Origin of the sequence: Microbacterium deferens, from assembly GCF_045517775.1 — a bacterium.
GTDB lineage: Bacteria > Actinomycetota > Actinomycetes > Actinomycetales > Microbacteriaceae > Microbacterium.
Window position 1 is genome coordinate 1 of record NZ_JBEUWT010000007.1, and the last position, 43060, is coordinate 43060.

Sequence of the window (43060 nt, forward strand, 5' to 3'; positions counted from 1 at the left end):
TGACCGCGGGTCGGGACCCGGCGGCCCGCGTGTTTTCGCGGGCCGCCGGCCGGTCGCGCGCATTCATCCTGAGTTCGGTCGAGAAGGGTGTCCGCAGCATCCAGGGCGCAGCATCCAGGGCGCAGCATCCAGGGCGCAGCATCCAGGGCGACCGGATCCGGGGCGACCGGGTCAGCGCCGACGGCGGGCAGCCATCGCGGCCTCGAGCAGGTCGGCGAGCACGGTGCCGCGCGAGCCGGCTTCCTCCGGATGCCACTGGACGCACCAGAGGGGAGCATCTTCGTGCTCGATCGCCTCGATCGTGCCGTCGGCGGCATGGGCGACGACGCGCAGCCCCTCGCCCGGCCGGTTCACCGCCTGATGGTGAGAGCTGCGAACCTCGAGCTCGGTCGCACCCAGCACACGCGCCAAGACGCTGTCGGCATCGAGGTCGACGCGGTGGTCGATCATGCTGTCGGCAGGATCGGCGGCGTTCGAGTGCCCGCCGCCGTGCAGGTGCTGCACGAGGTCTCCCCCGAGCGCGACGTTCACCAGCTGCATCCCCCGGCAGATGCCGACGAGCGGCACCCGGGTCTCGACGGCTCGCTGCACGACGGCGATCTGCGACCGGTCGGCATCGGGGAAGGTCTGACCGAGGTGAGGCTCATCCGCACGACCCCCGTAGAACGACGGGTCGACGTCCTCCCCGCCGGTGACGATCGCGGCGTCCGCCGCATCCAGCCGCCGGACCATCTCATCGACCGAGGTCTGGGCCGCCGGCACGCGGTCGACGGCGAAGCCGACCGCGTCTGCCGCGGCGATCACGCCCGCAGTGAGTTTCTGTAGCCGACCCTCGAAGGCGGGGTCGACGCGACCCCCATCACCGACGTCGACGACGAGGAGGATAGGACGGGGCGGACTCGTTCGGGCGTTCGCATCGGGCACGTCGACATTGTCACAGACCGGATGCCGGCGAGCGCCCCGCTGTACGAGGATGGACGTATGCCTGTCCCCCATCGTCCGGGCCTCCGGGTCGCGGAGGGTGTCACGATTCCCGAAGCCGAGCTGTCGTGGCGGTTCTCGCGGTCGTCGGGGCCCGGCGGACAGGGCGTCAACACGGCCGACTCCCGGGTCGAGCTCTCGTGGGACGCCGCCGGCTCGAGCGCTCTCTCGACCGTTCAGCGCGATCGACTGCTCGAACGACTGGGCGGTCGTCTGGTCGACGGAGTGCTCACGATCGCCGCATCCGAACATCGCGCGCAGATTCGCAATCGGGATGCTGCGCGCGAACGCCTCGCCGAGATCGTCGCCGACGCCCTGCGTCCGCCGGCTCCGGCCCGGCGTGCGACGAAGCCGAGCCGCGGTGCGAAGGAGCGGCGACTCAAGGCCAAACAGCGGCGGACCGACGTGAAGCAGATGCGTCGGCGACCGATCGACTGACTCGCGCCCCACCCGGGTCAGCGGTCGACGAAGCTCCCCTCGGTCACGCGGGTTCGCCGTCACGGCTCGCCGAGACGATCAGCGCCGCGCGGCTGCACACCCGTCGCGTCACGGGGATGGGCGAGGACTCTCGCGGCCTCCTCGGCGACCGATCACGAACCAGAGGAGGGGGCCGAGCAACGGGAACGCGAGGATCACGAGAACCCACACCGCCTTCTCCAGTCCCGACGCCGCACGGTTGCGCGCAATGCTGACCGCAGCCAGCACGAAGGGGATCAGGAAGACGACCGAGAGGATCATCAGGTGCCATCCGGTAAGTCCGCTGAACATCCTTCGAGACTGCCAGCGCTGGCCACGTCTGGCAACCGCAGCGCCGTGCGGCTTCCACGGTGGGGCCCGGGCGGGCGCCCACCGATGGCTCGAGGCGCATCGACGATCGGGGGACTTTCGTCCCCCGATCGGGAGCCCTCCGCCCGTAGCGTCGAGCCACGGACACGGAGCCTGGAGGGTGATTCCGATGGAGGCCATCGTTCTGGGAGTGGACGGCACCCGCGCATCCGCATCTGCGACGCAGTGGGTCGCCGAGCGGTGCGCGCGCGAGCCGTCTCGGGTGCGGGTCGTGAACGTCATCAGCAACCTGACAGCCGACCGCCACGCGTCGCTGGACCTGCTCGAGAGCGCCGAACGCGTCCTGCGCGACAGGGTCCCCGGTCAAGCCGTCGAGCTGCTCCGAGCCGACGGTGCCGTCACTCGCGCGCTCACGAGACTGAGCGCCGGTGCCGACCTCCTCGTGATCGGCGTCGACCCCGATCATCCCGTGCGGGCAGCCATCGGAGGGTGGGTTCCGGTGCGCATCGTCGCGCACGCGACCGTTCCGGTCTGCGTCGTCCCGGCCGGGTGGACGCAGACCGACGGCGACGTCGTGGTCGGTCTCGCAGACGACACCTCGTCTGACGCCGCCCTCGACCTCGCCGCGCGCGAGGCGTCGGCGATGAAGAAGAAGGTGCACGTCGTGCACGCCTGGGGGCTCCCCGGCGTGGTGGTGGAGTCCTCCGTGATCGAGGAGAGACCCGACCGCGTCGTCGAGGAACATCGAGCGCTTCTGGATGCTGCGGTCCGGTCATTGCAGCGACGATTCAGCGACGTCGACATCGAGAGCGACGTCGTACGCTCCTCCCCCGTGAACGCACTGCTCGGCCACGCGGAGCGGGCGGCCCTGATCGTCATCGGCACGCACCACCAGGGCGTTCTCGCCGGAGGGCTGACCGGGGCCGTCGCCCAAGATCTGCTGTGGCGGGCCCGCTGCCCCGTGCTCATCGTTCCCGAGCAGGCGTCGACCACGGATCGGCCCGACGCCTGACTCACGTCCTGGTGCGCGCCCAGCTCCTCGGCTCAGGGAGCCGCGGGGGGAACCACGCAGATCGGGTCGCCCAATTCCCCCACCAGGTCCCACGCGACCGACCCGAGAAGCCATCCCGTGAGCAGTCCCCGTCGATGCGTGCCGATCACGACGAGCGAGCTGCGCGGGGCCTGCGAGGTGAGGGCTGCTGCCGGGTTGTCCCGCACGAGCGTGGCTTCGACCACGAGCCCGGGGTGCTCCCGCGTCATCGCGGTGACGGCTTCGTCGAGGATCGCCCGGTGGGCGGCGTGCGCTTCTCGCGCAGCAGACCCTATTCCGGCCGGCGTGGATGGCAGAGGGGAGGCCATCAACCAGGAATGGGCGATCCGCAGGGGTTGTCCCTGCGCGAGCGCTTCGACGGCCGCGAACCGCAGCGCGGCGTCGGAGGAACCGTCCGCCGCCAGCCCCACCGTCACCGGCGCGACGCGCGGCGCCCATCCCGCCGGGACGAGCACGACGGGGACCGCGGAGAGGGCGGTCAGCCGCAGCGCAACCGCGCCGGCGAACACCGAACGCGCGCGGGCGTTCGTGTGCATGCCCACCACGAGCAGCTCCGCGCCCTGGGCCGAGCGCGACAGCGTGCCCGGCATCCGTCCGTCGACGATGTCGATGTCGACCGCAGCATCCGGTACCCGCGCCCGCAACCGCTCCGATGCCTCCTCCGCGAAACGCGCGATCACCGGTCTCTCCGCGTGGAACATGTTCGCCACGACGACCAGCACAACGCCCGCCGGACGCGTCGATACCCGTTCGGCCACCCAATCGAGTGCCGAGTCGGCGGCGGCGCTGCCGTCGTAGCCGAGAACGATGTGCCCCATGCTGAAACCCCCCGCTTGTCACTGCGACGGTAGGCCGTGCGCGGGGTGAGGAGCGGGTCGAAGGTCCCCCGTCGGGCTACCGGGTGTCGTCGTATTCGACCCGCAGGAGAGCCGCCTGCGTGCGCGATCCCACACCCAGCTTGCTGAGGAGAGACGACACGTAGTTCTTCACCGTCTTCTCCGCCAGGCCGAGTCGTTCGCCGATCTGCCGGTTCGTCAAGCCGTCTGCGATGAGCGCGAGCACCTGACGCTCGCGCAGCCCGAGCGACCCCATGCGGGGATCGTCGTGAGGCTGTTCGCGCATCTGAGCGGAAGCTCGCTGCGAAGCGACCGCGCTCAACAGGATCTTGCCGCCGGCCACGGCTCGGATGTCGTCGAGAAGGGTCTTCGCGCCGACGCTCTTCAGGAGGTACCCCGCCGCGCCGGCCAGCACCGCGTCGAAGGTGGCGTCGTCGTCATCGTGGGCGGTGAGCATCAGGCACGCGAGCCCGGGCATCGTGGATCGCAGATCCCGGCACAGATCGACTCCGCTGCCATCGGGCAGCCGCACGTCGAGAACGGCGACATCGGGAGCGGCTGCCGGGATCCGGGCGGCCGCCTGCCGAACCGTTCCCGCTTCTCCCACCACTTCCATGTCGCGAGCCGATTCGACCAGGTCCACCACACCGCGACGCACGATCTCATGATCATCGACGACGAACACGCGAATCACGCACCCACCTCGCTCTCGGAGCCGATGAGCACCGACCAGTGCGCGCGTGTTCCCGTCGGTCCGCTCAGGATCTGCAGCGTCCCCCCGTGAGCGACAGCGCGATCCTGCAGATTCTTCAGTCCGCTGCGACGGCTGGTGTCGCCCATCCCCTTGCCGTCGTCGACGACGACGAGCGAGAGGGCGTCGTCGCCGACGGTGACCTCCAGCGAGATGCTGTCGGCATCCGCGTGCCGGATGCTGTTGGAGAGCAGTTCGGTGACCGCTGCGACGAGGTCATCGGCGAGCTGTCCTCCGACGATGTGGTCGACCGGCCCTCCGAACCGTATCGAGGGGGTGCGCAGCAGCGTGCCGGAGGCCGCGGCGACGCTGTCGATGATGCGGTGGCGTACCGACGTGGCGTCTTTCGACGACAACGCGAAGACGATCGTGCGGATCTGGGAGATCGCGAGATCGACGTGGTCTGTCGCCTCCTGTATCTGATGACGGCGAGAACCCTCCGGCAGAGCGGCAGCGACCGACAGCAGCGTCATCTCCGCACCGAACAGCTGCTGGATGACGTGGTCGTGCAGATCGCGAGCGATCCGCGCGCGGTCTTCCGCGAGGATGGTGCGCTGCTGTTCGGCGCGGGCGTCCGCGAGCTCCAGCGCGATACTCGCCTGCAACGCGAGATTGGCGAGGACCTCCGCGTCCACCTCCGAGAACGCCTTCTCCCCGGGAGACCGGGAGACGATGATCGCGCCCCACGAGCGAAGACGAGAGCGCAGCGGCACCGCCACCGACGATCCGGCGGAATCCCTGGCGTTCACCCGCAGAGGATCGTCGGTCGCGCCCTCGGACGCGCGCACCACCACCCGCTCCCCGTCGACGAGAGCGGGCGCCGCGAAGGTCTGCGCCGTCTGCACGCGGGGGTGGATCGTGATCTCGTCGGGGCCGCGCCAGGCGGCCACTCGTGCCTCCCCTTCCGACTCCGACGCCGTCACGATGGCAACCACCGCAGCGCGCGAGACATCGCTGACCCGCCCCGCGATGAGGTCGAAGGCGCCGTGCGGGGGCGTGCTCAGCAGGGCAGACGAGAGCTGGGATGCGGCGGCCATCCAACGCTCCCGCAATCGGGCTTCCTCGAAGAGCCGGGCATTCTGGATGGCGAACCCCGCGGTGGTCGCCAGGGCGTCCAACAGCTCCTCGTCCTCCGCGGAGAACACGCCGCCGCGCCGGTTCGTGAGGTAGAGGTTTCCGAAGACCTCCTCGCGGACCCGCACGGGGACGCCCAGGAAGGAGTCCATCGGCGGGTGGTGAGCAGGAAAGCCGACCGCACGGGCGTCGTCACCGATGTGCGGCATCCTGATGGGCCGCGGATCGGCGAGGAGAGCACCCAGCACACCGCGTCCCCTCGGCAGATGCCCGATGAGCGCCGCAGCATCCTCATCCACCCCGACGTGGATGAACTCATCCAGCGACGTGCCGTCCGGCGAGACGACGCCGATTGCTCCGTACTCGGCGTCCACCAGCTCCACGGCCGCTTCGACGACCCTGGTGAGCACCGTGGGGAGATCGATGTCGCCGACAACCGTCTGCACGGCGTGCAGCAGCGCACGAAGACGACCCTGCGTGGTCATGACGCGCTCCGCCGTCGTCATCAGCACGGCGATCGCTCGGTCCAACTCCCCACGGGGTTCGTCGGGAAACGAAAGCGGTAGAACGCTGTGCATCTCACCCCCTCATCTGCGTTCAATCTAGGGTCCGTCGCCCCTGACCGCTAGGGGGACGACCTCGCCCGAGCGAGGGGACCTTCGGCCCTGACGTTCCCATCCGGTCTCGGGTGCGATGGAAAGCACACAGAGGAGTTCCGATGCCCATCACGCCGTCGACGCCACCGTCGACCCCCGAGACCACCGCACCACTCGTCACCGCTCTGTCGGCGGCCGAATGCTGGGCATTGATCGAGCAGGGCGAGATGGGCCGGATCGCTCTGGTCGACCCCACGGGCGACCCTGAAGTGTTTCCGGTGAACTATCTGAGCCGCAAGCGTATCGTCTACATCCGCACCGCGAACGACAGCAAGCTGCGTCACATCCGCTCCCATCCCGCCGTCGCTCTCGAAATCGACGGGGCGGACGGCGCGCTTCGCTGGAGCGTGCTCGTCCGCGGCATCGCCCGGCAGGTGACGTCGGACGAAGAGCTGCGCGAGAGCGGCGCCGCGTCGTTGCGGACGGCGACTCCGACACCCACGCGCTACGTCATCCGTATCGAACCGACCGCCGTGAGCGGGCGGAGGTTTCGCGAGTCGGATCGCCCGACGCACGACGCACCCGGCCCGCGGGATACTCGCCCCCGCCGGCCGGAGCCGACACGGCCTCACCCCATCCCGCACCTGCCGCCGTTCTCTCGGTGATCGTCACCTGATGACCGCTGTGATGGTCGCGGGGGCCGCGATCATCTCGTGGCTGGTGGACCCGAGAAGAAAACGCGCGATCGCCCCGCGCCCGTGGGTTCCGACCACCACGAGTCGCGCGTGGACGGCGAAACGGTTCAGGACGTCGGCGGCATCACCGCGTTCCACGACGCGTACGACGCGGAGGTCGGGGTAGTCCTCGGGAATTCCGGCGAGAGAGATGGCCTGAGCCTCCTCGGCCAGCGCCTGAAGGTTGTCGAAGTATCCGGCGGGGTACCCGTCGAACTCCACGCTCAGCGGCACAGGTACCCACGTCGTGACCACGGTGAGCGTCTGGCCGTCGCGGTCCGCCTCGGCTGCGCCGAAGGCGATCGCTGCTTCCGACAGGGAGGAGCCATCCGCCCCGACGACGATGCCCTCTCGATCCGAGAGGTCGATGTCGGGAACGACGATGACCGGGCAATGGGCGCCGGCCGCGATGCGCACCCCGTGGGGCCCGCGCCGCAGACCGCTCCCCGGCCCCCGGTAGTCACTGCCGATGACGAGAAGACGAGCTGAGACGGATGCTTCGACGAGACGCTCGACCGGCCTCCCCTGGTAGACGAGGGCCGTCACTGCAACCCCCCGAGCGCGGGCTTCGTGCGTGTAGCGCTCCAATCGTGCGCCCGCCTGCTCCATAGCCCTCTCGAGGACTTCCCCCTCCCCGATGACGCCGAGAGGACCTCCCACCACCGTCACGAGGTGAAGCACGCTGCCGCTTCTCGCGGCGCGCTCGATCGCCCACGAGACCGCTCGTCGCCCCGCGTCTCTGTCGTCGACGTGGTCGGCGACGCCGACCACGATCGTCCCGTTCACGGGGCCACCCGCCCGAGCGACGGCGTCATCTCGGGCGTACGCGAACGGACGTCGGGGTAGGCCGAAGAGGTGTCGGTGGTGATGTTGATGGGTTCCGTCGGAGGGAGGGCCAGATCCGCCGGGCCGATCGGTGCCGGACTCGTGAAGCTGAGTCGATCCACGTCGTTGCTCCTGTCATCTCGTCGTGCGGGAAGGATCCCCCGCATCGATCGTCGCGCCGCCGAGGACGCCTTCTCGGGCCGAAAGTCCCGCGGTCTCTGAGCTCGGTCCGCCCAGGGCGCGGAGGGCGTAGAGGATGGTGGCCACGTCGACGAGTTCCTGGATGAGCGCCCCGGCCACCGCGGGGATGGCACCGGAGGTCGCGATGATCATGAGAGCCGTGCTCAGCCCGATCCCGATCCAGATCGCCGTGATCGCGACCCGTAGGGTGTGCCGGCCGATCGCGACCGCCTCGGCGACCTTCGACAACGAGTCCACCAGCACCACGACGTCTGCAGCGTCGCCGGCGGCTGTCGCGCCGCGCGCTCCCATGGCGACTCCGATGTCGGCGGCGGCCAGCACCGGCGCATCGTTGATGCCGTCGCCCACCATCATCAGCGGGCGTGGAACCATCCGCGCGGCATACTCCACCTTCTGGCCGGGGAGCAGGTCGGAGTGGACGACGTCGATTCCCACCTGACTCGCGATCGCTGCGGCCGTCGATGGACCGTCACCGGTGAGCATGACGATGTTCTCCACCCCGTGGTCGCGCAACCACCCCACCACCTCCGCTGATTCCGGGCGCGCGGGATCGGCGAGCACGAGCACTCCGGCGAAGCGCCCGTCGACCGCGACATACGCGGCCGCCTCCCCGCCGTGAAGGGTGATGGGAACTGTCTCGGGCGCGACTTCCGCCACGTAGCCGGGCTTGCCGACGACCACCTCCCGTCCGCCGATCACCGCGGACACACCCAGAGTGGCCACTTCGTCGGCATGATCGGCAGCCCCCAGTGTCAGACCCCGCTCGCCGGCTGCGCGGCGAATCGTGTCTGCGAAGACGTGCGTGGAGTACTGCTCCGCCGAGGCGGCGAGACGAAGCAACTCCTCGGCGCCGAACGGCGACGCGGGCCGCACCTCCGTCAACCGGGGGCGACCCTGCGTCAACGTACCCGTCTTGTCGAAGGCGGCAGATCGCACCCGGGCCAGCTGCTCGATGACTCCGCCGCCTTTCACGATGACCCCCGTCTTCGCGGATCGCGACAACCCGCCGAGGAAGGCCACCGGGGCGGCGATGAGCAGCGGGCACGGCGTCGCCAGCACAAGCACCTCGGCGAACCGTTCCGGTAGCCCGGAGACGATCCACGCTCCGCCCGCCAGGACGAGGGCCACCGCCGTGAACGGAATGGCGAATCGGTCTGCGAGGCGCACCACCGGGGCCCGGGAGGACTGCGCGCTCTCCACGAGGGCGACGATCTGCTGGTACTGGCTCCCCGCGCTCGTCCGCTCTGCTCGCAGACGCACGGCCCCGGTTCCATTGACGACGCCCGACAGCACGTGGTCCCCCCTGACCCGCGAGACGGGGAGGCTCTCCCCGGTCAGCGACGATTCATCGAAAGTGCCGTCGTCGCTGATCAGAACACCGTCCACGGGGATGATCTCCGACGGGCGGATGAGCAGCGTGTCGCCAACCCGCACGTCGGCGACCGCCACCTCCCGCGTCTCGGCCGAGCCCGCATCATCCGGTCGTGTCAACACGTGAGCACGACGCGGAGAGCGGTCGAGCAGGGAGGTCAGATCACGCTTCGCCCGCCGTGTGGCGTACTGCTCGAGAGCTTGCCCACCCGAGAGCATGAGCACCACGATCAACGATGCGACGTACTCCCCCACGGCCAGGGTCGACACCATCGCGACGACGGCGAGCACATCGAGCCCCACGTGACCGGCGAGGACATCTCGCACCATGCCCACGAGCGTCCACGCGATGAATGCTCCCACCCAGGCCGTCGCCGTCCAGCGCGCGATGTCGTCCCTGCCCATCACCGACAGGACGATGACACCGCCGAGCACGACGGCGGTGCCGCCCAGCGTCATGAGGAGGATACGCCGGGGGCGGGTCACGGCGCGTGCACCAGTGAGAACACTCGACCCGATACCGCGCGCGGAGTGATCCGCACCCACCGGTCCTTGACCTCGGGAGCCCACGATTGCAGACCACGTCGCTCGAGCGCCTCGATCTCCGCGGACCTCTCGATCTCGGCGGCATCGCCCTTGACGACCACGCTGAACGCCTCGTCGCGGTCGAAGCCGTCCACCTCGAAGGCCACCGAGCGGTGGATCGTCACTTCCAGCAGCTTCGTGCCCGGCGAGGTGCGGAAGACGATCGCTCGTTCGACCACGAGGTGGTTGACCGGATAGATGTCGATCTCCTCCGCAACGCTCACGGCAATGCGCCCATACGGTGCATCGGCGAGGACCTGCCAGCACTCCTCTTCCGAGAGGGGGCGCGTCACACCCGGTTCATCGACGTCGTGAGCCATCATCGCGGGTCCGCTCCTCACCGGGTCGGCGTGGCGGACACCACCGCGCTATCGCCGGCCGACGCTCGCCCCACATCGATCAGACCTCGCCGCGGGAGCCAGCTGACGACGCCGAGCAGCGCGAGAACAAGCACCAGCTGCACCGTGCCCGTCGTGAAATACAGGAACTGCAACCAGGACGTGCCACGGATCACCCCGGTCTCCACGAAGATCCAGATGAGCATCCCGAGGCCGGCTACCGCCGACCAGAACAAACCCGACTCCCGACGCGTCAGCAGAAGCGTGGCCGCGAGAGCCTGCGTTCCACCGACGACGACCATAAGAATGACACCCGGCCACACGAAGGAGACGAAAGGGCCGTCGGCGAGGAACGAACCGGGCATGCCCATTCCGTCCGTTGCGAGGATGAGGATCCCGCCGACGATCGCCGTCAGCGCTTGGAACAGAGCGAGGGCGATCGACGACCACAGAATGATGGATCGCAGGCGCGCATGCATGTCAGGAACTCCTCATCGATCGTTGGGGTGAGAATGCCGACAATCCGCTCAGGACGACGAGTCGGGTCGAGGACCGACCTGCGCGCACGCCCCGTGGGGCGGTCATTGCACTCGTCCTGAGTACTCGAAGACGAGTCGAGCGAGCACCTTGCCGGAGAGGACCTCTGAGATCGCGTCATTGACCTGGTCGAGGCTGCGCGGCTCCGCGATGATCCTCGTGCGCCCCGCCGCATGCAGGGCGAACACCTCCGCGAGGTCCTGCCGCGTACCCACGATCGACCCGATGATCGAGATCCCCTTCAGCACCGTCTCGAAGATCGGCACCGTCATCTCCTGATCGGCCGGAAGCGCGACGCAGATGAGGCGCCCGCCGCGACTGAGCGAGGCGAACGCCTGCTCGAACACCCTCGGGGACGCTGCGAGAACGATCGCGACATCGGCGCCGCCGAGCTGCTGGATGGCGGCGACGGGGTCGACGTTCGCGGCGTTCACGACGTGCTCGGCGCCGAGTTCTCGGGCGAGGTCCAGCTTGGCGTCGTCGACATCGATGGCGACGACTGAGCCGCCCATGATGCGCCCGTATTGCACGGCGAGGTGTCCGAGGCCACCGACACCGAACACCGCGACCTTCTCCGTGGGCACGATGTGCGCGACTTTGAGCGCCTTGTAGGTGGTGACACCCGCGCACGTCAGCGGGGCGGCGTCGACCGACGAGATCCCGTCCGGGACGGGCACGGCGAAGCGCGCGCTGGCGATCGCATATTCGGCGAAGGCGCCGTCCATGGAGTACCCGGTGTTCTGCTGCGACTCGCAGAGCGTCTCTCGCCCGTCGATGCAGTAGCGGCACTCGCCGCACGCGTACCCGAGCCAAGGCAGCGCGACCCGCTCCCCGACGGCCCGGCCGGTCACCCCGTCGCCGAGCGCCTCGACGATCCCGACGCCCTCGTGTCCGGGAACGAACGGCGGGCTGGGCTTGACCGGCCAGTCGCCGTGGGCGGCGTGAATGTCGGTGTGGCAGAGACCGCACGTCTCCAATCGCACCAGGATCTGGCCCGGTCCCGGCTCGGGGATCGCACGCTGCTGGATCTGCAGGGGTTCGGTGAACGAGATGACGACGGCGGCTTTCACGGCTGCTCCTTCGGACGATCGCGGGAGTGCCCCGCTCGAGGATGGGACCGGCGGCCCCTACGCTCATCCGACTTTCGTCACATCCGCGGCCGGCCAGAGGGCCGAAGGTCCTCTCGATCACGATCCGGCGGCCACGGCACGTCCGCCCGCCGCAGGATCGCTTCGCCCGGGAGAGACGACGTTCGCCGTCCCCACATCCGTCCTGCCCGCGGCCGCACGCCGACGACGTGAACTCGAGGGGCGATCGCGATCGGCCCCCGGTCGAATGATCACGATCGCCCCTCGTCACCACGCAGGTGTGGCGGAAGAGACGAGTCCCACAAACTTGCCTCGCCGTCATATTCCTGCGGTGCGCTCGCGATCCACGGGACCAAAGTCCCGCGGGATTGCGCCGGCGCACCCTTACCGCGAAGACTGCGAGCCGGGCGGCCTGTCCTGCTTCGCGTCGATCGACCAGCCGATGATCCGACTGCTGCAAGCGTCGAGGACCGCGGCACAGTAGACCCAGCCTTCGCGGGTGCGGTGCTGCGTGATATCCGTGACCCAGAGTTCGTTCGGGCGGGCCGGCTGAACTTGCGGTTTACAAGATCACCAGCCGTGACGACGCCGCGGAGTCGCTTGGTGCGGATCGGGCCGGGGAGCCCGTATATCCCGGCCAGACGCATCAACTTGTGAACCGTCCGCTCGCTGACGCTGACCCCCATTGCCATGGTCAGCTCCGCGTGGACGCGTCGGTAGCCGTAGGTTCCGCGTGAGGTGACGTGCACCTCTCGGATCAGCCCGGTCAGCTATTGCCTGCGCAGCTCGGACTCGGTCAGGGGCTTCCGTTTCACGCGGTAGTAGTGCTGCCTGGCGACCCCGAGGACGCGGCAGCAGCGGTCGATCGGGATCCCGGCGTCGGCGAGACGATCGATCACCGGGAAGAGTCTTTTGGGCGGGGATGCTCCTCGTCGAGGAACTTCGCCGCTTGTCGGACGATCAGAAGCTCGGTCTCGAGCTCGCGGATGCGGCGTCTCGCTGCGCGCAGCTCCGCGGACTCCAACGACGGGACGCCAGGCCGTCGACTGTTGTCGATGTCGTCCTGACGGATCCAATTCGAGAGCGTGACGGGATGGATGCCGAGTTCAACGGCGGTCTGCTTGGCCTGCTTACCGGCACGTACGAGCGCGACAGCGCGAGCATGAAACTCCGGCGGGTAGCGACGTGGCATGAGGATGAGCCTTCCGGATCAGACCACCAGTTAGCCACCAAGACTGGAACCCTTTTCGTGGAGCAGGTCAACCTGTCCCCAGTTCGTTCCTCACGCCCGATCGCCATTGCGCGGCTGCTGTTCGCGCCGGGCTGCCTCGTTGACGTACACGGTCACGTTCAGGGGCCGGCATCTCGATCGGCTCGAGCCAGCCGCCCACCGCAGCCTGGAACTCGCTGGCCGTGGCCAGGTGCCGCAGGCGCGGAGAGCGGCTTGTATCGTGCGGGATGACGATGCTCTTGACCATCGCTCCCACCTCCTTACTGTTGTCGCGGCCGAGAACTCGCTAGTTCTCTGACAAGCCGCGGGGCAGCAACGAAGTGGGCGATTGTCGGAGGTGGTGTTTCGGGCAGCCGCCCGGGCAGAGTGCGCGAAAGCACTCGATGCCCGGACAGCCGCCCTCTCCCGATCCCCCAGCTACGGGGAGGGAGCCTTGCGACTCGACGGAGTCTTCACTCCGGAATCTGCGGCGCCGATGATGGCCTCGATGGCGCTCTGCCGCGTCTGGGCTTCGCGTTCGATTTCGGCCCGCACCGTCTCGGCGCGCTGGAGCACCATTGGGATCAGACTTTGAGGTCTGCACCCACGCCTCCAGCGCCAAACGGATCTCTTCGGTGACGCTGCGGTCGTTGAGCTGGGCGATCACGTCCAGCTGCGCCCGCAGCCCGTCCGTGATCCGTATGGACAACGGGCGGACAGGTCCGAGAGCCGTGGCCGGCACCTCGGGTGGTTCGTTCTCACTCATCGTGAGCCTCCTAATCGGAAGCGATGGATGACCCCTGGGTGGGGTCCTCTACATCGCGGCCCAACGAGGAGGGGACGAATGATTATGAACGAACGGTCAGAAAAGTCAATACGCGTTGTCCATTCCACAACGCACGGTCGCTACGGACGTCGGTCGGGCTGATGACCGATCGGGCGCAGCAGGATCCAATCCGACTCCTGCGCTGGTTCGGGCTGGGCGCGCGTGCAGATGCGCCACTCGCGACCCTCGACTTCCACAAGAATCGCCGACGGCGTTCCGAGCGCAAGCACCTGTCCCAACGACATCGTGGGCCGGACGTTCGGGTCATCCGAAGTCGTGCCGGGGTACAGGACCGTCGCGAGCGGCTGATCGACGCGATCGACACAAAGGCGTAGCGTGCCACCCTGAGCATCCAGTGTTGCCTCGGTGACTGCACCCCAGCCGCTGTAGCCCCAGCCGACCGCGACGGGACTGTCGGGTGATGTCGACGCCAAGTATTCCACCAGCTCCCGCGTCGCCGCCTCGACCTCAGTGCTGACGTAGTCCGCAACGCAGTCGTACCCCTCGTGAGTGCGGATGCGTGCTCGGTCGACGCCAAGAGCCACCAGCCGGTTGGCGACACCGTCAGCATCCGGGTTGACAACCACAACCTCTTGAGGGCCGTTGGCAACAGTCGTCGCAAGAAGCCGGGCGAGGGCAGTGTCAGTGAGCGGAAGCGAGTACCCCATGAGGACGACGCGCTCGGCCGCTCGCAGCCCGTCACGGGCCTGCTGCCAGCTGAACCGCGTCTTGGGGTTGTCGAAGTAAGTCCCCTTGGTCGAGGTGGGGGGAACGATGAAAACCTCACGACCGCCGATCGTGGCGCGGTGGGCGGCCGCGCTGCGATTCTCAACAGTTCGGATCCGCTCGAGTGTTGCTCCGGTGCGGTCACCCGGGACGCCGTACCAGTCGATTGAACCGTGCAGCTTATGCATCGAGAACGTGCCGCGCTCTTCGAAGTACGTTCCCAACCCAAACATCAAGCCCCGACCATTCGGGAAGCCGGTGACAACGTCCACCGACCAGATCGCCTCATCACCGTCGAACCGTGGGCTCTTGTCGACGGTCGCTTCGATGATCGTGTCGTAGTTCAGCGTGACGACGGTGCTCCGCGCCCAATGCAGCAGATCAACGAACTCCCCCAGCCAGAGAGGGAACCCTGCCTCGTCTGCGGCCGCTTGGCTCTCGGTGACCACCTCGGCGATCGCCTCAGACAACTCGGCGAACCGAGCGCGGTCCTGCAGGTGTTCCGCCTCGCTAAGGAACGGCTGCCGCTCTGCAAGCCACGTGAGCCAGCTCTCAAACGTGATCCCACCGGGGCTGAATGCAGGGAGGTCGTCGAGTTCGAGACGCGCAGCGGCGCGTCGCCCGAGCTCGTCCGTGATCGGCATCTCCGACGACGCAGCGAGCGAGAAGCCAGCTCCCAGCACGTATGCCGTACGCGGTGAGGTCGGAGCCACGATCTGGTGTGCCATGACTCCATCTTGGCGCGTCACTCCCGAGGACCCGTCTAAGTCGACGGCGGCGCGGAGAGGTCTGCGCGTCGTGGGTTCTTAATCCCACGAGAGAGCGATGTGGGTCGTTGCCACGATGTGCGTTTTGTGATGCACACTAGCGACGCCACTGCAGCTTTGACGCGCCGGATACTCATCGCGATCGCAAGACATGCGGACTCCCACGATGTACCAATGGTGAGCGGTCAGTGTCCGAGGGCCCTGTCACACTGACCCTCATGGAAGAGCTCGCCTACATGATCCGTGCCGACTGGGCACAAGAGGCCACCGCCATGGTGCCGCAGAGCAAGGTGATCCGGGACTGGGTTGGCCCAGCGCCGTATCTGTGTGCGGTCCCAGACCTCGCTCGTTTCAATGAGCCGACCCGAAACCTCGAGCGAGAAGTTGCCGACTTCATCGCTCCGGAGGGCACGGAGCGCAACATCCACAGCATCGCGAACTTCGGCAAGCTGCGAAACACCGAAACCGTCGTCGAGCGCTGTGTCATCGTCGTTCACCCACGGCAGAGGGAGGACGTCGAGACCCTGCCCTTCATCAGGGACTGTGGGGACGTTAGCTGAACCGAGCGTTTCGGTGGTGAACGCCGCTGCACCACCCGAGAGAGCCTCACGTATGTCTTCGGGAAGTCGATCGTGCGCACGGACGTAGTCCAGACTCCACACGACGCTCGACATCGGGTAGTCGACCGCGAGCGCAGCGAAGTGCAAGGCTGTAGCTCCAGTCCATGAACGTCGGGAGGCCATGGTGCTGAACGAGGGACAGTCACGGACGCGGGTGTGAACAATGGGGGGAGAGAGTTCCTAGTATGAAGTTCCTCTGCGGGTCGGGTCCCGGCGATTCAGCAGTCGAACTCCTCGCTCGACGCCTCGCCGATGCACTACCTCAATCGGTCGAAGTGCTCGCCGTGAACGATGGCGAGCGTCCCCTGGTCATCGCGGATAAGCGGCGAACCATCGCCGAACACGTGCATTCGCTGCGCAATGAGGTCTCAGATCCCGCGCCCATCCTGGTAATGGGACTGCCCCACGATTCGCTAGAAGCGCAATCCGTCGTCGAACTCCTCGTGGAAAGGGACGAGGGAAGTGCTTTGCTCTGGGAGCGTGCAGGACATCCCATCGAGAACGTCGCGCGCGGGCTTCACTCTGTCGAGCTAGTGAAGAACATCTACACGCTGTCAACAGCGCATTCAGCGACCATTCGAGCGTCCGCACGCAACGCGCGAATAGAAAGGATGAGCGCAGCCATACCCGAGACATTCTTTCGGGCATCGACGCGATCCAGCGTTGGAGACAGCGAGTACGCAATGTTCATCGGCCGCTCGCACCCGTCCAAGGGTGCGCGCGACCTGATCGATGTGTGGAGTCGAAGAGTGTTCCCCGCGACGCGGCTACCGCTAGACGTCTACCTCGTGGATGCCTCCCCTCGCGCGATCGATGAGTGGACGAGGCCGGGGGTGACGGTCGGGCATATCAATGGCGAAGAGGAACGTGCACGGATGGCACGCGAGGCGAGAATCGTGATCTTCCCCGCACAGTACGATCATCTGCCCCAGGCGCTCCTCGAGGCATCGGCGGCGGGAGCCCTCGTCGCAGCGACGCCTATTCGCGGACATGCCATCGATGGCGAGAGCTTCGCCGGGTTGGTCCTGCGTCATGATCTCGCGAACATCGGCGAACTCGTGCAGCGATCACTCAGCGGGTCGCGAGAGCTGGAGGCGATACGAGCCCGCGCCTCGGCGCTGAGCAATCGATTCCACTCCGTGGCTGCTGCGCGCCAGATCATGGAGCGTCTCCCGACATGAGCAGGCATGTCTTTCAGGACGTGATGCTGCGTGATGGCGGCGCGGAGCGAGTCCTCAGAGAAGCATCGGGTACGGCTCGAACACACCTCACTGTCGGCCTGACTACGGGGGCGACCGAATCGATCCCTTCAGCTGACCCGCCGACTGTCCTCCACAGGTCGACATCCCCGACATACGCGGATCTCCCGATAGCGATCGAGCGCGCCCTCGAACTGCCCCCTCTCGATGGCTGGGTGACGTCGTTCCATCATCACTTCGGTCTCCTCGTCTCTGGAACGGCTCGTACGGACTACTACTTGCATTCGCCCACAAGAGCACTGCATGAGCCGTCTCGTGTTCCGTGGGAGCTCCCCCACTTGGGTCCCGAGTTACGAGCCGCGATGCGGGAACGAGAGCAGTCGAATCTGGAGCGGGCGCGCAGGATTCTCGTAGACAGCGGCAATACGGCCCAGCGTGTGCGATCACACTACGGAGTCGACCCGGAAGTGCTTCATCCCCCGACGGATCTCTGGAGGCTGAAGCGATCCGCTCCTCGCCGACCCGTCCCTGCCAGATTCGTGCTCACCGTCTCGCGTCTTTCCCACAGCAAGAGCCTCCTGGAGACCGCCGCGGACGTCGCAGAGTTCGGCGTGCCCTGGGTCATCGTCGGAGACGGCGACTCCAGTGTAAGGAGAGAACTGAGCAGCAAAGCGATCGTTCTGGGAAGAGTGCCCGCGACAGAGCTCAGTTGGCTCATCGAGAACTCCTCGGTCTGTCTCAGCCCGGGGCTTGAGGACTTCGGGCTCTTCGCAGCGGAAGCGCTGACCTTCGGAAGGCCGGTTGTCGCGCGGGTAGGAAGCGGCGTCTTCGATCTGAACGACCTTGCGCCGATCGGGCTGTTCGGACGAGTCGAGGAGGTAGACGTATCGGTTGCGGAGGCACTGGAGCACGCGGAATCTCAGAGAAAGTTCGATCCGACGCGGGTGCGGCGGGCTCTCGACCCGTCGAAGTTTCGAAACTCGCTCTGGAAGCAGAAGCCTCTTCGACCTCACAGGTGCATGAGGGCGAATGCCCCCAATTGACGAGGAGCCGCTCGTGTCACGAGCCTCTGCACGCTGAGCCGCGCATCGGCGGAGTGATCTCTCGCTGCTCGATATGCCTCGTCTGCGAAGTTCAGTTCGTCGACGGCGCGGTCACGCCATCCCGCCTGCCCCATGAGCATTTCGCAGAGGGCCGCAGACCTGTGAACGCTGCCTACCTCGAGGGTGCGGCCAGCGAAGGTGAAGAGCGTCTTGGCGAGTTCGATGTCGTCGGTCCACCTTGTGTCGCCCCCACGCGCGCGCGCGAGTGCTCGCAGTCGGTGGCAGTGCGCTCGTTCCCACAGGTTGGAGTCGTCCTCGCTCTCATTGAGAGCCTTGTCGAGGAGCGATCCCGCCCTTCTCGTGCGACCGACCCACATGAGTGCGCGCGCTAACCTCACGCTGACCCAACGAGGCGCGACGATGCCGACTTCTCGATACCTGCGTATCGCCTTGCTGTGAAGCAGCAATCCTGTCACCCGCCCGAAGGGGTTGAATCCACGGAGCGTGCGTTCCCATGCGTCACCCGCCTCTGAGAGCAGGTAAGGATCACGGTCCCGTCGATAGAGCTTCACGTTGATCCAGCCTGCCTTGCCGGGTCTCCCCGTGGCTTGCAGCAACTCGGCTACAGATCGATCGATCAAGTCGCGCTCGACATCGGTGCTACCCAGTCGCGACCACCTCGTCAAGAGCTCGCGATGATTTTCGAAACGTCGGTTGCCGATCGCGTGCTCATAACTGAGCGCGGCGAAGGCGCGTCGTGCCGCGGACAAAGGGATGCCCTCCACGATTTCCTGAATCTTGCGCCGGGCACCCTCGAACGATGCATCGTCGGGATAGCGAAAACCAGGGCCTCCACCGAATGCCAATCTCTCGAAACCGCCCCGGTAGAAGACGACCCGCCGACGATCTGCGATCGACGTCAGATCTCTTTCCGTCGTGGGGTCAGGATGATCGCCCGCGATCAGCACGTGCAGAGTTCCCGTTCCTTCGCGAAGTGTGCTCAACACATCAGGGTCGCTCGCAGCCCATCCGAGTGCGACTACATCGCCGGACAAGGCATCGACGATCATGTCGTGTTCAGCGTGTGGGAGGCGGAGATTGAACCGCGAGAGCACGTGACGCAATGAGTCCGGCCGGGACGCGCTTCCGTGCACATGGTAGATGTCTGCCGGGGAGCACGCTTCGCCCGTGTTCCATGTCGTGAATCGGCCGGGTTCGGCGGCCTGAATGAGCTCGTCGAAGTTCAGGCAGACGACGCCGCTGACGGCTCGAGAATCGAGGCAGGCTGCGATGTACCGGTGAACGGCATTCGGGCTACCCGCTGCGACACTTTTCACAAGCGCACTCGATGCGCCTCTCCGTGTCGATTCGATGCCCTCGAGCACGCGTTCCAGTTTGAGATCCTGAGAAGTACGGAGGTCTGATAGTCGCTCCGAAAGGTCGGTATAGAAGCTCTCGGTGGGCCAGCCCGACGCCTCGGAGAGCGACGAGATCAAAGCGCGCTTCCAACGCCACGCGTCGGGTATCGAACTCGGCGCTTGAGTTGATACCCATGCGCCGACGATGAGCATGACAGGTTGCGCGGTATCGCTGATGAGCCTATGGAGCTCCGATGCGTCTCGAAAACTGAACAACACGACTCATCCTAGGATCCCGATGCCGCGGGCTTCCGCCGTTGATCGAAAGAGGACCGGGCGGAGTGCCTCCCCTACTCGAGTACGTCAGCACTGAGGAGCGGCAGATCGCCGCGCGTCTGGCACCGTCCCACTACTCCGTTTCGTGAAGCCCCGACACGGCGTCCGCCTCCCGGCTGTCTCCGGGCGCTTCGCAACAGGATACTTCCAGGGCACCGCGACGGTGCGCGTCACATCCCCGCAAGCTCGGGTTATCCGTATGAGTGGCACGCGGGATCTGATACTGCGAGTTGGCTCCCGCAGGCGGTCTGGTCCCCTTTTGGTCCCCTCATCCACAGGCCGGCCCCACCACGACCCGTCAGCGGCACGAACGGTTTGCTTCGCGAAGCGGGAGGGGGACTACGGGGGGCCAACGGAAACCACTGCGCAAACGACGATGCCCTGATGAAGATCTCTTTTCATCAGGTATTTTCCATCGAGATGCCACCACCACTCCACACGCCGCTGCGCGGCGCGCGGAGCCTCAGGCGGCGCGGGCCCACCTGAATGATCCGTTTGCCGGAACGACAAAGGGCCCGCCTGTGGCGAGCCCTCGTCGTTTCCGTCGGGATGACAGGATTTGAACCTGCGACCCCTTGACCCCCAGTCAAGTGCGCTACCAAGCTGCGCCACATCCCGGAACTGCCCGCACGCGGACAACTCCACTATCCTACCCGGTCCACAACCCTGCCGCGAACGCGTCGCACCCCGTCGACCTCGAGCGCCACGACGACCCCGCCAAGACCAGGGCTGCGACGACGTACTCGCCCGTCGGCAGGAGACCTGCAGCCACGGCCACGAGCACCGCAACGACCACCACCGCGACACCCATCTCGCGACCTGACGGCGCAGCGGCACCGCCCAGACCACCGCCAGGAACACGGCGACCGGCAACGTCAGCGCGAGTCCGGCGACAGCATCCGGCACCTCCGTCTGCCCCGTGACCTTGTCGATCTCGACCTCCACCCCGACCGACAACCGCCCCCACCGCCGCGAAGATCGCGTAGTGCGGATACCCGAACGCGAACCCGCGACGGGCGTTCGAGAGGGCCTCGTGCTGCTCGCGGGCGTAGTAGATCCACCAGATCGCGGCGGTGATGACGAGACCGGATGCGGCGAGCCACAGCAGATCCGCCAGGCGCTCCCCCGCGGCGAGCGCATCGATCAGAGCGTTCGAGGACGCCACCAGACTCTCGCCGAGCAGCAGCAACGTGAACAGGGAAGAAGGTCCACAGCTGCCCGGCCTCGGGCAGCCCGAGGCGCGCCACCCACAGCACCTGCACGCCGGTGATGCCGACGGCGAAGCGCACCACGGTGCCCGTCGAAGCGGGATCGGATGCGGCGAGCCGCACCCACTGCCCGACCATCGCCAGCCGCATGATCACGTAGCCGAAGGTCACCACCGTGTCCTCGAACTCGACCAGCTCGAGCGCACTCGCCACGCGACCCGACGCATCCGCATCGCGCGCACTCATCCGCCGCAAGCCCATCCGCGACAGCACGCCGCTCACCTCATGAGTACGGGGCGTGCAGCCCGCCTACGATGGAGCGAACCCGGAGGACACCATGCACGAGCAACGAACGGCAACGCTGCCGACGTGGACGTGGGGCTTCGTGCCCTACGCGGTGCTGTCGGTCGTCCACGTCGTCGCGCTCGGCTTCGGCGCCGACGCCCTGGCCGGCCCGACCAAGCTCCTCCTCATGCCGGCGCTGGCGATCGCGCTGCTGTGGGCCGGGCGCGGCACGGCCTGGGGCGCGCCGTTCTCGCTGCTCTTCGTCGCCATCGCGCTGTCGTGGCTCGGAGACGGCGCGGCGACGTTCTTCCCCTTCGCACCGGAGCTGCCGGTGATGCTCGGATGCTTCGGACTCGCCCACCTGGCCTACATCTGGCTCTTCGCGCGCGTGCTCCCGACGCGTCCGCTTCCCGCGTGGACGATCATCTACGCCCTGTGGTGGGGCATCTTGCTCGCGGTGCTCTGGCCGCGCCTCGGAGCACTGACCGTGGCCGTCGCGATCTACGGAGTGGTGCTCGCGGGAACGGCCGCCACCGCCGCTCGCACCCACCGGATCATCACGATCGGGGCGGCGTTCTTCCTCGCCTCCGACACGCTGCTCGCGTTCCGCCTCTTCACCCCCGAGGCGATGCCGCCGGTGACGAGCCCGCTCGTGATGCTCACGTACACCGTCGGCCAGGGCCTGATCGCGGCAGGCGTCGTGATCGCCGTCCGGCGGCAAGAGCGGACGGCCGCCCGATGACGGCGGCATCCGCGCGCGTCGACGCCTGGTTGTGGGCGGTGCGCGTCTACAAGACCCGGTCGCTGGCCACCGCCGCGTGTCGCGCCGGCCACGTGCGCGTCAACGGCGAGAAGGCGAAAGCCGCCCAACAGGTGCGGCCCGGAGACGAGTTGCGCGTGCGCATCGCCGGGTTCGATCGCATGTTGGTCGTGCGCGAGACGATCGTGAAGCGGGTCGGCGCCGTGCAGGCCGCGGCCGCCGCGGAAGACCGCACTCCCCCGCCCCCGCCGCGCGAGAGCACGCCCTTCGTGCCAGTGCGCGACAGGGGAGCCGGTCGTCCCACCAAACGCGATCGGCGCGACATCGAGAAGCTCCGCGGACGCGACCTCGAGTACTGAAACCTGCCTCGTTCGATCCTCCTCCTGGGCGGCGATCACGGGAGTTATCCACCGATGCGCCATCTTCGCCATCCGATGTCGTAGGTATGTTCGATAATGTATGCATGAGCTTCTTCGACGACATCCACCAGCACCTCGGTGTGCTGCGCGACGTCGTCGGCGAGGTCGATGCCGGTGCGCTGCCGACGACGGTTGCCGAGGCGCGCGACGCTGACGTGCTGCGCATGATCCGTGAATCGACGAGGGTCATCGAAGCGCTCGCCTCGCTGCGCATCGCTGCCTCAGGAGTGCTCGCCGCGCGGTCGCGGCGCGAGCAGGGCCACGATGGCGTGGCCGCCGGCGAGGGCCACCGCAGCGCAGTGAGTATGGTGCAGGAGATCACCGGCACGACCCGCACCGAAGCCGCCAAACAGGTGCGGCTGGGCGAGTCGCTGCTCGACGGGGCGAACCTGCTCGGCGCGGCACGGGCACCGTCGGCTGACGATGCCGTGGATGCAGCCGACGCCGGCGACGACGCGGGCACGGCGAGACCGGCGCGTGAGCCGTGGCACGCCTCGCTCGGGCGAGCACAGTTGGCCGGAACGCTGAGTGCGGCGCAGCACCACGCCATCCTCCGAGGTCTCGGCGATCCCCCTGCGCCTGGCGACTGCACCGTCGACGCGGAGTTCGCCGAGGCGTGGTCATTGGCCGCAGTGCAACTGACCGAAGAGGCTACCCACCGCACGGTCGAAGAGCTCGCGGCGGCGGCGCGCACGATCCGTGACCGACTCGACCCCGACGGAGCGGAGCAACGGTTCGCCGCGCGGTTCGACGGTCGCTCGTTCCGGATGTGGAAAGACACCCACGGTGTCTCGCACGGGCACCTCACCTTCGACGACGAGTCCGCCGCCTTCCTGCAGAGCGTGTTCGACTCCGCCCTCCGTCCTCGCCGCGGCGGACCCCGCTTCATCGCCGACGACGAGAAGGCCGCCGCCGCTGAGCTGCGCGACGACCCGCGCACCAACACGCAACTCGAGTTCGACCTGCTCCTCGACATCCTGCGCGCGGGCGTCCTCGCCGATGCGAAAGCCGTGCACGGCACCCGCCAAGCCGGGGTACGCATCGTCGTCACCGACCAGGCGTGGCAGACGAGTCACGACGGAGCCCCCGCGGTCGCACACCTCGAAGACGGATTGGCGGCTCTCCCCGCGTGGGTCGCCGCACAACGCGCCTGCGACAGCGGCACCCGCACCGTCTGGGTCGACGGCGCCGGCGAGCCCCTCCGCCTCGGACGCGAACAGCGCCTCTTCAGCTCCGGGCAACGCCTCACCCTGGCCCTTCGCGATGGTGGATGCCGCTGGCACGGTTGCGACCGCCCCGCCTCGATGTGCGAAGCCCACCACATCGACCCCTACTCCGAGGGTGGCCGAACCGACACCGACCGCGGCATCCTTCTCTGCCGGTTCCACCACATGCAACTCCACCACCACCGGTGGCGCATCACTCGAGAGGGCGACGGCGACTTCGTGCTCCACCCGCCACCCGCACGAGGAGAACCATCCGTGCTCGTCCCGCGGCTCGCACTCACCTACGCGTGGGCCGACATCTCGCCGCCACTTGCCCGGTTCCGCCCACCACCGGGGGCGGCAGCACCGACGAACTAGGCCAGCAGGTCGAGCAGCCATCCCGCGCCGTGCACCGTGGCGCCGAGAGCGCGCACCCGATCGGCGAGCGCACGGTCGCTCGTGACCACGACCACGGCCCCGGCCCCCGCCCCGGCCGCGGCCGACGAGTCGACGAGCGCCGCGGTCGACGAGTCGACGAGCGCTGCGGTCTGCGCCACGATCTCGTCGTCTCCGGATGCTTCGGCACGAGCGATCACGACGCCCTCGGGCGCAGCATCCACCGTCTTCGCCTGCCCCTCGACGACCGCGACGATCGGGGTGAACCAGCCGGTCGCCCCCAGACCCAGAGCGGACGCGGGCACTCCCGACGCCGCGAGAGCGCCCAGCCGCTGGATGAGCCTGTCGGCGGCGCCGGCGCGATCGCGCCACCAGCCATCGGGCACCGAGCCCATGACATTCGCGACGTCGACGACGATCGTCGGGCGCACCTCCAGCAGAGGGCGCAGAAGCCTCCACGCGTCGGCGAACGAGGGATGCAGCGGCCGCCGATCGACCTCCTCGACCGCAACCCAGGCGAGCGCGCGGCTCTCGGGATCGCTGATCACGGGCTCGAACGGCACCACGACATCGCCGACGAGGGTCGTGTAGCTCCAGACACCGAGGTCGAAGACGTTCACGAACCGCGGCGCGACCGACCCGGCCGGAACCCCGGCTTCCTCCGCCGATTCGCGCAGGGCGGCATCGTGGGCCGACTCGCCCTGATGACGCGCTCCGCCGGGAAGCGCCCAGGTGTCGCCGTGATGACTCCACGACACGCGATGCTGCAGCAGCACCCCGCGCTCCGGATCGAGGGCGAGGAGCCCCGCGGCACCGAACCGCCCCCAGTAGCGCTCGCCCTCGGGCGTCTCGACCCACGCATCTCCGGGATCGCGTGGCCCGTGCGGGCGACGCGGCTCACCGGGAGCGGGCGGCACGATCGTCATCGCACCAGCCTGTCACAACACCCGCACGACGAAACGGCACCGTCTCGGCGAAACCGCCCCGAATTCGGAGGATCTCGACGAGACGATGCCGTCTCGAGACGCGACTCAGCGCTGACGACGCTCGCGCACGCGCATGTTCAGCACGATCGGGCTTCCCTCGAAGCCGTAGATCTCGCGCAGGCGACGCTGGATGAAGCGACGGTAGCCCGGGTCGAGGAACCCCGTCGTGAACAGCACGAAGGTCGGCGGACGCGTCGATGCCTGGGTGCCGAACAGGATGCGGGGCTGCTTGCCGCCGCGCAGCGGATGCGGGTGCTCGGCGACCAGCTCGGCGAGGAACGCGTTGAACTTGCCGGTCGGAATGCGCTGATCCCACGACTCCAACGCCGTCTCGAGCGCGGGCACGAGCTTGTCGAGGTGACGGCCGGTGCGCGCCGAGATGTTCACGCGGGGCGCCCACGCGACGTGCGCGAGGTCCTGCTCGACCTCGCGCTCCAGGTAGCGGCGACGGTCCTGGTTCTCCATCTCGGGGGTGTTCATGAGGTCCCACTTGTTGAAAGCGAGAACCAGGGCACGGCCCGACTCGAGAACGAGGTCGATGATGCGCACGTCCTGCTCGCTCAGCGTCTGCGAGACGTCGAGCACCACGACGGCCACCTCCGCCTTCTCGAGCGCGGCCGAGGTGCGAAGTGACGCATAGAAGTCGGCACCCTGCTGCAGGTGCACCCGACGACGAATGCCGGCGGTGTCGACCAGACGCCAGACCTTGCCGCCGAGTTCGACGATCTCGTCGACCGGGTCGCGGGTGGTGCCCGCGAGCTCGTTGACGACGACACGCTCCTCGCCGGCGGCCTTGTTCAGCAGCGACGACTTGCCCACGTTCGGGCGACCGAGGATCGCGACACGACGCGGCCCGCCGATCTCGTGACCGGCGACGGCCGAGACCTCGGGCAGCACCTTCATGACGGCATCCAGCAGGTCGGCGACGCCGCGACCGTGGATCGCCGAGACCGGGTGCGGCTCGCCGAGACCCAGGCTCCACAGCGCTGCGGCCTCGGACTCGTGACGCGCGTCGTCGACCTTGTTGGCGACGAGGAAGACGGGCTTGCCGCTGCGACGGAGGAGGCGCACGACCTGCTCGTCGGTGGATGTGGCGCCCACCATCGCATCGACGACGAACAACACGACGTCGCACAGCTCGATGGCGACCTCGGCCTGCAGCGCGACCGACTTGTCGATGCCGCGGGCGTCGGGCTCCCACCCGCCGGTGTCGACCAGCGAGTAGCGGCGGTCGGCCCACTCGGCCTTGTAGGTGACGCGGTCGCGCGTCACGCCGGGAGTGTCTTCGACGACGGCCTCGCGACGCCCGATGATGCGGTTGACGAGCGCCGACTTGCCCACGTTCGGGCGACCGACGATCGCGACGACCGGGAGCGCCGGCAGGTACTCGATCGCATCGCCGCTGGCCGTGATGCCCGCGAGCAGCTCGGCATCCTCCGCGTCGAGATCGAAGTCGTCCAGCGTCGCGCGCAGGGCCGCCGCGCGCTGCTCGGCGAGTTCCTCGTCGAGGTCGGCGAGCTTCTCTTCGAGCTGGTCGGGACCGCCCTCGTACTCTTCTTCATCGCCCATGGTGGGCTCCCATCTTCTGATCGACGACCTCGAGCACGGCCGAGACCGTCTGCTCGAAGTCCAAGTGCGTGGAATCGACGACGGTCACGCCGTCGGCGGCCGTCTGGAAATCGACGACCGTGGAATCGGATGCGTCGCGCCGCCGGATCGCGTCGGCCACGGCCGCCGCATCCTGACCCTCTAGTTCGGCGCTGCGCCGCGCGGCACGCACCTCCGGATCGGCGGTGAGCAGGATGCGGACGGGCGCATCGGGCGCGACCACGGTGGTGATGTCGCGCCCTTCGACGACGACACCGGGGCGGGCCGACTGCGCGACGAGCGAGCGGAACAGGCCGTTGAGACCTTCGCGCACGCCCGCGACACGCGCCACGCCGCTGACGGCGGCGGTCACGCGAGGTTCGCGGATGGCCGAGGCGACGTCGGTGCCACCCACGGTGATCGCGAAGTCGTGGGGCGCGAGCGAGATGTGCACGTCGAGAGACTCGAACGCGGCGAGCGCCGACGCGGCGTCGTCGGTGTCTCCCCCGGCCTCGAGCATCGACCATGCCAGCGCGCGATAGACGGCGCCGGTGTCGAGGTAGCCGTAGCCGAGACGTGCGGCGACGCCCTTCGAGACGCTCGATTTGCCGCTGCCGGCCGGACCGTCGATGGCGACGACGACGGTCTCGTCGAACGGGCGGGGATCAGTCATGGGTGTTGTTCGCAATCCGCCACCCGCGCGCCTGGAGTCCCTCCGAGGCGCGATGGACGGCATCGGGGACGACGCTGATCTCGGCGAGGCCGAAGGGCGCGCCCGGAGAGTGCTCGAGCCGGAGGTCTTCGACGTTGACGGAGAGCTCACCGAGCTCGCCGAAGAGGCGGCCGAGCTGGCCGGGGGTGTCGTCGACCATGACGACGATGGTCTCGAAGCGGCGGTTCTGGCCGTGCTTGCCGGGGAGACGCTCGACGCCGTCGTTGCCACGGCGGATGGTGTCGGCGACGGCACGACGCGCACCCGGCGCGTCGGGGTGACGCAGCGCCTCGGCGACGCGGGAGAGGTCGCCGGCGAGCTCGTCGAGCACGTCGACGACGAGCGCCGCATTCGCTCCCAAAATCTGCACCCACAACTCGGGCGCCGAGGCGGCGATCCGGGTGGTGTCGCGCACGCCCTGCCCGGCGAGACGGAGCGAACCGTCGGGTGCGTCGACGAAGCGTCCGGCGAGAAGACTGGCCACCAGCTGCGGCACATGCGAGACGACGGCGACCGAGCGGTCGTGCTCTTCGGGCGTCATCTCGATCGGGGTCGCGCCGAGATCGAGCGCGAGCGCCTCGACGACGGCGAGGTCGGCCGCGGTCGTCTCGCTGTCACGGCACACCACCCACGGCCGCCCGATGAAGATGTCGGCGCGGGCCGAGATCGCGCCGCCGCGCTCGCGACCGGCGAGCGGGTGCGAACCGATGTAGCGGGAGAGGTCGACGCCGCGCGCCTGAAGCGCGCGAAGCGGCTCGAGCTTCACGCTCGCGACGTCGGTGACCACGGCGCCGGGGTGCGCGGCGAGCTCGCGCTCGATCACGTCGGCCGTCACGTCGGGGGGCACGGCGACGACGACCAGCGCCGGCGCGTCATCCGGGCGAGGAAGCCGGCCCGCGCCGTAGTCGACGGCGAGGCGCAGCTGCGCGGGAGACGTGTCGTCGAGCGCGACGTCGACACCGAGTGCGGTGAGGGCATGACCGACGCTCGCGCCGAGGAGGCCGGCGCCGACGACACGAACGGTGCCGCGCACACGCGGTGCCAACGGCACCGGCGGGCGTACGGACGACGCGGTCGAATCGCTCACGGTCTCTCCTGGTCACCCGCCTTCGAGGCGGGGCACGGCGCGGGTGGAATGCTCACTCTTCGGCCGACGGATCGTCCGTGCGGGGAGGGGCGTCGTCGGCAGCGGGTTCGGTGCCACCGTCACGACGCGACAGAGTGAGCAGTGCGCCGCGCTCTATCGTAGTCAATTCACGGGCGCGCCCAACCGGGAGCGGCCCCAGGGAGAGCGGACCGAAACGCCGCCGGACCAGGTCGACGACGGGGTGACCCACCTCGGCCATCATGCGGCGCACGATCCGGTTGCGCCCCGAGTGCAGCGTCAGCTCGACGATGCTGAAGTCCTCCGACGCATCCAGCAGACGCGCCTTGTCGGCCGCGATCGGGCCGTCCTCGAGCTCGATGCCCTTGGTGAGAGCGGCGATCGTCTGCGGCGAGACACGCCCCTCGACCTTCGCGATGTACATCTTGGTGACCCCGAACGAGGGGTGGGCGAGCACGTGCGCGAGGTCGCCGTCGTTCGTGAGGATCAGCAGACCACTGGTGTCGGCGTCAAGGCGACCGACGTTGTAGAGCCGCTCGGACCATTCGTCGGCGTACTGGCGCAGATCGGGGCGACCGCGCTCGTCGCGCATCGAGCTCACCACCCCGGTGGGCTTGTTGAGGATGACGTACCGCTTCGACGTGTCGAGCTGCACGGCCACACCGTCGACGTCGACGAGGTCGGTCTCGGGATCGATGCGACTGCCGAGCTCGGTGACGACGACGCCGTTCACGCGCACCCGTCCCGCCACGATCATGTCTTCGCTCACCCGCCGCGAGGCGACGCCCGCATTGGCCAGCACCTTCTGCAGGCGAACGCCCTCGGTGTCCATCTCCGTCATCTCACGACCTCCGCATCGAATCCTGCCGAACCGTCGTCGAGCAGCGGCGCGATGCGCGGCAGCTCGTCGAGGGAGTTGATACCGAGGTTGACCAGCAACGCATCGGTCGTTCCATAGTGGATGGCGCCCGTCTCAGGGTCGGCGTACGCCTCGGTGATGAGCCCTCGGGCCAGAAGCGTCCGCACGACCGAGTCGACGTTCACGGCGCGGATCGCGGCGACCTGTCCCCGCGTCACGGGCTGCTTGTACGCGATCACGGCGAGCGTCTCGAGCGCGGCCTGCGACAGTCGTGACGGGGCCTGGGTGTTGACGAACTCCGAGACGAGGTCGTCGTGCTCGGCGCGCACGTAGAGCCGCCACCCGCCGCCGACCTCGCGCAGCTCGAAGCCGCGACGAGGTCCGGTGCCCCGCCCGTCGTAGTCGTCGACGAGCATCTCGACCGCTTGGCGCACCGCGGCGACCGGCGCGCTGACGGCGGCCGCGAGGCTCACGAGGCTCTGCGGCTCTTCGATCACGAGCAGGATCGCCTCGAGCCGACGGGCGATCGATCCCGTGCCCGCTCCCCCGTTCGGTGGGCCGGCCGGTGTCTCATCGGTCATAATCTGCTCCCAGGGTGGCGAGGTTCTCTTCCGACCAGCGCGCGGCGCTCCAGCTCAGCGTGAGTTCACCCAGCGGCTCGAGCTGCTCGAACGTGAGGGCGGCGTGGCGGTACAGCTCGAGCACGGAGATGAACCGGGCGACGACGACGCCCGGTTGGGCGACCCCGGCGATCAGTTCGCGGAAGGTGAGGGTGCCGGCACTGCGCAGGAGCGTCACGACGACCGCCGCCTGCTCGCGGATGCTGACGAGGGGTGCGTGCAGGTGGTCGAGCCCGACCTGGGGGATCTCCTTCGGTGCGAAGGCGAGCAGCGCCAGGGCGGCGAAGTCGTCGACGCTGTGCGTCCAGACGAGGTCGGGCACGGCGTTGCGGTACTTCTCATCGAGCCGCACGGCGCGCACGTGGCGGCGGTCCTCGGCCTGCAGCCCCGACGCGAACCACGCCGAGACGTCTTTGAACGCGCGGTACTGCAGCAACCGCGCGAAGAGCAGATCGCGCGCCTCGAGCAACGCCACCGACTCCGCGTCGACGAGTTCGCCCTGAGGCAGGAGTCCGGCGACTTTCATGTCGAGCAGGGTCGCGGCGACCACGAGGAATTCGGATGCTTCGTCGAGGTCCTCGTCGGGCCCCAGCGCCTTCAGGTACGCGATGAACTCGTCGGTGACGCGGCTCAATGAGACGTCGGTGATGTCGAGCTCATGCTGGGAGATGAGGGTCAGCAACAGGTCGAACGGCCCGTCGAACACGCCGAGCGAGACACGGAAGCCGTCGCCGGTCTCGTCGATCGGCGCGGAGTCGTCGCCGACCGGCGGAGTGTCGGCGGCGTCAGGCGACGGCGCCACGGGCGACCAGCTCCCGCGCAAGACGCAGGTAGGCCTGGGCGGCCGCGTGCTCCGGCGCGAACTCGGTGATGGGCATCCCCGAGACCGACGCGTCGGGGAACTTCACCGTCCGGCCGATCACGGTTTCGAGCACGTCGTCGCCGAACGCCTCGACGACCCGCTCCAGCACCTCGCGGGAGTGGAGCGTGCGGGGGTCGTACATCGTGGCGAGCACCCCGTCGAGCGTGATCGACGGGTTCAGTCGGTCGCGCACCTTGTCGATCGTCTCGATGAGGAGCGCGACGCCGCGAAGTGCGAAGAACTCGCACTCGAGCGGGATGAGCACACCGTGGCTCGCCGTGAGGGCGTTCACCGTGAGCAGCCCGAGCGACGGCTGGCAGTCGATGAGGATGACGTCGTAGTCGGCCGAGACCTTGCGGAGCACTCGGGCGAGGATCGTCTCACGGGCGACCTCGTTGATGAGATGCACCTCGGCCGCCGACAGATCGATGTTGGCCGGCACGATGTCGAGGCCCTCGACGCGCGTCGGCACGATGACCTCTCGCGGATCACGTTTCGTGTCGAGCAGCAGGTCGTAGATGGTCGGAGACTCGTGCGTCTGGATGCCGAGGCCCGCCGAGAGCGCACCCTGCGGGTCGAAGTCGACCGCCAGCACCTTGCGGCCGTAGCCGGCGAGCGCCGCCGCCAGGTTGATGGTCGTCGTCGTCTTGCCGACGCCACCCTTCTGGTTGCACAGCGCGATGATCCGGGCCGGGCCGTGCCCCGAGAGCTTCGGCGGGGTCGCGAAGCCGTGGTACGGCCGTCCGGTCGGGCCAAGGGTCACTTCGCCGTCGCCAGCCGTCACCGACTTCTTCGTTGCGCTCCGCGCCACCGACCCACCTGCCCTAGATATCTTGCCTCCCATGCTACCGAGTGAGGGGGCCGGCACCCGCGCGGGCACACCGGCCGCACGTCACTCCGTGCGCACCGGTCTGCGACGCCGAACGGCGACGAGGGTCATCGCGCCGATTCCCGTCAGGAGGGTCGCGCCCGCCATCCACGCCGTCGTCGGCTCTGCGCCGCTCTCGGCCAGGGCCGCCGGGGCGCCGGTGACGGTCGGCGCGGGGCTCGCCGGAGGCTCCGGCAACGGTTCGACCGGGGGCACGACGCCGGTGATCGACGTGACGTCGTCGGCGAGCTGCGCTGTCACGTGGGCCATCGCCCCGATCATGATCCCGAGCGCCTCGTCGTTGACGTTCGTGATGTCGTCGGCGGGCGTGTGGTAGTTCGGGTCGTGGATCTCGCCGACCGTGCCGCCGAACAGCGCGACCTGCTCCTCGGTCTTGACCTCGTCGGCCCCGGTGAACAGACCCGAGGCGGGGATCCCCGCGGAGATGAACGCGTCGTAGTCGCTGCGGCCGTCGAATGCTGTATCGATCCAGGGCTGTCCGACCGCGTCGAAGTAGTCGGTGAACGCCGCCTCGGTCTGGATGGATCCCTCGGGAACGTCCACGGGGGCCTCGTACGTCGACTGGTCGGCGTCGTAGACCGAGATCACGTAGTTCGGCGAGGCGACCATGTCGAAGTTGAGGTAGGTGACGATCTCATCGGCCTGGGCGTCCGAGAGCCGTGCGACGTAGTCCGCCGAACCGAGCAGGCCGATCTCCTCCGCACCCCACCATGCGAAGCGCACGCGGTTGGCGAGGTCTCCGGATGCGGCGAGCTGCACGGCCGTCTCGAGGATGGCCGCCGATCCCGAACCGTTGTCATTGATGCCGGCACCGTCGGCCACGGAGTCGAGGTGGGCGCCGAGCATGACGGTGTTCTCGGCGGCACCGGTGGGGGTGTCGGCGATGATGTTGAACGTCTCGATGACCGACAGCGTCTGCTGCAGCTGGAGGTCGGCGGTCACGGTTCCCGCGGCCATCGCCGCCAGGAGCGTCTGCCCCTGAGACTGCAGGATGCCCACCGAGGGGATGAGGTCGGGAGTCTGCTCGGCGAGAGTGCCGGAGAGGATGCCCGGCTCGCTGTTGTAGACGAGCATGGCCACGGCGCCGGCGGCACCGGCAGCGACTGATTTCTCACCGAAGGCGCACACACCGCGAGAGACGACGGCGATCTTCCCCGCCGCATCCACACCACCCCACTCGTCGGCGTTGCACCCGGTCGCCGTGGTCGGCGCGACGAGGGCGACATCGGCGAGACCGCCTGCCGGGGTCGACGGCGTGTACTCCATCGGGAGCCCGAACGGGCCGGGGGCGCCGTCCTCGTCTTCGTCGTCGGTGAACGTGATCCCGTCGATCGCGAGCGCGTATTCGTCGATGGTCTGCACCGTCGCCGCGAACCTCTGACGCTGCGGCTCGTACCCGGCCTCGCGCAGCACCTCCTCGACGTAGGCGCCGCTCGCTTCGTACCCCGAGGTGCCGGCCGCGCGATTCCCGTCGTTCGCATCGGCGATCGCCTGGAACGCCTCGAGGTGCGTACGCACTCCCTCGACCGTGACCCGGCTCTCGAGATCGGCGGGATCGACCGCGAACGCCGGGGCCGTGCCCGACGCTGCCACGAGCAGCACGCCCGCTGCGATCGCGATTCCGACGGGTGTCCAGCGACGCTGCGGCTCTCGCACGATTACGGTTCTCCTTCGACCTACCTGGGGGTTGAAGGCACGCTACCCGTGATCCCCCACCTCGTCCAGGAAAGTCACAGGGTGGAAACACCCGCCCGCTCAGCGAGCACGCGGATGCGACGTGGCGTACACGTCGCGGAGCGCCTCGACGCTGACGTGCGTGTAGATCTGCGTCGTCGCGACGGAGGCGTGCCCCAGAAGCTCCTGCACGACGCGCACGTCGGCTCCGCCCTGCAGAAGGTGCGTGGCGAACGAATGCCGGAACGTGTGCGGCGAGACATGCGCCTCGAGGCCGGCGCGTTCGGCAGCCTGCTGGATGACGAGCCAGGCGCTCTGCCGAGACAACGGGGCGCCGCGAACGCCCAGGAACAGCCGGGGTGACGAGTGACCCCGGGCGGCGAGCGCCGGGCGCACCCGCGTCAGGTACGCGTCGACGGCGGCACGCGCGTACGAGCCGACGGGCACGATGCGCTCCTTGTCGCCCTTGCCGCGCACCCGGACGACGTCGCCGTGGGCGAGATCGTCGACATCGAGCTGCACGACCTCCGACACGCGCGCCCCGGTCGCGTAGAGCAGCTCGAGCAGCGCCCGGTCACGAACGGCGGCCGGCTCGGCGGGCACGTCGTCGCCGGGCGCAGGGCCCGCGGCATCCAGCAGCTCTTCGATCTGGGTCACCGTGAGCGCCTTCGGCAGCCGCCGCGCGGCCTTCGGTGGGCGCAGCCGACCGCTGGGGTCCTCGGTCTCGGTGCCTTCGCGCACGAGGTACCGATGCAGGCCCCGCACCGACGACTGCAGGCGCGCGAGCGACGACGACGCCGGGGGCGGGTGGGCCGACGCCCGCTCGGCCGCGAACTCGGCGACCATCGCCGTCGTCACCCCCGACGTATCGGCGACTCCGCGCTCGGCCAGCCATTCGGCATACACCGCGAGGTCGCGCCGGTAGGCCTCCTGCGTGTGCTCGGAGAGACCCCGTTCGAGTGAGACGTGCCGCAGGTACGCGTCGACCGCCCGCTCGATGCGCACGTCAGTGCTCCGCGGCGGCTTCCCGCCTGAGCACCTCGGCAGCCGCCATCACGCCGGCGATGAGGATCGCGTTGCCGAACCGGCCCTCGATGATCCCGTCGACGACCTCGGCGAGCGCAACCCGCTCCACACGGATGTCGGCCTCCTCGTCCTCGCGGTCGAACGCGGCGGGAGCGGCCTCGAGATCGCGGGCGAGGAAGATGTGCAGCACCTCGTTGTTGCCGCCGGGCGAGGTGTACATCTTCAGCAGCGGCTGCCAGCGACGGGCGACGAGGTCGACCTCCTCGGCGAGCTCGCGCTTCACCGAATCCGCGGGCGGCTCCCCCGCCACGTCGAGAAGCCCGGCCGGGATCTCCCACTCGCGCAACCGCACGGGGTGGCGGTACTGCTGGATGAGCACGACGCGATCCTCGTCGTCGATCGCGACGACCGCCGCTGCGCCCGGATGGTCGACGTACTGCCGCACGATCTCACCGTCGCCGTATCGCACGGTGTCGGAGCGGACGTCCCACACCCGACCGGTGTAGACCTTCTCGGAATCCACCACCTCGGACTCGACCGACTCGTCGCGGAGTCCCGCGACGGTCCCCGAACCCGCGGCATCCGTCACGCCGACTCCTCGACGTCGAACAGCTCGCTCGCACGGTGACGGTCGAGCGCGGCGCCGACGAGGCCGCGGAAGAGCGGATGCGGCGCGGTCGGGCGCGAGCGGAGCTCGGGGTGCGCCTGCGTGGCGATGTAGTACGGGTGCACGTCGCGCGGGAGCTCGACGTACTCGACCAGGTCGAGATCGGGGTTGAGCCCGGAGAACACCAGGCCCGCCGCGGCGAGCTGCTCGCGGTAGGCGTTGTTGACCTCGTAGCGGTGACGGTGGCGCTCCGACACCCGGGAGGCGCCGTACACCTCCTCGGCGACCGAGCCCGCGGCGAGGTCGGCCGGGTACAGCCCGAGGCGCATGGTGCCGCCCAGATCGCCGCGGTCGAGGATGTCGACCTGCTCGGCCATCGTCGCGACGACCGGGTGCGGGCTGTCGGGGTCGAACTCGCTCGACGACGCGCCCTCGAGACCGGCGACATGACGGGCGTACTCGACGACGATGCACTGCAGCCCCAGGCAGATGCCGAGGGTCGGGATGCCCTGCTCACGGGCGAACTTGAGCGCCCCGAGCTTGCCTTCGATACCGCGGATGCCGAAGCCGCCGGGGATCACGATGCCGTCGAGTCCGCCGAGCGCCTTCTCGGCACCCTCGGGCGTCTCGCACAGGTCGGAGGGGATCCAGGTGACGGTGACGTGGGCCTCGTGCGCGAACCCACCGGCCTTGAGCGCCTCGGTCACCGACAGGTAGGCGTCGGGCAGGTCGATGTACTTGCCGACCAGGCCGATGGTCACCTCGTGCTTGGGGTTGTGCACCGCCTGCAGCACCTTCTGCCAGCGCGACCAGTCGACGTCGGCGGCCTCGCTCAGCCCGAGGGAACGGACGAGGTATTCGTCGAGCCCCTGGTCGTGCAGCATCGACGGGATGTCGTAGATGCTGGGCACGTCGACCGCGTTCACGACGGCGTCCTCGTCGACGTCGCACATGAGCGCGATCTTGCGCTTGTTCGACTCGGTCACCGGCCGGTCGCTGCGCAGCACCAGCGCGTCGGGCTGGATACCGATCGATCGGAGAGCGGCGACCGAGTGCTGCGTCGGCTTGGTCTTCTGCTCGCCCGACGCCCCCATGAACGGAACGAGGGAGACGTGGACGAAGAAGACGTTGCCGCGGCCGAGTTCGTGCCGGATCTGTCGAGCGGACTCGATGAACGGCTGCGACTCGATGTCGCCGACCGTTCCGCCGATCTCGGTGATGATGACGTCGGGCTGCGGATCTTCGCTGGCCTGCAGACGCATGCGTCGCTTGATCTCGTCGGTGATGTGCGGGATGACCTGCACCGTGTCGCCGAGGTATTCGCCGCGCCGCTCGCGCGCGATGACCTCCGAGTAGACCTGGCCGGTCGTGACGTTCGCAGCCTGGCTGAGCTCGATGTCGAGGAACCGCTCGTAGTGCCCGATGTCGAGGTCGGTCTCAGCGCCGTCGTCGGTCACGAAGACCTCGCCGTGCTGGAACGGGTTCATCGTGCCCGGATCGACGTTGAGGTACGGATCGAGCTTCTGCATCACGACGTGCAGGCCGCGCGCGGTCAGAAGATTGCCGAGACTGGCGGCCGTGAGGCCCTTGCCGAGCGAGGAGACCACGCCCCCGGTCACGAAGATGTGCTTGGTGGTCTTGCTGGAAGAGATGCCCGTAGATGAAGAGTCCGTCACGGGCTTCCATGCTATCAGTCCGCTCGCCGGCGAGCCCGCCGTCGACGCGCCGGGGGTGTGACGACCGGCGTCGGCCGAGGCGTCGCCCGCGCTCACCGCGGCGCGCGTGCCGTGTCGAGAAGCTCGCGGGCGTGGGTGAGAGCGGCGTCCGAGTCGGCCAGTCCCGACAGCAGGCGGGCCATCTCGGCCTCGCGCTCCGCCCCCTCCAGACGCTTCACGCTCGACGCCGTGACCGACCCGTCGTTGCTCTTCACGACCGAGAGATGGTTGCCCGCGAACGCCGCCACCTGAGCGAGGTGGGTCACGACGATCACCTGCGACGACTCGGCGAGCCGGGCGAGTCGCCGCCCGACCTCGATCGCGGCGGCACCGCCGATCCCGGCGTCGACCTCGTCGAAGACGAACGTCGGCACGGGATCCACTCCCGCGATGACGACCTCGATCGCGAGCATCACGCGGCTGAGCTCCCCTCCGGAAGCCCCCCGAGCGACGGGGCGCGGGTCGGCACCCGGATGCGGCGCGAGGAGGATCGTGACGTCGTCGCGACCGTGGGTGCTCGCCGCTCCCGGAGCCACCTCGACGACGAGGGTCGCATCGGGAAGAGCCAGGGCGTGCAGCTCGTCGGTCACGAGCGCACCGAGCCGGAGGGCCGCGGCCTCGCGCTCGGCCGTCAGGGCGGCGGCGGCGACGTCGAGCGCGGCGGCCGCGGCATCCCGTTCCGCCGTCAGGCGCTCGATGCGGTCGCCGTCGTCGTCGAGTTCGGCGAGACGGGCCGACCCGGTCTCGAGCAGTGCGATCGCCGCGTCGACCGAGCCGTGGGCACGGGCGAGGCCCGAGAGAGCCGCGCGCCGCTCCTCGGTCGCCGCCAGCTCGTGCGGACCCGACTCGTCGAGATCGGCGAGGTAGGCGGAGACGGCGGCGGCGAGGTCGGCGATCCGGTAGCCGACGTCGGCGGCCTGCTCGGCGAGGGGCTCGAGGGTCGCATCGTGGGTGCTGCCGCGCTCGAGCGATCGCCGAGCGTCGGCGGCGAGCGCGGTCGCGTCGGCGGCGTCCATCTCGCTCGAGAGGGCTTCGTGCGCGGTGGCCGCGGCCAGTCGCAGCTCCTCCGCGTTCGCGAGGCGCTCGGCGCGCTGGGCGAGATCGACGTCCTCACCGGGGAGCGGGGCGACGGCCTCGATCTCGGCGAGCGCCGCGCGCAGCTCGTCGGCCTCGCGCCCTCGGACGTCGCGGTCGTCCTGCAGCTCGGTCAGCGTCGCATCGAGGGCGCGCCAGTGCTCGTATCGGGCGCGGTAGTCGGCGAGGGCGGCGGCCACCGGGGCGCCGCCGAAACGGTCGAGTGCGTCGCGCTGCGCGACGGCGGAGCGCAGGCGCAACTGGTCGGACTGCCCGTGGACGACCACGAGGGAGTCGGCGAGTTCGGCGAGCACCCCGGCGGGGGCACTGCGCCCGCCGACGGTGGCGCGTCCTCGGCCCTCGCTCGACACGGTGCGTCCGAGGTAGAGCTCGGCCTGGCCGTCGCCGAGGGGTTCGACGTCGCCGCCGGCCTCGCGGACGCGGTCGACGACGGCGCCGTCTTCCGGAACGCTCCACACGCCGTCGACGGCGGCCTGCGCCGCCCCGGAGCGCACGGCGCCCGAGTCGGCGCGGTTGCCGAGCAGGAGTCCGAGCCCCGTGACGACCATGGTCTTGCCGGCACCGGTCTCGCCGGTGATCGCGGTGAAACCCGGACCGATCGGCAGCGTCGCCTCGGCGATGACTCCGAGGTCGCGCAGTCGCATCTCCTCGATCATGAGATCTCCGGAGCCGGTCCGCGCCACCCGGTCACGGGGAGACGGAACTTCCGCACGAGGCGGTCGGTGAATGCGGGCGGGTGGAGCCGCGCCAACCGCACGGGCTCGCTGGAGCGGCGGACGACGACCCGCGCACCCGGCGGCAGTTCGTGGGAACGGCGACCGTCGCACCACAGGATGCCGACACCGCTCGTGCGTTCGAGCACCTCGATCGCGATCGGGGCCTCGGGCCCGACGACGAGCGGACGCGCGAAGAGGGCGTGCGCCGAGAGCGGCACGACGGCGATCGCCTCGACGGACGGCCAGATCACGGGTCCTCCCGCCGAGAAGTTGTAAGCGGTCGACCCGGTGGGCGTGGCGACCACGACGCCGTCGCAGCCGAACGACGACAACGGACGCCCGTCGACCTCGATCACGACCTCCAGCATTCTTTCGCGACTGGCCTTCTCGACGGTGGCCTCGTTCAGCGCCCACGTCTCGTAGATCACGGCGTCGGTGGAGTCCTTGACCCGCACCGACAGCGCGAGGCGCTCCTCGACACGGTAGTCGCGGTCGATGACCCGACGGACGGCGTCGTCCATGTCGTCGCGCTCGCTCTCGGCGAGGAACCCGACGTGACCCATGTTGATGCCGAGGACGGGCGCCGTCCCCCCGCGGACGAGCTCGGCAGCGCGGAGGATGGTGCCGTCACCGCCGAGCACGATCGCGAGTTCGATCTCGTCGACCGCGACATCCTCCCCGAGGGTGCCGATACCGTCGAGCGGGAACGCGCCCTCGAGGTCGTCGCGGTCGTCGCGCGAGAACACGGCGCGAGCACCCGCCTGTCGAAGGGCGGAGACCACGCGCCTCGCGGCGTCGACGGTGTCGTCTCGGCGCGCGTGGGCGACCACGAGGATGTTGCGATCGCTGGGTGTCATCGGCTTCCGGTCAGTTCGTTCACGGTGCTTCCCCATTCTGACGGATCGCTCCCCCACGACGTCGCGAGGTGGACCACATACTCCCGATTGCCGTGCAGACCGGCGATCGGAGAAGCGATGAGCCCCGCCGTCCGCAGGCCCGCATCCCATGCGGACCACAGCACGGTCGACACGGCGTCCGCGCGGAGGTCGGGGTCTGTCACGAGCCCGCCCTTGACCGCGGTGCGTCCGACCTCGAACTGCGGTTTGATCAGCAGCACGATGTCGGCGTTCTCGGCCGCGGTGGCGACGACGGCGGGAAGGACGTGCGTGAGCGAGATGAAAGAGAGGTCGCCGGTGACGACGGAGGGGCGCTCAGCGACCCCCGTCGCGGACGCGAGGATCGCCGCATCCATGTACCTGACGTTGAACCCTTCGATCGACACGACGTCGGGGTCGAGGGCGAGGAGAGGGTCGAGCTGCCCGTGGCCGACGTCGACGGCCAGCACCGGTCGCGCACCGCGCTCGCGCAGCACCTGGGTGAACCCCCCGGTCGATGCGCCCATGTCCAGCGCGACCCGGTCTTCCACGGCGATGTCGAACGCGTCGAGACCGGCGAGCAGCTTGTGCGCGGCACGACTGACGTAGTGGTCGGATGCGGCGACCGCGAGCTGCGCCTCGTCGTCGATGCGCGCCGACGGCTTCACCACGATGCCGCCGTCGACGCTCACCAGCCCATCGGCGATCAGCTGTGCGGCCTGAGTACGCGAACGCGCCAGGCCGCGGCGGGCAAGCTCCGCGTCGAGACGCGCCGTCATCCGCTCACGTGGTGATCGGTGGGTCCGGACTCGAGGCGACGGGCCAGCTCGTCGTGCAGCGACGCGTAGGCGGCGGCGCGATCGCCCAGCGGTTGCCCCTCGATGATGCGCAGCCGACTGATCAGCTCCGAACCCTCGGGCCCGGCGTCCTCCGTGCGGTTGGCGTCGGTCATCCAGCTATCGTAACGACCTCACGGCCGCCAGAACGGGTCGGCGTACAGACGCTCCGGCACGCGGAACCCGAAGATCGCCCGCCCGGAATTCCACACGGCCGCGGCCCCGGCCCGCACGAGGTCGACGGGGCGGTCGCCCTCGGAGACGATCCGCAGATCCGCACCGTCGATCTCGACCGTCGCCGAGCCCACCGTGGTGCGCGCGCCCTTCACGACGGTCGCCGGGTACGGCTCGAACATCTCGCGCAGATCGCTCACGATGAAGTCGGGGCGCGAATCGGGAGGCGCCGCGAGCAGGTGCTTGGGACGATCGATCCCGGTGAGAACATGCACCGACCGCATACCCGCGGCGACGGCGCCCTTGATGTCGGTATCGAGGCGGTCGCCGATGAACAGCGGACTCGACGCGTCGAAACGCTTCTCCGCCTCGCGGAAGATCGGCACCTCGGGCTTGCCGGCTACCGTCGCCAAACGTCCGACCGCGGTGTGGACGGCCGACACCAGGGTGCCGTTTCCCGGGGCGATGCCGCGCGCCTGCGGGATCGTCCAGTCGGTGTTGGTCGCAACCCAGGGGATGCCACCATCCTCGACCGGCGTTTTCAGTGCGAACGCCGCCTCCGCGAGGTGCACCCATGCCACATCGGGGGCGAACCCCTGCACCACGGCGGCCGGCGCATCGTCCGCGGAACGCGTGACGACGAAGCCCGCCTTCTCGACCTCCACGACGAGCCCCTCGCCACCGACGACGAGCACCGTCGAGCCCGGCGCGACGAGATCGGCGAGCAACGTCATGGCGGCCTGCGGGCTCGTGACGATGTCATCGGCGCGCGTCGCGGTGAGCCCCAGCTCTACGAGGTGCGCGGCGACCGACGCATCCGTTCGCGACGCGTTGTTCGTGATGAACCCCACACGGCGGTCGGATGCTGCGCGGTTGAGACTCTCCACCGCGTGCGGGATCGGCCCCGGGCCGGCGTACACCACACCGTCGAGGTCGGCGAGCACCACATCGACACCCTCCAACGGTGTCGGTGTGGACGACGAGCGCCCCCACAACATCAGCGGTCCTCGCCGTCCGTCTCGTCGTCGGCTGCGGCGCGCTTGTCGCTCTCGTCGCTCTCGTCGCTCTCGTCGCTCTCGTCGCTCTCGTCGCTCGAGGACACCGCGACGGGCTCGCCCGCGTCAGTCTCCTCGGCGGGCGCCTCTCCCGGCTCCGCGTCGGAGGCGTCCGACATCCCCTGGTCGGCGGTGTCCTCATCGGGATCCGCCGGGATGACGGCGTCAGGGTCCTCGGTCTCGTCGACGATCAGCACCTCGTGGTCGGCGACACCCGACGCATCGTCGAGGGCGTCGGCGGCGACGTCGGCGCGCCGACGCCACAGCTGCGCCTCATCGTCGCGGCCGAGCTCCTCGAGCACCGCCGCGCGCGCGGCGAAGAGCGCAGGGCTCCACTCGAACGCACGGTCGGGATCGAGCTCGGGGATGTCGAGTTCCTGCAGAGCACGCTCGGTCTCGCCGAGGTCGAGCCGCGCACCCGACATGGCGATCGCAAGCTCGACGCGCACCTCCGTGGGGAGCGTCGAGCGATCGACCCCACGACCCTCTTCGAGACCACGGTCAGGACGACCCACACCACGCTCGCTGTCGACGAGGAGCGCGATCTGATCGTCGCGACCGGAGATGCGGCGGTAGGTGCGGAGTTCTCGAAGCGCAAGCGAGAAATCGCCGATGCCGTAGGCGGTGATGGCGGCGGTCTCACGGACGACCGCGATACGGCCCGCGCGACGCGTGGCGGCGAGGGCATGTTCGTGCGCGAGGGCGGGGTCGTCTTCGATCAGACGAGCGGCCATGGCCAGGTGCCGCGCGACCTCTTCCGCGTTCTCCTTGCTGAGGGTCTTCAGCTCATTGCGCGCCTGGGCGGGCAGATCGCGTGCGGTGATGTCTTCGGGGAGTTCGGGGCCGCTCTCGCGGAAACGCTCCGGCGGGCGTGACGCACGGTCGGACGACGAGGACGGCCGACCGCCGCCACCCGCTCCGCGGTAGCCGGCGCCGCCCGTGGGGCGTCCTCCCCGGTCATCGCCGCGCGGGGGGCGGCCGCCACGATCATCGCTGCGGGGAGGACGACCACCGCGATCATCGCTGCGGGGAGGACGACCACCGCGATCATCGCTGCGCGGAGGACGACCGTCTCGAGAGGAGGCGCCGTCGCGAGCGGGACGTCCGGCTGAGGAAGGGCGACCATCGCGCGCGGGGCGCGCATCGCGGTTTGTCCGGTCCGACGAGCCGTACGACCGACCCGCGGCCGGACGCCCACCGGAATCAGAGCGCGGCGCATCGCGACGCGGCCGGTCACCGTAGGGCGGGCGCGCACCGTCGCGCTGCGGACGGTCGGTGCGCGCAGGGCGGTCGTCACGCCCCACACGGCTGTCGGATCGAGGAGTGCCACCCCGCGAGGGTCGCCCCTCAGACCGCGGTCTGTCCGAGCGCGGACGACGATCAGCGTCGCGGCGTGCATCGCCGCTCCGTCCGGAGCGATCGTCGCGACGGGGAGCGTCGGCGTCTTCAGTTGCCATGGCGGGTCCTCCTGGTGGGCCAGCTTACGGGCCCGTAAACGCAAAATGGCCACCCAACTTTGGGTGGCCATTTCACTGAAAAGAAGTCCGGCGGTGTC

Annotated in this window: 42 protein-coding genes, 1 tRNA gene and 2 pseudogenes; 9 read left to right on the forward strand and 36 right to left on the reverse strand. The window is 69.0% G+C overall.

Going from position 1 to position 43060, the window contains the following annotated elements; all coding sequences use genetic code 11:
• Positions 1 to 171: 171 nt before the first annotated feature.
• Positions 172 to 924, reverse strand: coding sequence for a gamma-glutamyl-gamma-aminobutyrate hydrolase family protein (locus ABTU82_RS16405; protein WP_407174402.1), 753 nt, complete (start codon positions 922 to 924; stop codon positions 172 to 174).
• Between the two features lie 57 nt (positions 925 to 981).
• Between ABTU82_RS16405 and arfB the strand changes: the two genes are divergently transcribed.
• Positions 982 to 1419 carry an alternative ribosome rescue aminoacyl-tRNA hydrolase ArfB gene (gene arfB / locus ABTU82_RS16410; protein WP_116648922.1) on the forward strand — a complete coding sequence of 146 codons (438 nt, stop codon included), beginning with the start codon at positions 982 to 984 and terminating at the stop codon, positions 1417 to 1419.
• Positions 1420 to 1527: 108 nt separating this feature from the next.
• Here the strand turns inward: arfB and ABTU82_RS16415 are convergent, their stop codons facing one another.
• Complete coding sequence (locus ABTU82_RS16415) at positions 1528 to 1749, reverse strand: PLD nuclease N-terminal domain-containing protein (RefSeq protein ID WP_116648921.1); 222 nt, start codon at positions 1747 to 1749, stop codon at positions 1528 to 1530.
• Between the two features lie 187 nt (positions 1750 to 1936).
• Here ABTU82_RS16415 and ABTU82_RS16420 point away from each other — a divergent pair, with 187 nt between their 5' ends.
• Complete coding sequence (locus ABTU82_RS16420; RefSeq protein ID WP_407174405.1) at positions 1937 to 2779, forward strand: universal stress protein; 843 nt, start codon at positions 1937 to 1939, stop codon at positions 2777 to 2779.
• A 32-nt stretch (positions 2780 to 2811) separates the two neighbouring features.
• Here ABTU82_RS16420 and ABTU82_RS16425 read toward each other — a convergent pair whose 3' ends face one another.
• From ABTU82_RS16425 to ABTU82_RS16435, 3 genes are all read right to left on the reverse strand, one after another.
• A complete protein-coding gene (locus ABTU82_RS16425) occupies positions 2812 to 3636 on the reverse strand; it encodes a universal stress protein (RefSeq protein WP_407174407.1) in 825 nt (274 codons plus the stop codon).
• Between the two features lie 76 nt (positions 3637 to 3712).
• On the reverse strand, positions 3713 to 4348 hold the full coding sequence (locus ABTU82_RS16430; protein ID WP_116648894.1) for a response regulator: 636 nt from the start codon (positions 4346 to 4348) through the stop codon (positions 3713 to 3715).
• A complete protein-coding gene (locus ABTU82_RS16435; protein WP_407174409.1) occupies positions 4345 to 5964 on the reverse strand; it encodes a sensor histidine kinase in 1620 nt (539 codons plus the stop codon). The genes ABTU82_RS16430 and ABTU82_RS16435 overlap by 4 nt, the downstream gene beginning before the upstream one ends.
• A gap of 233 nt (positions 5965 to 6197) precedes the next feature.
• On the opposite strand from ABTU82_RS16435, the gene ABTU82_RS16440 reads away from it, so the two are divergent.
• Entirely contained in the window at positions 6198 to 6740 is a 543-nt protein-coding gene (locus ABTU82_RS16440; protein WP_116648892.1) for a pyridoxamine 5'-phosphate oxidase family protein, read from the forward strand.
• 3 nt (positions 6741 to 6743) lie between these two features.
• Here ABTU82_RS16440 and ABTU82_RS16445 read toward each other — a convergent pair whose 3' ends face one another.
• The 9 genes and pseudogenes from ABTU82_RS16445 to ABTU82_RS16485 form a co-directional block, all read right to left on the reverse strand.
• On the reverse strand, positions 6744 to 7595 hold the full coding sequence (locus tag ABTU82_RS16445; protein WP_407174412.1) for a universal stress protein: 852 nt from the start codon (positions 7593 to 7595) through the stop codon (positions 6744 to 6746).
• Positions 7592 to 7756, reverse strand: coding sequence for a hypothetical protein (locus tag ABTU82_RS16450; protein WP_407174414.1), 165 nt, complete (start codon positions 7754 to 7756; stop codon positions 7592 to 7594). The genes ABTU82_RS16445 and ABTU82_RS16450 overlap by 4 nt, the downstream gene beginning before the upstream one ends.
• Before the next feature lie 13 nt (positions 7757 to 7769).
• Positions 7770 to 9665: a heavy metal translocating P-type ATPase gene (locus ABTU82_RS16455; protein WP_407174416.1), complete on the reverse strand. Its 1896-nt coding sequence runs from the start codon at positions 9663 to 9665 to the stop codon at positions 7770 to 7772.
• A 23-nt stretch (positions 9666 to 9688) separates the two neighbouring features.
• Positions 9689 to 10015, reverse strand: coding sequence for a pyridoxamine 5'-phosphate oxidase family protein (locus ABTU82_RS16460; RefSeq protein ID WP_407174418.1), 327 nt, complete (start codon positions 10013 to 10015; stop codon positions 9689 to 9691).
• A 113-nt stretch (positions 10016 to 10128) separates the two neighbouring features.
• Positions 10129 to 10608 (reverse strand): hypothetical protein, encoded by a 480-nt coding sequence (locus ABTU82_RS16465; RefSeq protein WP_407174420.1) that lies wholly within the window; start codon positions 10606 to 10608, stop codon positions 10129 to 10131.
• A 102-nt stretch (positions 10609 to 10710) separates the two neighbouring features.
• Positions 10711 to 11736, reverse strand: coding sequence for an alcohol dehydrogenase AdhP (gene adhP / locus ABTU82_RS16470; RefSeq protein ID WP_116648889.1), 1026 nt, complete (start codon positions 11734 to 11736; stop codon positions 10711 to 10713).
• A 432-nt stretch (positions 11737 to 12168) separates the two neighbouring features.
• Positions 12169 to 12946, reverse strand: a pseudogene (locus tag ABTU82_RS16475) (IS3 family transposase); the annotation flags it as partial.
• Positions 12947 to 13013: 67 nt separating this feature from the next.
• A complete protein-coding gene (locus ABTU82_RS16480) occupies positions 13014 to 13232 on the reverse strand; it encodes a hypothetical protein (RefSeq protein ID WP_407174422.1) in 219 nt (72 codons plus the stop codon).
• A 638-nt stretch (positions 13233 to 13870) separates the two neighbouring features.
• Entirely contained in the window at positions 13871 to 15244 is a 1374-nt protein-coding gene (locus tag ABTU82_RS16485; protein ID WP_407174424.1) for a hypothetical protein, read from the reverse strand.
• A 257-nt stretch (positions 15245 to 15501) separates the two neighbouring features.
• Between ABTU82_RS16485 and ABTU82_RS16490 the strand changes: the two genes are divergently transcribed.
• The 3 genes from ABTU82_RS16490 (at position 15502) to ABTU82_RS16500 (ending at position 18145) form a co-directional block, all read left to right on the forward strand.
• Positions 15502 to 15843, forward strand: coding sequence for a hypothetical protein (locus tag ABTU82_RS16490; protein WP_407174426.1), 342 nt, complete (start codon positions 15502 to 15504; stop codon positions 15841 to 15843).
• Positions 15844 to 16088: 245 nt separating this feature from the next.
• Positions 16089 to 17084 carry a glycosyltransferase gene (locus tag ABTU82_RS16495; RefSeq protein WP_407174428.1) on the forward strand — a complete coding sequence of 332 codons (996 nt, stop codon included), beginning with the start codon at positions 16089 to 16091 and terminating at the stop codon, positions 17082 to 17084.
• A gap of 380 nt (positions 17085 to 17464) precedes the next feature.
• Positions 17465 to 18145, forward strand: coding sequence for a glycosyltransferase (locus ABTU82_RS16500; protein WP_407174469.1), 681 nt, complete (start codon positions 17465 to 17467; stop codon positions 18143 to 18145).
• On the opposite strand, the gene ABTU82_RS16505 is transcribed toward ABTU82_RS16500, so the two are convergent.
• The 3 genes and pseudogenes from ABTU82_RS16505 to ABTU82_RS16515 form a co-directional block, all read right to left on the reverse strand.
• Positions 18112 to 19782 (reverse strand): SIR2 family protein, encoded by a 1671-nt coding sequence (locus ABTU82_RS16505; protein WP_407174430.1) that lies wholly within the window; start codon positions 19780 to 19782, stop codon positions 18112 to 18114. The genes ABTU82_RS16500 and ABTU82_RS16505 overlap by 34 nt on opposite strands.
• A 601-nt stretch (positions 19783 to 20383) precedes the next feature.
• Positions 20384 to 20457: transfer RNA gene (locus tag ABTU82_RS16510), tRNA-Pro, on the reverse strand.
• A 31-nt stretch (positions 20458 to 20488) separates the two neighbouring features.
• Positions 20489 to 21197 (reverse strand): annotated as a pseudogene (locus tag ABTU82_RS16515) (low temperature requirement protein A).
• Positions 21198 to 21384: 187 nt separating this feature from the next.
• On the opposite strand from ABTU82_RS16515, the gene ABTU82_RS16520 reads away from it, so the two are divergent.
• The 3 genes from ABTU82_RS16520 (at position 21385) to ABTU82_RS16530 (ending at position 24094) form a co-directional block, all read left to right on the forward strand.
• A complete protein-coding gene (locus tag ABTU82_RS16520) occupies positions 21385 to 22074 on the forward strand; it encodes a lysoplasmalogenase family protein (protein ID WP_407174432.1) in 690 nt (229 codons plus the stop codon).
• On the forward strand, positions 22071 to 22451 hold the full coding sequence (locus ABTU82_RS16525; RefSeq protein ID WP_407174434.1) for an RNA-binding S4 domain-containing protein: 381 nt from the start codon (positions 22071 to 22073) through the stop codon (positions 22449 to 22451). The genes ABTU82_RS16520 and ABTU82_RS16525 overlap by 4 nt, the downstream gene beginning before the upstream one ends.
• A 104-nt stretch (positions 22452 to 22555) precedes the next feature.
• Positions 22556 to 24094, forward strand: coding sequence for an HNH endonuclease signature motif containing protein (locus ABTU82_RS16530; protein ID WP_407174438.1), 1539 nt, complete (start codon positions 22556 to 22558; stop codon positions 24092 to 24094).
• Here the strand turns inward: ABTU82_RS16530 and ABTU82_RS16535 are convergent.
• From ABTU82_RS16535 to ABTU82_RS16625, 19 genes are all read right to left on the reverse strand, one after another.
• Complete coding sequence (locus tag ABTU82_RS16535; protein ID WP_407174440.1) at positions 24091 to 25038, reverse strand: NUDIX domain-containing protein; 948 nt, start codon at positions 25036 to 25038, stop codon at positions 24091 to 24093. The two genes, ABTU82_RS16530 and ABTU82_RS16535, sit on opposite strands and share 4 nt — an antisense overlap.
• A 105-nt stretch (positions 25039 to 25143) precedes the next feature.
• Positions 25144 to 26667: a ribosome biogenesis GTPase Der gene (der, locus tag ABTU82_RS16540; protein ID WP_407174442.1), complete on the reverse strand. Its 1524-nt coding sequence runs from the start codon at positions 26665 to 26667 to the stop codon at positions 25144 to 25146.
• Positions 26657 to 27358, reverse strand: a complete 702-nt coding sequence (cmk, locus tag ABTU82_RS16545; protein ID WP_116648873.1) for a (d)CMP kinase — start codon at positions 27356 to 27358, stop codon at positions 26657 to 26659. Before cmk ends, der begins: the two co-directional genes overlap by 11 nt.
• Positions 27351 to 28484 carry a prephenate dehydrogenase gene (locus tag ABTU82_RS16550; protein ID WP_407174445.1) on the reverse strand — a complete coding sequence of 378 codons (1134 nt, stop codon included), beginning with the start codon at positions 28482 to 28484 and terminating at the stop codon, positions 27351 to 27353. The genes cmk and ABTU82_RS16550 overlap by 8 nt, the downstream gene beginning before the upstream one ends.
• Before the next feature lie 52 nt (positions 28485 to 28536).
• Positions 28537 to 29343: a pseudouridine synthase gene (locus ABTU82_RS16555; RefSeq protein ID WP_407174447.1), complete on the reverse strand. Its 807-nt coding sequence runs from the start codon at positions 29341 to 29343 to the stop codon at positions 28537 to 28539.
• Positions 29340 to 29942, reverse strand: coding sequence for an SMC-Scp complex subunit ScpB (scpB, locus tag ABTU82_RS16560; RefSeq protein WP_116648871.1), 603 nt, complete (start codon positions 29940 to 29942; stop codon positions 29340 to 29342). Before scpB ends, ABTU82_RS16555 begins: the two co-directional genes overlap by 4 nt.
• Complete coding sequence (locus ABTU82_RS16565; protein WP_407174449.1) at positions 29932 to 30783, reverse strand: segregation and condensation protein A; 852 nt, start codon at positions 30781 to 30783, stop codon at positions 29932 to 29934. The genes scpB and ABTU82_RS16565 overlap by 11 nt, the downstream gene beginning before the upstream one ends.
• Positions 30767 to 31687 carry a ParA family protein gene (locus tag ABTU82_RS16570; RefSeq protein ID WP_407174451.1) on the reverse strand — a complete coding sequence of 307 codons (921 nt, stop codon included), beginning with the start codon at positions 31685 to 31687 and terminating at the stop codon, positions 30767 to 30769. Before ABTU82_RS16570 ends, ABTU82_RS16565 begins: the two co-directional genes overlap by 17 nt.
• A 48-nt stretch (positions 31688 to 31735) precedes the next feature.
• A complete protein-coding gene (locus ABTU82_RS16575) occupies positions 31736 to 33388 on the reverse strand; it encodes a M28 family peptidase (protein WP_407174453.1) in 1653 nt (550 codons plus the stop codon).
• A 99-nt stretch (positions 33389 to 33487) separates the two neighbouring features.
• On the reverse strand, positions 33488 to 34411 hold the full coding sequence (xerD, locus tag ABTU82_RS16580) for a site-specific tyrosine recombinase XerD (RefSeq protein WP_407174455.1): 924 nt from the start codon (positions 34409 to 34411) through the stop codon (positions 33488 to 33490).
• A 1-nt stretch (position 34412) separates the two neighbouring features.
• A complete protein-coding gene (locus ABTU82_RS16585) occupies positions 34413 to 35021 on the reverse strand; it encodes an NUDIX domain-containing protein (RefSeq protein WP_116648866.1) in 609 nt (202 codons plus the stop codon).
• Entirely contained in the window at positions 35018 to 36715 is a 1698-nt protein-coding gene (locus tag ABTU82_RS16590) for a CTP synthase (protein WP_116648865.1), read from the reverse strand. Before ABTU82_RS16590 ends, ABTU82_RS16585 begins: the two co-directional genes overlap by 4 nt.
• Before the next feature lie 92 nt (positions 36716 to 36807).
• The gene (gene recN / locus ABTU82_RS16595) at positions 36808 to 38505 is read right to left on the reverse strand and encodes a DNA repair protein RecN (protein ID WP_407174458.1); all 1698 of its coding nucleotides are present in this window, start codon (positions 38503 to 38505) and stop codon (positions 36808 to 36810) included.
• Positions 38502 to 39422 (reverse strand): NAD kinase, encoded by a 921-nt coding sequence (locus ABTU82_RS16600; protein ID WP_407174460.1) that lies wholly within the window; start codon positions 39420 to 39422, stop codon positions 38502 to 38504. The genes recN and ABTU82_RS16600 overlap by 4 nt, the downstream gene beginning before the upstream one ends.
• Entirely contained in the window at positions 39419 to 40219 is an 801-nt protein-coding gene (locus ABTU82_RS16605) for a TlyA family RNA methyltransferase (protein WP_116648863.1), read from the reverse strand. The genes ABTU82_RS16600 and ABTU82_RS16605 overlap by 4 nt, the downstream gene beginning before the upstream one ends.
• Positions 40216 to 40392, reverse strand: coding sequence for a hypothetical protein (locus ABTU82_RS16610; protein ID WP_165818042.1), 177 nt, complete (start codon positions 40390 to 40392; stop codon positions 40216 to 40218). Before ABTU82_RS16610 ends, ABTU82_RS16605 begins: the two co-directional genes overlap by 4 nt.
• An 18-nt stretch (positions 40393 to 40410) precedes the next feature.
• Positions 40411 to 41448, reverse strand: coding sequence for an HAD-IIA family hydrolase (locus ABTU82_RS16615; RefSeq protein ID WP_407174463.1), 1038 nt, complete (start codon positions 41446 to 41448; stop codon positions 40411 to 40413).
• Complete coding sequence (locus ABTU82_RS16620; RefSeq protein ID WP_407174465.1) at positions 41448 to 42239, reverse strand: hypothetical protein; 792 nt, start codon at positions 42237 to 42239, stop codon at positions 41448 to 41450. The genes ABTU82_RS16615 and ABTU82_RS16620 overlap by 1 nt, the downstream gene beginning before the upstream one ends.
• A gap of 47 nt (positions 42240 to 42286) precedes the next feature.
• Entirely contained in the window at positions 42287 to 42835 is a 549-nt protein-coding gene (locus ABTU82_RS16625) for a hypothetical protein (protein WP_407174467.1), read from the reverse strand.
• Between the last annotated feature and the right edge of the window lie 225 nt (positions 42836 to 43060).

Excerpts from the sequence above, each read along its gene's own strand:
- ABTU82_RS16440 (WP_116648892.1), top strand. The coding sequence starts at position 6,198 with ATGCCCATCACGCCGTCGACGCCACCGTCGACCCCCGAGACCACCGCA.
- ABTU82_RS16420 (WP_407174405.1), top strand. The coding sequence starts at position 1,937 with ATGGAGGCCATCGTTCTGGGAGTGGACGGCACCCGCGCATCCGCATCT.
- ABTU82_RS16530 (WP_407174438.1), top strand. The coding sequence starts at position 22,556 with ATGAGCTTCTTCGACGACATCCACCAGCACCTCGGTGTGCTGCGCGAC.
- ABTU82_RS16465 (WP_407174420.1), bottom strand. The coding sequence starts at position 10,608 with ATGCATGCGCGCCTGCGATCCATCATTCTGTGGTCGTCGATCGCCCTC.
- ABTU82_RS16435 (WP_407174409.1), bottom strand. The coding sequence starts at position 5,964 with ATGACCACGCAGGGTCGTCTTCGTGCGCTGCTGCACGCCGTGCAGACG.
- ABTU82_RS16605 (WP_116648863.1), bottom strand. The coding sequence starts at position 40,219 with ATGACGGCGCGTCTCGACGCGGAGCTTGCCCGCCGCGGCCTGGCGCGT.
- recN (WP_407174458.1), bottom strand. The coding sequence starts at position 38,505 with ATGATCGAGGAGATGCGACTGCGCGACCTCGGAGTCATCGCCGAGGCG.
- ABTU82_RS16555 (WP_407174447.1), bottom strand. The coding sequence starts at position 29,343 with ATGACGGAGATGGACACCGAGGGCGTTCGCCTGCAGAAGGTGCTGGCC.
- ABTU82_RS16520 (WP_407174432.1), top strand. The coding sequence starts at position 21,385 with ATGCACGAGCAACGAACGGCAACGCTGCCGACGTGGACGTGGGGCTTC.
- ABTU82_RS16570 (WP_407174451.1), bottom strand. The coding sequence starts at position 31,687 with ATGGGAGGCAAGATATCTAGGGCAGGTGGGTCGGTGGCGCGGAGCGCA.
- ABTU82_RS16615 (WP_407174463.1), bottom strand. The coding sequence starts at position 41,448 with ATGTTGTGGGGGCGCTCGTCGTCCACACCGACACCGTTGGAGGGTGTC.
- ABTU82_RS16425 (WP_407174407.1), bottom strand. The coding sequence starts at position 3,636 with ATGGGGCACATCGTTCTCGGCTACGACGGCAGCGCCGCCGCCGACTCG.
- ABTU82_RS16535 (WP_407174440.1), bottom strand. The coding sequence starts at position 25,038 with ATGACGATCGTGCCGCCCGCTCCCGGTGAGCCGCGTCGCCCGCACGGG.
- der (WP_407174442.1), bottom strand. The coding sequence starts at position 26,667 with ATGGGCGATGAAGAAGAGTACGAGGGCGGTCCCGACCAGCTCGAAGAG.
- cmk (WP_116648873.1), bottom strand. The coding sequence starts at position 27,358 with ATGACTGATCCCCGCCCGTTCGACGAGACCGTCGTCGTCGCCATCGAC.
- ABTU82_RS16480 (WP_407174422.1), bottom strand. The coding sequence starts at position 13,232 with ATGGTCAAGAGCATCGTCATCCCGCACGATACAAGCCGCTCTCCGCGC.
- ABTU82_RS16610 (WP_165818042.1), bottom strand. The coding sequence starts at position 40,392 with ATGACCGACGCCAACCGCACGGAGGACGCCGGGCCCGAGGGTTCGGAG.
- ABTU82_RS16495 (WP_407174428.1), top strand. The coding sequence starts at position 16,089 with ATGAAGTTCCTCTGCGGGTCGGGTCCCGGCGATTCAGCAGTCGAACTC.
- ABTU82_RS16415 (WP_116648921.1), bottom strand. The coding sequence starts at position 1,749 with ATGTTCAGCGGACTTACCGGATGGCACCTGATGATCCTCTCGGTCGTC.
- ABTU82_RS16620 (WP_407174465.1), bottom strand. The coding sequence starts at position 42,239 with ATGGCCGCTCGTCTGATCGAAGACGACCCCGCCCTCGCGCACGAACAT.
- arfB (WP_116648922.1), top strand. The coding sequence starts at position 982 with ATGCCTGTCCCCCATCGTCCGGGCCTCCGGGTCGCGGAGGGTGTCACG.
- scpB (WP_116648871.1), bottom strand. The coding sequence starts at position 29,942 with ATGACCGATGAGACACCGGCCGGCCCACCGAACGGGGGAGCGGGCACG.
- ABTU82_RS16600 (WP_407174460.1), bottom strand. The coding sequence starts at position 39,422 with ATGACACCCAGCGATCGCAACATCCTCGTGGTCGCCCACGCGCGCCGA.
- ABTU82_RS16490 (WP_407174426.1), top strand. The coding sequence starts at position 15,502 with ATGGAAGAGCTCGCCTACATGATCCGTGCCGACTGGGCACAAGAGGCC.
- ABTU82_RS16525 (WP_407174434.1), top strand. The coding sequence starts at position 22,071 with ATGACGGCGGCATCCGCGCGCGTCGACGCCTGGTTGTGGGCGGTGCGC.
- ABTU82_RS16455 (WP_407174416.1), bottom strand. The coding sequence starts at position 9,665 with ATGACGCTGGGCGGCACCGCCGTCGTGCTCGGCGGTGTCATCGTCCTG.
- ABTU82_RS16485 (WP_407174424.1), bottom strand. The coding sequence starts at position 15,244 with ATGGCACACCAGATCGTGGCTCCGACCTCACCGCGTACGGCATACGTG.
- ABTU82_RS16500 (WP_407174469.1), top strand. The coding sequence starts at position 17,465 with ATGCGGGAACGAGAGCAGTCGAATCTGGAGCGGGCGCGCAGGATTCTC.